Raw genomic sequence first — 42331 nt, 5'->3', positions numbered from 1 at the left:
GCCAAGCGGGGGCGCCGCGCCGCAGCAGGATTAGGAGCGTCGCGGATTTTCGGCGGACGTATTCGCAATTGCCGCGGAGCGTGCTGCAGCTATGAAACGGGGAGGGCCGGTCTTTCGTAAGACCGACCCTCCTGCTTTTGCACTCCGGAATCCCCGCACCTCGGGTCGCGCCGGGCTGTTGTGCCGCTATTTCCGCTTATCCCACACGGGGCGTGCGGGATGGCTGCAAACGCCGCATGCGATTTTTTCCGGGTAAATATGCGGGCGTTTCGTTTTTGGTCGCTATCTTTGGAATACCGCTTGCGATTATTCCCGACCTAAACGATTCTGCGATGGATTTGACGTTCAGCACGCCTTTGAAAGGCAACCTCGTCCTGTGCGGCGATTACCGCGACGCACAGTTGCTGCGCCGCCCCAACCTCTACAAGTTTGTCTGGGTGCGGCAGGGCCGGCTGTCGCTCGAAGTCGACCATATTCCGCTCGAATTGCAGGCGGGGGAGCTCGTCCCCCTGACGCCGCTCCACAGCCTCGAAGTCACCGCGGTCGACGGCGAATACCTCATGCTGGCTTTCGACAGTAATTTTTACTGCATTTTCGGCCACGACGGCGAAGTTTCGTGCAACGGCCTGCTTTTCAACGGCACCTCCGGAGTACTGCGGCTCGCGTTGTCCGAAGCCCGCACCGCCGCTTTGCAGCGGGTGGTCGACGAGCTGCTGGCGGAGTACGAGGTGGCCGACGGCCTGCGCGAGGAGATGCTGCGCATGCAGCTCAAGCGGTTTATCATAATATGTACGCGCATTGCGCGCGAGCGTTTCTCCATCGGCGCCGACCGCGAAAAGCTTTTCGATACCGTGCGCCGTTATTATGTGCTGGTCGATGCGCATTTCCGCACGAAGAAACGGGTGCAGGAGTATGCCGAGCTGCTGCACCGCTCCCCCAAGACGCTCGCCAACCTGTTCGCATCCTGCGGACAGCCCTCGCCTTTGAGCATCATCCACGACCGGGTCAACGCCGAGGCGCGGCGCCTGCTGCTTTACACGGCCAGAAGCGCCAAGGAGATTGCCTACCTGCTGGGGTACGAGGATGCGGCAGCTTTCAGCCGGTTTTTTGCGAAAATGAACGGCGAGAGCATCACGGAGTTCCGCCAGCGCGAAAAACGGGAATAATATCCATCTTTTCCGGCACTCCTGCCATCGCCTGCCCGGTCCGGAATCCCGACCTTTGCATCATCGAACTTAACGTATAAACGATATGATGCAAAAACTTTCCGGCCTGTTTTACGGCTTCCTGAAAATCGCGGCACGCACGCAGCGACTCGGCCTCGGGATGATTCGCGTGGCCATCCTTGTTGTCTTCGTCTGGATAGGCGGACTTAAATTCTGGAACTACGAGGCCGAGGGCATCGTGCCTTTCGTGGCCAACAGTCCCTTCATGAGCTTCTTCTACAACGGGGAAGCGTCCGAGTATAAGGATTACAAACTCAAGGAGGGCGAGTTCGATGCCGCCAAGCACGCGTGGCATGAGAAAAACAACACCTACGGATTCTCGCACGGCCTGGGATTGCTGATTATGGGTATCGGCATCCTGACCTTCCTCGGCTTCTTCTCTGCGCACGTAGGACTGGCCGGCGAAGTGCTGGCTATTGTCATGACGCTCGGCACGCTGTCGTTCCTCGTGACCACGCCCGAAGTCTGGGTGCCGGATTTGGGCAGCGGGGAGTACGGGTTTCCGCTGCTGTCCGGGGCGGGGCGGCTGGTGATAAAGGATACGGTGATTCTCGCCGGGGCCGTGGTGCTGCTTTCCGATACGGCGCAGAAACTGCTGGCACGGCGTAAAGCGTAGCGAAGTGAATTGAAAAAGGACATCGGAAGATGTCCTTTTTCAATTGTTTCCCGTGCCGCATTTCTCGGGGCTGTGCGCTGTCGACAGCCGGGAGTCCGTCGCTTTACTTCTGGCGGAAATAGATTTGCATCGGCACGCCGGAGAAATCCCAGTGGTCGCGGATGTTGTTTTCGAGGAAACGGCGGTACGGTTCCTTGATGTACTGCGGCAGGTTGACGAAGAACGCGAACTGCGGCGTCGGTGTCGGCAGCTGGGTCACATACTTGATTTTGATGTACTTGCCTTTGGTTGCGGGCGGCGGATAGTTCTCGATTAGCGGCAGCAGGAAATCGTTGAGCTCCGAAGTCGAGATGCGGCGCTTGCGCGACTGGTAAACGCGGATTGCGGTCTGGAGCACGTCGAAGATGCGCTGTTTGCTCAATACCGACGTAAAGATAATCGGAATGTCGTTGAACGGCGCGAGTTTTTTCTTCAGGAATTCCGTCCACTCCTTCATCGTGTTGTTGTCCTTTTCGACCAAATCCCACTTGTTGACCACGATTACGCAGCCCTTGCGGTTGCGGACAATCAGGTTGTGGATGTTGAGGTCCTGCGATTCGAGGCCCTGCTGCGCGTCGAGCATCAGGATGCAGACGTCCGAGTTTTCGATGGCGCGGATCGAGCGCATTACCGAGTAGAATTCGAGGTCTTCCATCGCCTTGCCTTTCTTGCGCATGCCCGCCGTATCCACGAGGTAGAAGTCCATGCCGAACTTGTTGTAGCGGGTGTGAATCGAATCGCGGGTGGTGCCGGCAATCGAGGTCACGATGTTGCGTTCCTCGCCCAGCAGGGCGTTGGTCATCGACGATTTGCCGACGTTCGGACGGCCGACGATGGTGATGTGGGGCAGGTCTTCGTCCTCTTCGGCTGCGGTTTCGGAAGGGAGTGCCGCGAGGATGGAGTCCATCAGGTCGCCCGTGCCGCTGCCGCTCATCGAGCTGATGCAGTAGGGGTCGCCCAGTCCGAGGGCGTAGAACTCGTGCGAAGAGTATATCTGATCGTTGTTGTCGACTTTGTTGCAGACGAGAATCACCTTTTTCGACGTGCGGCGCAGGATGTCGGCCATCAGCATGTCGAGGTCGGTGATGCCGGTTTTTACCTCCACCAGGAACAGGATCACGTCGGCCTCGTCGATGGCCAGAAGCACTTGGCGGCGGATTTCATCCTCGAAGATGTCCTCCGAATTGACGGTATAGCCGCCTGTGTCGATGACGGAAAATTCCCGTCCGTTCCAGTCGGTCTTGCCGTAATGGCGGTCGCGGGTGGTGCCTGCCGTCGCATCGACGATGGCTTTGCGCTGGCCCACCAGGCGGTTGAAGAGGGTGCTTTTGCCGACATTCGGACGGCCCACGATTGCTACAAGACTCATACGCTTTCCTTTTTATGGTGCAAAGATAGTGCAAGCCGGGGGGAATGCCAAATTTATTTGGGGATTGCCCGGGCGCAGACTGTCCGATTCGGCGTTGAAATCATGCTGGCAGGGCATAAACCCCCGACCTGCGCGGAATTTTCCGGCGTGCGTATATTTTTCGTGGAACAGACAAGTCCGCGGCCCGGAACCGCCGCCGCTCCTTCCTGTTCCTTCCCGTTCCGGGCCGGCTTACAGGTAGCGGCTCTCCGTATCGCCCGCCTGTACGGGATAGACCAGCACGAAACTGTGGCCCGGGAAGAACTGCTCCATGTATCCCGGCACCTTGCTCATGGCGGGGTGGTAGGAGATGCGCTCGCGGCGGCTCATCACGATCCACAGGCAGTCGTCGCGTTTGGTTTCGTAGGTCAGCGCCGTCAGGTCGTTCCAGCAGTCGGAAACCACGTAATCGGCTTTTGCCGAGCGCCTGCCGCGTGCGGGCCGCAGGTATTGCATCGTATTTTCGGGAGCGTAGAAAACGATTTTCGCACCCGAGTTGTCGGCGATGTTGCGCAGTTTCTTCAGCCACATCTGGAACCCGGCTTCCTTTTCCGCCTTTTCGGGTACGACGACCAGGTGGCGCTTGACGGTTGTCAGCGGTTGTTCGGGATGGTAGAAGAAGGTCGTCGCGTTGCTGTATCCCAGCACGTCGGCCGCCAGACGACCGATGCCCGAGCCGCCCGGCGTGCGGTCGTGGTGCATGCCCATCACGATGTCGGTGATGTTGCGCTCCTTGACCACGCTGACGATGGCGTTGGCGATGTTCACATCGTAGCGCAGAAGCTGCTGCAGGTAGTTGTCGGCCGATGCCGCTGCCTGCGCCGCCGTGTCGAGCAGCTTGCGGCCCTGTTTTTCGAGGTTGGGGTCTTCGACCTTGTTGTCGATGGCGTTCAGCGCATAGAGCCCGTTGCGCTCCTTGGCTTTTTTGAGCGTCATACTCATGCAGACCAGCTCGTAGGCGGTCTGCTCGTTGGCCAGCGGAATCAGGATGTGGTCTTCTTGCTGCGGCTCCTTGTCGTCGTCCAGCGCATTGCGCATGGCGATGTTGTGGGCGCCCCGCTGCGTGGCGAACGTCGAAACGGTGCAGGTGGCGAGTATCATCAGGATGGTGCCGTTGAGGACGCTTTCGCTCAACAGGCGTATCGGCTCGCCGTCGGGCGTATGGCCGAGAATGACGTTATAGCCGACCATGACGGCTGCGAGCGTCGCCGCGACGTGGGCGCTGCTCAAGCCGAAGATTACCGTGCGCTGGTCGGGCGAGAGGCGGAACGTTTTCTGGGTAAACCAGGCCGCCAGGAATTTTGCGGCCGTAATCAGGACAATCATAATCAGCGCCACCTCGATGCTTTCCCAGTCGCGGAAGAACGCCCGGTAGTCGATGAGCATGCCCACGCCGATCAGGAAAAACGGAATGAATATGGCATTGCCGACGAACTCGATCCGGTTCATCAGGGGCGAGGTGCGGGGAATCTGCCGGTTGAGCGCCAGTCCCGAGAGGAATGCGCCGATAATCGGCTCCAGTCCCGCCAGGTGGGCGAGGTAGGCCCCGAGGAAAACCATGACCAGCACGAAGATATACTGCGATACGCTGTCGCTGCACTGTTTGAAGAACCAGTGTGCGAGCAGGGGAAAGAGGAACAGGATGATGCCGATCGAGAGGAGCACCGAGGCACTCAGGCGCCACCAGAACGTTTCGTCGACATTGCCCGTCGCCATGCCCACGATGACGGTCAGCAGCAGCAGTGCCAGCGTGTCGGTGATGACCGTGCCGCCCACGGCGATCGTTACGGCCTTGTCGCGTGCGATGCCGAGTTTACTGACGATGGGGTAGGCGATGAGGGTTTGCGAGGCGAAAAGCCCGGCGAGCAGTATGGAGGAGTAAATCGGAAATCCCAGGACGTAATAGCCGGCCAGGATGCCGAGCGTGAGCGGGACGCAGAATGTGTAAAGTCCGAAGACGAGGCTTCGCCAGCTGTTTTTCTTGAAGTCGGACATGTCCATGTCTAATCCCGAGAGGAACATGATATAGAGCAGGCCGGCCGTTCCCGAGAGGATGATGCTGCTGTCGCGCAGCACGAGGTTCAGGCCGTGGGGGCCGATCACCGCACCTGCGATGATGAGCCCCAGCAAATAGGGGATTTTCAGTTTGTTCAATAGCAGCGGTGCCGCGAGGATGATGACCAGAATCAGCAGGAATTTCAGAATCGGATCCTCGAGCGGCAGCGTTATGGGGTCTATATGCGCGAATAGGAACATACGGTCGGATTGATGTATTCATACAAATATAATAAAATCCGCGGTAAAATCCAAACGCCTGCCGCGTTTTGCCCCGCGGCGAACCAATCTGCCGATACTGCGGCCGGTTTTTCGTGCGCCGGCCAGCCGAATGCGGCGGCGGGCGCCGTTTCATACGGCCTGCCTGCGGCCGATATGCCCTGCCTGTTTGTCGATAACCCTTATGCCGGCGGCCGGCACGGCGATTTCGGGAAACGGATTCTCCTGTTAGCCGGAAAGTTCGGCGGCGGCGATTGCGGCTCTGACCGGTTCCGGCGAGGCTGTATATCTCGCACGTTTTTTGTTCGTCGGGATGCTGATATCGGGCCGCCAGGGTAAAGAATTGTGAAATATTAGAGGCCTGAAATAAGGTTTTTGCAGAAAAAAACGTAACTTTGAAAAATGGTAGATTTGAAAATTCGCCGCCGATGAGTGTCGAAAAAGTGGACAAACGCATACTGTGGCCCGTGCTTATGGGCTTCTTTATCATGGGCTTCTGTGACATCGTGGCCCCCATCACGGGCCGCATCGCCACGGAATTTCCCGAATCGCAGCAGGCGGCCGTGAGCTTCCTGCCCACGATGGTGTTCCTGTGGTTCCTCGTGTTGTCGACCCCGTTCGCGGCGCTGATGAACCGCATCGGCCGCAAGGCTACGGCGATCATCGGCTATGCCTTTACCATTGCCGGGCTGCTGGTGCCCTACGCCGCGGGCGAGGGCTGTGCCCTCGGGTGGTACTTTGCGGGCTTCGGGCTGCTCGGCATCGGCAATACGGCCATCCAGGTGGCGATCAACCCCCTGCTGGCTACCATCGTGCCGGGCGAACGGATGACCAGTTACCTGACCGTGGGGCAGATTTTCCGCAACACGTCGCTGTTGCTGCTGGCGCCCATCGTCACGGGGCTGGTGGCGCTTACGGGGTCGTGGCGCCTGTTGCTGCCGATTTATGCGGGACTTACCGTGCTGGGGGGCGTCTGGCTCCAGGCTACGACGGTCGCCGAGCCGGTGCGAAACGGGCGTGCGGCCGGCATGTCGGACTGTTTCCGTTTGCTGAAAAATAAAACCGTATTGCTCTGTACGCTCGGTGTGGCCTGTTTTATCGCGGGCGATGTGGGCATCGGCTTCCTTTCGGTGCGGCTGATCGACAATCCCGATTCGATTCTCACCACCACGGGTTTCTATGCCTGCCGTATCGTCGGTACGCTGGTGGGCGCGTGGGTGTTGGTGCGGTTCTCGGATGTGAAATACCTGCGCTGGAACATGGCGGGGGCGCTGGCGCTCTGCGCCGTGCTGCTTTTCGTGCGCCACGAGGCCGCCATTTATACCGCCGTCGGCCTGATGGGGTTCGCCCTGGCCTGCGTATTCGCGACGTTCTATGCCGTGGCGACCAAGGCCGTTCCGGAGTCGGCCAACGAGGTGGCGGGACTGATGATTCTGGCCATTGCCGCCGGGGCCGTTTCGGGCCCGGTGTGCGGAGCAATCATCCGTTGGACGGGGAATGCCCACCTGGGGATGTTGTTCGTCGCCCTGTGCGTAGGATATATGCTCTGGGCAAGTTTTAATTTGAAAACCAAAAAATAAATTGCTGATGATTCGCAAAGTTGTATTGACCCTGCTGTTGGCCGCCTGCGCATTGCCGGTCGCCGCACAGCGTCCCCGAACCCGAATCGAATGGGGCGTGATAGGAGGTATCAACGTCCCCGATTATACGACGAACATGTCGAAAACCGACGTCAAGAATAAACTGGGCTGGCAGGCCGGTATCGTCACGGCTGTCAATCTGGGCGCCTTTGCCGTCGAGCCGCAGATACTCTACGTGCGTCAGGGACTTCGCATCCGTCCCGAGGGCGGCAAGGAGATTAACCTCAAGTCGAATTCGATCGACGTTCCGGTATTGTTGTCGCTGCGCCTGCTGCGTCCGTTCCGCTTCTATGTAGGCCCGGTCTTCACGGTGATGAACGACTGCAAGCAGAAGTCGGGCGGCGACCTGCTCGATTTCGGGCGCGTGCGCCCCACCATGTCGTTCACGGCGGGCGCCGGGGTCAAGCTGCTGGGGCACATGCTCATCGATTTGCGCTACAACGGCCAGTTCAAGGGGAAAAAGGACGTGGTGCTGCCCGACGGCAGCAAACTCGACAAGCTCCGTTCGTATAACGTCGCATTGAGCCTCGGTTACCTGTTTTAGCCTATGACGGAAGCTGTCGGAAAAGAGATTATCATCGAGGGTGTCGATCCCCGGGAGCTTTACGGCCCCCAGAATGTCTACCTCGACCAGATTAAATCGCTGCACCCCCGCCTGAAAATCGTCGCCCGGGGTTCGTCGCTCAAAGTACTGGGCTCCGAGGCCGAAACCCAGCGCTTCGACAAGCGCATGGAGGGACTGGTGGCCTATTACCTCAAATACGGACACATCTCGACCGAAGTCGTCGACCAGGCGTTCGCGGGCGGCATTGCCGATCAGGACGTGCCTGTCGACAAGGATGTCATCGTTTACGGCAACAACGGCAATATCATCCGCGCACGCACGGTGAACCAGCAAAAACTGGTGAAACTCTACGACCGCAACGACCTGCTGTTCGCCGTGGGGCCTGCCGGATCGGGCAAGACCTATACGGCCATTGCGCTGGCAGTCCGGGCCCTCAAGGAACGGCATGTGCGGCGTATCATCCTCACGCGGCCGGCGGTCGAGGCGGGCGAGAAGCTCGGGTTCCTGCCGGGCGATATGAAGGAGAAGCTCGACCCCTACCTGCAGCCCCTTTACGATGCGTTGAACGACATGATTCCGCCCGCCAAGCTGGTGAAATACCTCGAAGAGGGTACAGTGCAGATTGCGCCGCTGGCCTACATGCGCGGCCGCACGCTCGACAATGCGTTCGTCATTCTGGACGAGGCGCAGAATACGACCCTGTCGCAGATCAAGATGTTCCTCACGCGTATGGGCCGCAATGCCAAATTCATCGTCACGGGCGACGTGACGCAAATCGACCTGCCGAAGAAAAGCGACAGCGGACTGGTGCGCACGATGGAGATATTGCGCGGTGTCCCGGGCATCGGTGTCGTCGAGTTCGACAAACGCGACATCGTGCGCCACCCGCTGGTGAAATACATCGTCGACGCGTTCGACAAGCGGGCCGGGGACAATCCTGCCGTAGAAAACGAACAAACAAACCTAAAAACCGAATAATATGGATAAGAATCTGTCTGCGCTCAAGCCGGCGCTCGTATGGAAACATTTCGCGGAGATCGTCCGCATTCCGCGCCCCTCGTCGCACGAGGAGAAGATCCGCAAATACGTCATGGATTTCGCCCGGACGAAAGGCCTGGAGTGCAAGGAGGACGCCGCGCATAACGTCTATGTCCGTAAGCCCGCTTCGAAAGGCATGGAGGATCGCAAGGGCGTCGTCCTGCAGGCCCACCTCGACATGGTGCCCCAGAAGAACAACGACAAGACGTTCGACTTCACCAAAGACCCCATCGACGCCTACATCGACGGCGAATGGGTGACGGCCGACGGTACGACGCTCGGGGCCGACAACGGTATCGGCGCTGCGGCGATTCTTGCCGTGCTGGAGGACGATACGCTGGTGCACGGCCCCCTGGAGGCACTTTTTACCGCCACCGAGGAAACGGGCATGGACGGCGCTTTCGGCCTGAAAAAAGGATTGCTGCACGGCGACATCCTGCTGAACCTCGACTCGGAAACCGAAGGTGAACTGTATGTGGGGTGTGCCGGGGGGCTCGACGCCAACGTCACCTTTAAATATGCGGCCGAGCCGACGCCTGCGCGCAACTATACGGCGGCGAAAATCACTGTCAAAGGGCTCAAGGGAGGCCATTCGGGCATCCAGATCGGTTGCCAGCGCGCCAATGCCAACAAGGTGCTGTTCCGTTTCCTGAACGCCGCATCGGCGTCGCGCGACGTGCTGCTGTGCTCGGTGGACGGCGGGGGCCTGCGCAACGCTATTCCCCGCGAGGCCGAGGCCGTGGTGATGGTGAAAACAAAAGAGTTCGAAGCTTTCGCCAAGGAGTTGAAAGCTTACGAGAAAGTCATCAAGGCCGAATATGCCGGCATCGAAGACGCCGTGTCCGTCAAAATGAAAGCGTGCGACGCCCCGAAAGAGATAATCGCACGCGAAGTGGCCGCCAACCTGACCAAAGCCGTGGTCGGCTGTCCCGACGGCGTGCAGAAAATGTCGATGTCGATGCCCGGACTGGTGCAGACCTCGACCAACCTCGCGCGCGTGGTTTCCGACGGCAGGACGGTTAAATTGCAGTGCCTGCTGCGCAGTTCGGTCAATACCGAGAAAGAGGCGCTGGGCGAGGCGATTGCGGCCGTGTTCACGCTGGCCGGCGCCAAAGTGCAGTTAACGGGCAGCTACGACGGCTGGAACCCCGATATGGAGTCGCCGATTCTGAAAGCCATGACTGCGTCGTACAAGGCCCTGTACGGCAGGCAGCCCGCGGTGACGGCAATCCATGCGGGGCTGGAATGCGGTATCATCGGCAGCAAATATCCCAAAATGGACATGATTTCGTTCGGCCCGACAATCTGCTATCCCCACTCGCCCGACGAGAAAGTCGAGATAGCTTCGGTCGGCAAGTTCTACGAATTCATGGTCGACACGCTGCGCAATATTCCCAAAAAGTAACGCATCTTGGAAGCCGGTAAGGTCAAATGGTTCGTCATTGTCAATCCCGTGGCCGGTCGCGGCCGCGGGCTGGACCATTTTCCGCAGATTTCGCGTTACCTGCGCGACGAGCAGATACTCTGCGAGCCGGTCTTTACGGAACACAAGTTCCACGCTACGGAACTTACCGTGTCGGCCGTCAAGGAGGGGTATCGGCATATCATCGTCGTGGGCGGCGACGGCACGTTGCACGAAGTGGTCAACGGCCTGTTCATCCAGCAGGAGGTGCGTCCCGACGACGTGCTGCTGGCCGTGATTGCCGTCGGTACGGGTAACGACTGGGTGCGAACGTTCGGTATTTCGAGTCGTTACCAGGACGCCGTGCGGGCGATCCGCGAAGGGTATTCGTTTTTGCAGGATGTCGGCGTGGTGTCCTACGAGGAGTCGCACTACCGCCAGTGCCGGTATATGGCCAACGTCGCGGGCGCGGGTTTCGACGCGCATGTGGTGCGCAAACTCTCGCACCTCAAGAAGAAAGGCCGCAAGGGCCGCTGGCTCTATACGTGGTGCATCGTAAAGAATTTTTTCCGATATAAATCAACGGGCGTCAAGGTGTGGGTCGACGACAGACTGGTCTACAACAACCTGTTGTTGAGCATCGCCATCGGCATCTGCAAGTACAACGGCGGCGGCGTGCAGCAGCTGCCCGAAGCCGTGGCCGACGACGGCATGCTCGACCTGTCGCTGATTCGTCCGGTGCATTTCTGGCATCTGCTGTTCCGGTTCCACTACCTGTTCAACGGCGGGATTTACCGTATCCGGCATATCCTGCAGGAGCGTGGCAGCCATATCCGCATCGAATCCTCGCCCGAGGTGTCGGTCGAGGTCGACGGGGAGTTGCTGGGGGAAACGCCGCTCGAATTTTCGATTCTCCACCGCGCGATTCGGATTGTCGTGGCCCGGGATTTCTACGACCGTCAACCGGAAAACTGCGCATGTCCGGCGCCGAAGGCGAATTAGGGTGCGGGACGGGATACGTCTGGTTATAAAACAAGCAGGCCTCTATGAGGCCTGCTTGTTTTATTGTCGGGATGTTCTGTCAGTTGACGCTTTCGATGACGTCGACTTCGGTGATCACCCAGTCGAACAGGTCGTTGGCGCACTGGCCCTCCAGCTGGCGCAGCTGCGACATGTCGGTCGTGTCGGCCAGTATGGCGTTGAAGAACTGCGACATCGTGTTGTAGGTAGCGTTGACCTTGCCTGCGAAGCAGTTGTAGAACGCCTTCTGCTGCTCATGGTCGAGGCCTGCCGGGAGCACTCCCTGGGCCACCAGGTAATTATAGGGGAAAATGTGCCGCATGTTGCGTGCATCTGCGTTCAGTTCGTCCACGATGGTCGTCACGACTACCATGTCGACCGTGTCGGTCACGCCCGGCATCTCGACGAAAGTCGTGTAGACCGGGTAGTTGCCTTCCAGTTCCCCGGCCACTTGGTCGGTGAAGATCACGAACTCGGCGTCGGTCAGGTCGTCGAGGTAAACCATCTGGCGGTAGCTGCGCAGGGCTTCGCGCATGGCTTTGCGCTGTTCGTGATTCCATTGCCGGCTCTGCGAACAGCCGATGAAGCCTGCCGCAAACATGGACAGCAGGGATACACAGAGGAGAATTTTTTTCATTGTTTCCTTGATTTTGGTTTTACTTACCGGTGGGACGCAATCCGTGTGCCAAAAATTCATATCTTTGCGGGAAATGAAGTCCCGATGGTATCGGGGCGCCGCGGCACACCTGATAAATTTGTCTATGTACCCGGCATGCATTAGCTTTACACAAAACCAACCGACTATGGATGTATTGACATTTCGTGACTACTGCCTGTCGCTGCCCCTGACGGAAGAAACGACGCCTTTTGACGAAACGACGCTCGTATATAAGATCGGCGGTAAGATGTATGCCTGCGCCGATATGGTCGATTTCGACTGGGTCGCCGTGAAATGCGATCCCGACGAAGCGCAGCTCCTCCGTGAGCGCTACGACGAAGTCGGCACGGCGTCGCATTTCAACAAGCGGCACTGGAACGGTATCCGCACGACGGGCGATCTGCCCGACACCTTTATCCGCGAACAGATACGCAACTCCTATATGCTCGTACTGCGGCAGAACGTTTCTCCCAAATCGCTGCGCGAGGAGATTCTCGCCTATGTCGGGGAGCACGGACTGCCCGAATAGTCCGCACGGAAAATCCAATTACAAAACATTAGAATATGAATATCCGGTTTCTTTTTGCGGCGCTGGTTGCGGCGCTGGCGTTGGTTTCGTGCGGCAGCGGCGCACGGACGGAACTTTTCAATGGCAGGGATCTCACCGGGTGGGTGTGCGTCACGGACGGCGAAAGCGATGCCCCCGCCGAAGGGGTTTTCAGCGTCCTGGACGGTAATATCCGCATAACGGGCACTCCGTTCGGTTACATGCGCACCGCCCGGCAATACGGCGATTACAGGCTTCACGTCGAATGGCGGTGGATAGGAGACGCTACGAACAGCGGTATTTTCCAGCGTGTGCAGGAGGGGGACAAGGTCTGGCCCGATGCGATTGAATGCCAGCTGATGGCCGGGCGTGCCGGGGATCTCGTGATGCTCGGGGGTGCACGGATTGCCGAGGTGGAGCCCGTGGGGAAATTTCCGATAAAGGCGCGTTACGACGATGCCGGCTGCGAAAAGGCCGCAGGCGAGTGGAACGAAGCCGAAATCGTGTGCCAGGGCGACCGTATCACCGTCTATATCAACGGTGTGCTGCAGAACGAGTGCACCGGGGCCAACCCTGCGGGATATATCGCGCTCCAGAGCGAAGGCGGAACCGTCGAGTTCCGCAATGTCTACCTTGCCGGTGTCGAATAGCCGGCTCCGTGTGCGGGCGTTACAGGAAAGGGCCGTCCCCGAAGGACGGCCCTTGTCGTGTGTCATTGTTCCCGCATCTTTGTTTTCCAGCGGAAATAACCCGCTACGGCCAGCGCCGAATAGAGGGCGTACAATCCTGCGGTCAGGGGGATGCCTTTGTAAAGGTAAAGTCCCACCGTTATGAGGTCGACGGCCAGCCATACGAGCCATTGCTCGACGTATTTGCGCGAAAGCATCCACATCGCCACGATGCTCGCCGCCGTGGTCATTGCGTCCCAGAACGGTACAGTGCTGTTCGTGAACCCGGTGAGCAGTAGGTAGATACCCGCATGCGCTGCGGCGTAGACGGCGATTAGCCCTGCCGCCTGCCGCAGGGGCGTGTGCCCGATTTGTGCAGCCGCCGTCTTTTTGCGCGGTGCATTGCGCCACACGAGCCACCCGTAAAGCCCTGCCAGCACGTAGTAGAGCTGCATGGAGCAGTCGGCATATAACCCGGCCTTGTAGTAGAGTGCACCGTGTACGAGCGGCATGACGAGTCCCACGACCCACAGACGGATGTCGGCCCGGTATTCCAGCCACAGGTAGAGCAGTCCCAGCAGGACGCCGGCGATTTGCAGTGCGAGTTTCCAGTCCATCGTTTCAGAATTTCACCGTCACGTTGGCTAGCACGTTCAGCGGCGCCTGCGGAAAATAGAGGGCGACATCCTGTCGTTTGTCCTTGTCCATGTAGGAGTAGCCGTATCCGTTGCCGCAGTATTCCGAGTTGAAGAGGTTGTAGACGGCGAGCCCGAAACGGACGCTTTTGGCCGACCGCGTATGCAGCGTGTATCCCAGGTTCAGGTTCGTCACGCAATAACTGTCGAGCGACAGGGCGTCGATTTCGTTGTTGGTGAAATACTGCCTGCCGACATACTGTGTATGGAATACCGCCTCGAACCCTTTGTAGTGGAAATCGAACAGCGCCCCCACAATTGCGTCGGGCGAGTAGGAGATGGTCATGTCGCCCAGGTTCTGCCCGAACGTGGGGCTGTCCTTGAGGCCGTCGACATAGTCTTCGATTTTGTTTTGGCTGAACGTGGCGTTGGCGCTTGCGGTGAACCACCCGGCGATTCGCCACGAAGCCGTCAGTTCGATGCCCCGGCGGTAGCTGTCGGGCACATTGACGTTCAGGGCATCGTCGCCGTCGTTGACCATGCCCGTGGCGATGAGCTGGTCTTTGTACGTCATGTAGTAGAGGTTCACGCCTGCGCTGAATCGGGGCGACGAATAGTTGTAACCCAGTTCGTAATCGTACAGTTTCTCGGACGAGGGATACGAACCGTCGCCGGAAAACATGTAGCGGTCGGTGAAGTCGCTGCGCGTCGGTTCCTTTTGTGCGACGGCGAACGATGCGTAGAAGTTGTGGCGCTCGGCGAGCGTGTAGTGGATGCCGGCGCGCGGGTTGAAGAAATGGTATTTCTTATCGACGTCGATGGGCTGCATCGCGGAGGTGTCCCAGTTGTAGTTGTCGTTGACGCCCCACGCCTGGTAATGCACATAGCGGTATTGCATGTCGGCGAACAGGCGCAACCCCCGGGCGACCGTCCAGTTGGCGCGCACGAAGACGTTTGCGTCCTGCTTGTCGACGTCGTTGTCGTACCAGCGTCCCCGGATGTCGCTTTTTTGCAGACCGTCCACCCAGTCCAGCTCGCCCCAGTGGGGACAGGAGTAGTAACTCCACGAGCCGCCGAAGGTCAAATCGAGGTTCCGCACCGAGTAAGCTGCCGAGGCGTTTACGCCGCCGAGGTGGTTGCGCATGAGCTTTTCACGAATCAGGTCGGCCTGTTCGACGTCGCTGTCCAGGTTGATATAGCCCGCGAGCCATGCGTCGTCCTTGTACTGTTTGTAATAGCCGTAGCCGTAGGTGTAGAACGCCGTGGCGTTCATCGCCCATCGTTCGTTGAAACGGTGGTTGAGGAGCAGCTGGTTGTTGATTTGCAGGTAGTTGTCCGTCTGGTCGTCGTAATAGTCGACGTGCTTGCCGTCCGCGAGCACGAACGGGCCGTCCGAGGTGGCGTACTGGCCGCTGTCGTGGTAGCGGCGGCCGTAGCGTTCCATGTCCTCTTTCGTGACGCCGTTGTAGGTGAGGTAGGTCTTGGCCTTGCCGCCGAACGAAAGCAGTTTCAGCATCGTGTTGCCGTTGTAATAGGCTCCCTGGAACATGTAGGATTTGAGGTCGGTCGAGCCGCGGTCGATGTAGCCGTCCGATCCGATGTGCGTCAGGCGCGCATCCACGGCCCAGTGGCCGCCCATGAGGCCGGAGGAGATACGCACGGCCTGCTTGTTGGTGTTGTACGAGCCGTAGGAGAGCGACGCTTCACCTTCGAACTCGGTCGAGAGCGATGCCGTGGCCATGTTCACGGCCCCGCCGAATGCGCCCGTGCCGTTGGTCGAAATGCCTGCGCCGCGCTGTACCTGCATCGTACCCACGGACGAAATCAGGTCGGGCGTGTCGTACCAGTACATCGAGTGCGAGTCGGGGTTGTTCATCGAAACGCCGTTGATTGTGACGTTCAGGCGCGTGGCGTCCGAGCCGCGGAGGCGTACCGAGGTGCCGCCGATGCCGATGCCCGTTTCGTTGGTCGCTACCAACGAAGGGGTCAGGGCCAGTACGGACGGGATGTCCGGGCCGAAGCTGTTGCGGGCGATTTCCGTCTGCGAAAGGTCGGTGTAGGCTACGGGTGTGGCCGCATTCGCACGCGTGGCCGTCACCTCGATTTCCTGCAGGCGGTACATGCGCAGCGAGTCTTCGGGGCGCGCTTCGCCCGTGACGGCGGTTTCTTCCGAACGGATGGTTTCCCCGGCTGCGGAATGCGCTTCGGCCCGGGTGTTTGCGGCGGAGCAGCATGCAACGACCGCGATGGGTAATAAAAACCTTTTCATGTTTAAACTTTTAAAGTTAAAGAACTGAAAAGGGGTATGTAGTGTTGATTATGCGTCCCGGTCTCGGCATTACCCGTGTCCGGTTCAATGGGTATAATCTCAGCCCGCGCACTGCGAGCACCCCTTATGAAATTCGTCGCAAAGGTATAAATAAAAGGCGGAAAGTTGCAAAACTTTCCGCCTTTTTTCCGTAAATGCCTCTGTCAGAAGGTTCCGAACCGGAATACGATTTTCTGGCAGTATGTTTTGCCGGGTTTGAGCAGCGGCGACGGGAAATCGGGGTGGTTCACGGCGTCGGGGTAGTTCTGGCACTCGATGGCCACGCCGTCGTAGTCGTTGTAACGGCCGCCCGTCTTGGTTTCGGGACATCCTCCTGCAAGCCAGTTGCCCGTGTAGATCATCACGCTGGGCTGCGACGAGAGGACTTGCACGCAGCGGCCCGAGGTCTGCTCGCGCAGGCAGCCTACTTCGCCCAGGATGCCGGGCTGCCAGCCGTCGACGATGAACGGGTGGTCGTAACCCTTGAAGTCGCGGATGTGGTTGAACTCCGAATCGATGCCGGGGCGGAACGCACGGAACGAGCGGAAATCCTGCGGCGTGCCTTCGACGTCGAGCCGTTTTCCCGTGGGGATTTGTTTGTCGTTCATTTCGAGCGCCTGCGAACTGTTCAGCTGCAGTTCGTGGTCGAGTATCGAGCCGCTGCCGTCGCCCGCGAGGTTGAAATAGACGTGGTTGGTGAGATTCACGACCGTGGTTTTGTCCGTCCGGGCGAGGTAGGTGATTTCGAGCGCATTGTCGTCGTCGAAGTCGAATACGGCCTCCACGTTCAGTTCGCCGGGGTAGTTCTGGTCGCCGTCCTCCGAGAGGAGCGACATCACCACGCGGTTGGTTTCCACGCGGCTTTCCCAGACGCGGTTGGCGAAGTTTTTCGTGCCTCCGTGCAGGTGGTTGGGGCCGTTGTTGACTTCGAGCGAGTACTCCTTGCCTTCGATTGTCATACGGCCGGATGCGATGCGGTTCGCGCAGCGTCCGACGCTCTTGCCCGAGGCGGCGCCGTCGAAGAAATAGCCCTCCGGATGTTTGTAACCGAGCACCACGTCGGCCATGCGGCCTTCGCGGTCGGGCATGCTGGCGGCGACGATTGCCGCCCCGAAATTCGAGATTTTCACTTCGGCGCCCTTGTCGTTGCGCATCGTGTAGAGGATGATGGCCTCTCCCTCGGGCGTCATGCCCCATACGTGTTGTTCGATCTGTACCATTTATTCTGCGGGTTTTAAGGTTGCCAGGATATGGTCGATGCGGCGCAGGGTTTCCTCCTTGCCGATGAACGACGTGACGTCGTACATGCCGGGGCCCTTGCCGGCGCCGACGAGCGCCAGGCGCAGCGTATTCATCACCTGTCCCATGCCGTAGCCTTTCTCTTCAATCCAGCCGTGGACAATCCGTTCGGTATTTTCGAGCGAGAAATCGTCGATTGCGGCCAGCACTTCGCGCACTTCGCGCAGGATGGCGGGATTCTGCCCCTTCCAGTATTTCTTCGTCTGCTTCTCCTCGTATTGCGTCGGAGCGACGAAGAAGAATGAGGTCAGTTCCCACAGGTCGGTGATGAACGTGGCGCGTTCTTTCATGATGCCGGCGGCGCGGCCTGCGATTTCGTCCGAAACCTCGATGCCGTGCCCGCGCAGGATTGGCTGGTAGAGCGCAGCCAGTTCGGCGTCGCTCTTGTGGTGCATGTACTGGGCGTTGAACCACTTGGCCTTGTCGGGCTGGAAGCGTGCGCCCGACTTGGAAACGCGCTCCAGCGAAAAGTTGTCGATCAGCTCCTGCATCGAGAACAGCTCCTGCTCGGTACCGGGGTTCCAGCCCAGCAGCGCCAGCATGTTGATGAACGCTTCGGGGAAGTAGCCGTCCTCGCGGTATCCGTGCGCGGTCTCGCCCGTGGTCGGGGATTTCCAGAAGAGCGGGAAGACGGGGAAGCCCATCTTGTCGCCGTCGCGCTTCGAGAGTTTGCCGCCGCCCGTGGGTTTGAGCAGCAGCGGCAGGTGGGCGAACGCGGGCTGCGACGACTGCCATCCGAAAGCTTGGTACAGCAGGTAATGCAGCGGCAGCGACGGCAGCCACTCCTCGCCGCGGATGACGTGCGATACCTCCATCAGGTGGTCGTCGACGATGTTGGCGAGGTGGTAGGTGGGCAGCGCGTCGGCCGATTTGTAGAGCACCTTGTCGTCGAGCGTCGAAGTATTGACCTCGACGTGGCCGCGGATCAGGTCGTTCATTTCGACGACTTCGTTTTCAGGCATCCTGAAACGGATTACCCACTGGTCGCCGCGCTCGATACGGGCCCTTACCTCCTCTGCCGGCAGGGTCAGCGAGGTCGCCAGTTTTTCCCGCACGGCGTAGTTGTAGGCGAACGCCTCGCCGCGGCCCTCGGCCTCTTTGCGCAGGGCGTCCAGCTCTTCGGCCGTGTCGAATGCGTAGTAGGCCCATCCCGCCTCGACGAGCTGCAGGGCGTATTTGAGGTAAATCTCGCGCCGTTCGCTCTGGCGGTAGGGTGCGTGGGGGCCGCCCACGCCGACGCCCTCGTCGATTTCGATGCCGCACCATTTGAGCGATTCGAGGATATAGTCTTCGGCGCCCGGTACGAAACGCTGCGAATCGGTGTCCTCAATGCGGAGGATCATCGTACCGCCGTGCTTGCGGGCGAAAAGGTAGTTGTAGAGGGCCGTGCGGACGCCGCCGATATGCAGCGGCCCGGTGGGGCTCGGCGCAAAGCGCACTCTTACGGGTCTTTCCATTGTCATTATTCGATTTCTGTTTTGTTTTTGTGCTTTCGTTTAGTAACGGTCGTACATCAGCCAGGCCGCCAGCGGATCGAGTTCGCGGAAGTATTCCTGTTCGTAGCCGGCCAGAAAATCCGAAAGCGGGATGAATTCCGGGTCGGCGAGTTCCCGCACAATCTGCGTGTAATAATATTCCGTCCGCTCCTCCCTTTCGTTTTCGCCGGCTTCCCAATAGCTGCGGATGGACGCGGGAATGCGTTCGTAGATGTCGGTGAACCGGATCTCCTTGCCCCCTTTCACGAGTTTCGTGACCGTGTAGTCGAACGCGTATTTTTCGAGCAGCTCCTTGAGCGGAAGCCCCGGACGCTCCGGGAACATGTTGTAGGGGATGTCCCCGTCCTTAATATCCCAGATGCTGTATGTCAGCCAGGTATGGTGCTGTACGGGGGTACGCAGACCCTCCGGCAGGCTGAAGTTATTGTTGGATGATCCGAAACTGCTGAAACGGATTTTCCGGCTCTGCGGAAACAGCCCGTACGAACCTTCCACCTTGTCGACGGCGCCTTTGAGCGGGGTGATGGCGAGCATCACCCTTGCCGTGCCGTATCTGCTCTCTGCGGGCAGGATGCCCGTAAGCTCTACCTTCACATAGCTGTCGGGTTTGTTCTCGTCGAGGAACTGCTGCCATCGGGCGATAAGCCCTTCGGCCTGCCGGAACGTTTCACCGTATCCGGCGGCCAGCCATTTTTCCTCCCCTTCGGTCTGGAGCCGGTAATGGACGTCGGCATTGTAGTAGCTGTCGAGGAATTTTTTCAGCCGGTCGTAGGTCAGGTCGTTCGCTTTGGCCTTGTCGAGCGTCGATGCGTTTTCACGGAACGACTCGGCGATGACAATCGTCGTGTTGTAATCCGGCTCTTTTTTCAGCAGGCCGTTTATCTCGTCGAGCGTCAGTTCTTCGGTGACAGGGCGTCCGCCCGGGCCCGAACATCCCGCGGCCAGCAGGCCGATACCCAATATCAGGGTCGGTAGTCGCATCCGTCCGGTTATTTTATGCGGTATTCGATACGCATCGTGATGCGGGCTTTCTTGTTGCGGCTCGAGGTGTTGAACGAACCTCCGGCTGCGAACTCCTCGTTGGAGTTGGCGCCCGTGATTTGGAATACGCCCATGCGCGCCGAGGCCACCCTGCCGATTTTCGTGCCGGCATTCTCGGCGATTTTTCCGGCCCGCGTGCGTGCGTCGGCCGAGGCTTTTTCGATCAGCCCCATCTTCACGTCGTCGAGTTTCGTGTAGTAATAGTCGGGGGCATACGCTTCGATCGACACGCCCTGTGCGATGAGCGACGAAATCTCGCGTGAGATGGTTTCCACTTTCTCCACCTCTTTCGACTCGACGATGAAGCGCTGGCGCAGCTCATATCCCGTGAAACGCTGTCCTGCCCAGTTGCCGTTGGCGTTGTATACGGGGGCGAACTGTTTGTCGGCGTTTACGAACTCGAAGACCACGGCCTCTGCAGGCAGTCCCTTTTCGGTCAGGTATTTCTGTACCTTTTCCTTGCTCGCCTCGATTTGCGCATAGCCGGCGGCTACGTTCTGGGCTTCGGCGGTGAGCGTGCCGCTCCAGACAATCAGGTCGGAGGTGAATTCCGTTTCGCCCAGTCCGGTTACGAGGATCGTGTCCTGCGAACGGTACTTGTAGGTGTAGGCGCGGCCTACGATGACGGCGCAGATGATGGCTGCGACGGCGATGACGATGTACTTGGAACTTTTCATGGTCGTATGGTTTAATAAGATGGTTCGGTCAGACGTTGAACAGGAAGTGCATGATGTCGCCGTCCTGTACGACGTATTCCTTGCCCTCAATGCCGATTTTACCGGCATCGCGGCATGCTTTCTCCGAGCCGAGCGTCACATAGTCGTCGTATTTGATGACTTCGGCGCGGATGAATCCCTTTTCGAAATCGGTGTGGATGATTCCGGCCGTCTGGGGGGCTTTCATGCCCCGGATGTAAGTCCATGCACGCGACTCGTCGGCGCCCGTGGTGAAGAACGTTTCGAGGTTCAGCAATTTGTAGGCCGATTTAATCAGGCGGGCGACGCCCGACTCTTCGAGCCCGAGATCTTCGAGGAACATCTGCCGCTCCTCGTAGCTCTCCAATTCGGCGATGTCGGCCTCCGTGGCGGCGGCGATGACGAGCATTTCGGCTTTCTCGTCGGCGATGGCCGCTTTCACGGCCTCGGTATAGGCGTTGCCCGTCACGGCTGCTTTCTCATCGACGTTGCAGACGTAGAGTACCGGTTTGTCGGTCAGCAGGTTGAGGTCGGCGACCAGTTTGCGGTCTTCCTTTTCCAGCTCGACGGTGCGGGCGCTGCGGCCCTGCTCGAGCACGGATTTGTATTGCAGCAGCAGTTCCACCTGCCGCTTGGCGTTCTTGTCGCCGCCTACGGCCGCCTGCTTCTGGGTTTTGCCCAGGCGGTTTTCGATGGTTTCGAGGTCTTTGAGCTGCAGTTCGGTGTCGATGATGCCCTTGTCGCGTACGGGGTCGATCGACCCGTCGACATGGGTGATGTTGCCGTTGTCGAAGCAGCGCAGTACGTGGATGATGGCGTGCGTGTTACGGATATTCGCGAGGAATTTGTTGCCGAGTCCCTCGCCCTTGGAGGCGCCTTTCACCAGCCCGGCGATGTCGACGATCTCGATGGTGGTGGGGATTACGCGCTTGGGATTGTCGATTTCGGCGAGTTTGACGAGCCGCTGGTCGGGAACCGTGATGACGCCCACGTTGGGCTCGATGGTGCAAAAAGGAAAGTTCGCCGCCTGTGCCTTTGCATTAGACAGGCAGTTGAAAAGGGTCGATTTACCTACGTTCGGCAAACCCACGATACCACACTGTAAAGCCATTAAATTATATTGTTTTATTTAAAAATCAGTTTGTTGCAAGTTTTTGCCTCTGTCCGCATCCGGTATCACGGCGCGGAAATCGCATCCGGCAATCCTGTAAAACGCAGGCACCCGTGAACCGGAGTGCAAAGATACTAATTTCTTTCCATAAATGTATTGGCTGTGTTCATTTTCCGCTGCCGGTGCGCCTGCCGAGCGTGTATATGTGGCGTTATCCGTCGGAACCACGATAAAAAAGAGCAGCGATTCGGGGTCGCTGCTCTTGTAAGACGTCGGGTGCCGGAGGCGCTAACGGGCGTATATGCGGGCAGCATAACCGCCGCCCGGGGCCATTCTGATTTTCAGTTTGCGATCCTGCGGCAGGTTGCTTATCTGCTTCTTGAAGTCGCAGGCCGCCCGGTCGGCATTGATGCCGTCGGAGAAACTCTCGACGTCGTAGTCGCCGCTGCCGATGAACGACAAATCGAGTTCCAGTTCGCGGGGCGACCAGTCGGTCGCAGCGCCGATAAACCAACTGTCGCCTGCACGGCGTGCGATGGCGATGTATTCGCCCACCGAGCCGGTGAGGGCCACGGTTTCATCCCAGACTGTCGGAACCCCGGCGATGAACCCGATGCATTCGGGCTCTTTCAGGTAGTTCGACGGCGAGTCGCAGAGCATCGTGATGGGGGATTCGAAAATGACGTACTCCGCCAGCTGGCGGCAGCGGGTGCCCTGGCTCATCGGTTCGCTGTGTACGGGGCGGTAATTGCCCTTCGATGCGTTGCGCATCGCGCCCTGCGTGTAATCCAGCGGCCCGGCGACCATGCGGATAAACGGCATCGTAACGTCGTAGGTCACCATGTCCGTCGATTCGGGCGACCACTTCAGCTGCTCCAGGCCGAATACGCCCTCGTAGTTGAGTACGTTGGGCCACGTGCGGCTCATGCCCGTGGGTTTGAACACGCCGTGGAAGTCGAGCAGCATCTTGTTCTCGGCGCATACTTCGGCCGCCCGGTGCAGGAAGTCGACCATCCGCTGGTCGTCGCGATCCATGAAGTCCACTTTGAATCCTTTCACGCCCATGTCCGAGTAGTGTTTGACGACCCGTTCCATGTCGCGCTCGAATGCGTAGTAACCCGCCCAGAGGATGATTCCCACGTTACGTTCGCGCCCGTATTCCACCAACTCTTCCAGGTCGATTTCGGGAACTACCTGCATCAGGTCCGCCTGCTTGTTCACGGCCCAGCCCTCGTCGAGGATTACGTATTCGAGTCCGTGCTGCGAGGCGAACCAGATATAATATTTATAGGTTTTGGTGTTGATGCCCGCTTTGAAATCGACGTCGTAGAGGTTCCATGCGTTCCACCACTCCCAAGCAACTTTCCCGGGCTTGATCCACGAGGTGTCGGCAATCTTCGAAGCCGGGGCCAGACGGTATACCATATCGCTGTTGAGCAGCTCCTTGTCGTCTTTCGAAACAATCATTACGCGCCACGGGAACGAGCGTGTGCCCTGGGTCGCGGCGATGTAGTTTTCGCGCTCCTTGACCAGCATCTGCAGCCGGTTGTGTCCGCCTTGCTCCTCCCGTTTGGGATAGGGGGCGAAGACGCCGTTGAGTACGGGCGCCTCGGACGAGTTGTTGAGGTAGAGCCCCGGATAACCCTGCAGGTCGGCCTCCGTGATGACCATCTTGCGGCCGCCGGGCAACTCCACGAGCATCGGCAGGAAAATCAGTTTCCTCGTATCGAGCTGCGTGAGCGGAAGTTTGGCATAGGTGTTTTCGAACGAGTTGCGGAACTGGCCCTCGAAATCCAGGAGCCTCTGGTGCCCGACATAGGGCGCATAGGCCGTGTAATCCCCCGGGAAAGTAAAGGCGATTTGTTCGTTTTCTACCTGTATATTCTCTTTTTTGCGGGTGGTGAACCGGTAGGCCAGGCCGTCGTCGTAGAGGCGTACAATCAGTCCGTAGTCGCCGCGGAGGGTGAGCGTCAGCTCGTTGTAACGGTCGCTGATTTCGCTTTTCTTGTAAAAGGGCGAGGCGATTCGTTCGTCTGCGGCGGTTTTCTTCACCCGGGTGACTTTGGGATTGGCGCCCAGCACTTCGCCGCCTGCCAGTTTCATGCCCACGGGCGAGGGGGCGAGGAGCGTTTGGCCGTCGGCGGCCAGTGAAATGCGGATGTCGGAACCCGTGGCGACGGTAGCCTGGAGCGTGCCGTCGGGTGATGTGAGCGTGTAGTTTTTCTGCGCCATGAGCGGCAGCGCGCATGCCGTGCAGAGGAACACCAGTAGGGGTTTTAAGGTCATAGAAAGTTGTGAGTTAATGAATTATTAGCTTGCATGCCAAAGATAGTAAATCTTGCGGAAATAACGTGCGGGTGGATGGGAAAAACTGTCGCATGCGAAGCAAAATCACGGGTATGACCTCCGGCAAGCGGCGGCGTGATGCTCCGGCTACCGTCTTTTCGGGGCGACCTGCTCGCGGTATTCCGAGGGGGTGATGCCCTTGAGCTGCCTGAACGTACGCGAAACGTTCTTTATGTCGGAGAATCCCAGTTCCGCGGCCGCTTCGGAAACGCTCAAGCCCTCGCACAGCAGCTGCATCATCTTTTCGATGCGCACCTGGATGATGTAGTCGTAGATCGAAGTGCCCATTCCCTTTTTGAACCGGGTTTCGAGCAGCCGGCGCGACAGGGGCACCAGTTTCACGAGGTCGTCGACCGTGATTTTCTGGCTGATGTTCTCATGGATGTGCTGCAGCACCTTGGCGATATGCGGGTCGTTGTTGGCATAAATGTCGGTCGACTGCCGCGTGACGATGTGCGTCGGCATCACCATGACATCCTCCCATTCCGCTTCGGGATTGCGAATCAGGCGGTCGATCAGGCGCGCTACCTCATAGCCGCCCTGTTCGACGCCCTGGTTGAGCGAAGAGAGGTTGGGAATCGAAAGTTTGCAAATCGTTTCGTCGTTGTCGACGCCCAGAATGGCGATGTCGTTCGGGATACGTGAATTTCCCCCCCCCTCGATCTGCAGGCACGCTTCCGTGATATGGTATGCCTGGTTATCGTCACACGCCATAATCGCCACCGGTTTGGGCAGCGACTGCAGCCATGTGATGAGCTGCGCCGTGTCGTAATACCAGAGGTCGTTCTGGGCGCCGCTGCGCAGCGACGAGAAGGTGAAATCGGGATTGGCGGCCTCGACGGTTTCGCGGAACCCCTGGCACCGTTCGTCCGAGAAGTCGATGCCCCGCGTGCCGTAAAATGCGAAATTACGGAAACCTTTCTGCAGGAAGTATTCGGCGGCCATTTTCCCGGCGAGGTAGTGCGGGCCGGTGATGTTGGGAATCGTCGTAAAACGCTTCTTGAAGTCCTGCGCCACAGCGATAATCCCGTTTTCGCGGAACAGCCCGACGTTGTCGGTGTTGTAGAACTGGCCGATCACGGCGTCGGCCTTCATGCGCCTGGCCCACTCGACGACGGCTTCGATTCCGAATTTGTCGCGTATCGACAGCGGCAGGCGGCACAGGCTCCACGCCTGTCCCGTGTCGTGCGCATAGCGGGCCATACCGAGCAGGAGCTCCCGGGCGTAGGCTTCGGAGAAATCCGTCAGAAAGATTACACGTGCCATAAATCGGTTTGTGGGGTCGGTTCGTGTGTAAAGATAGCTTTTTTTTCGGGAATACGGATAATCCGCCGATTTTTTCGGCGGCTGCGCGGCTGCTTTCGATGCGCGGCTGCTTTCGATGCACGGCTGCGGAAATGAAGGTTCTGCGCAATATGAGGATGTAAAAGCGCAAATAGCCGCAGTGCGGATTCATCTCTTCTCTTATATTTGTATGACCTAAACTGCGACCGGCTTCGAAACTGCGGAGATGCGGCGTCCGGGGTTGCAATATTGCCCCCGAATACCTATCTTTGATACAATGCTTTCCGGACGGGGCGCATACACCGACAACTGCTATGACCAAGAACCTGACTTTACTTTTGCTGGCCCTTGCGGCTATCTCCTGTGCGCCGCGCTCCGCCGACCCCGTCGATTATGTGAACCCGTTCATCGGCACCGGATTCCACGGACACACCTATCCGGGGGCCACCACGCCTTTCGGCATGGTGCAGTTGAGCCCCGATACCCGTGCCGGCAACTGGGACGCCTGCGCGGGATACCATTACGACGATACGACCATCGACGGCTTTTCGCATACCCATTTGAGCGGTACCGGATGCGCTGATTTGGCCGACATCCTTTTCCATCCGACCACGCGCGAAATCGTGCTGCACGACGAACAGTGCATCCTGCAACCCTATTTCTTTTCACATAAGGACGAACGGGCTTCGTGCGGCTATTATGCCGTGTCCCTGCCCGGCGAAGAGATCGGGGTGGAGCTGACCGCAGCGCCCCGTACGGGCGTCCATCGCTATACGTTCAGCGGCAAAGGCCCCCGGCAGGTGGTCGTCGACCTGATGCACACAATCACCGAAGAGCACGTCGACATGCACAGCCTGCGGCAGGAGGGGCCTGCGGAGCTCTCCGGCATGCGCCGCACGCAGGGCTGGGTGCCCGACCAGTATGTCTTTTTCTCGGCCCGTTTCTCGGAGCCCTTTGCCGGCGTGCAGCTGCTCGGCGACAAACAGGCGGTGCTGACCTTTGCCCCGGACGTGCGGACGCTCACGATTGCCGTCGGCCTGTCGTCGGTCAGCGTCGGCAATGCCCGCGTGAACAGCCTTGCCGAGGTCCCCGAGCTGGATTTCGATGCCGTGCACGGACGTGCCGTCGGACTGTGGCGCGAGGCGCTGGGCGACATCGTCGTCCAGGGCGGGTCGCGCGACGAACTGACCAACTTCTATACAGCGCAGTACCATACCAAGCTGACGCCCAACCTGATGAGCGACGTCAACGGCGAGTACCGCCGCCACGACCAGTCCATCGCGCGGATGCCCGAGGGGGAGTCTTATTATTCGACCTTCTCGCTGTGGGATACGTTCCGGGCCTGGAACCCGTTGCAGACGCTGGTCGATACCGCGCTGGTAAACGACATGATACGCAGCATGCTCGATATGTACGACGTCACGGGCGAACTTCCGATTTGGCCGCTCGCTTCGGGTGAAACGGGGACGATGATCGGATACCATGCCGCGTCGGTCATCGCCGACGCCTACCTGAAAGGCATCCGCGGCTATGATGCCGAAAAGGCGCTCGACGCGATGATTCGTTCGTCGAACATCAACAAAAAAGGTTCGGACTACTACGTCGCGCAAGGGTTCATCCCGTCGAATATCAAACGCGAGTCGGTTTCCTGCGCCCTGGAATACGCCTACGACGACTGGGCCATCGCCCGCATGGCGCAGGCGATGGGCCGCGACGCCGTTTTCGAGGAGTACGCCCGGCGGGCGCTCAACTACGTCAATGTCTTCGACGGCTCGACCTGCTTCTTCCGCGGGCGCCGGTCGGACGGCAACTGGTCGACGCCTTTCGAAGAGTTCGCCACGGGCCGCGACTACACCGAGGCTACGCCGTGGCATTACCGCTTTTTCGTGCCGCACGACGTGAACGGCCTCATACAGCTCTTCGGCAGCCGCGAGGCGTTCGTCCGCGAATTGGACAGGCTCTTTACGCTCGAATCGGACCAAATGCAGCTGGACGTGGGCGATGTCACGGGCTTGATGGGCCAGTATGCCCACGGCAACGAACCCAGCCATCACATGGCCTATCTCTATAATTACGTGGGGCAGCCGTGGAAAACGCAGGAGCTGACGCGCCGCCTGCTGCACGAAATGTACGCCCCCACGCCCGCGGGCATCATCGGCAACGAGGACTGCGGCCAGATGTCGGCGTGGTACGTCTTCTCCAGCCTCGGATTCTATCCCGTTTGTCCGGGCTCGAACGAATTCGCCCTGACCGCGCCCCAGTTCCCGCAGGCCACCGTCCGGCTGGCCAACGGCCGTACGCTGACCGTGACGGCCAATAACCCGCGCCGCAATGTCTATATTGCTGCCGTGACGCTCGACGGCGAGCCTGTCGAGGAGAATTTCATCACTTACGACCGCTTGATGCAGGGCGGCGAACTGCACTTTACGCTCCAGCCCCGTCCCGATTACGACCGCGGCACGGATGCCGCAGCGGAGCCCTATTCGCTGACCGACGGGCAGGTGGTTTCGATTCCCTATACCACGCAGGACGTCAGCCTGTTCACCGAGCCCGTCGCCGTCGGGATCGCGACTGCGACCGCCGGGGCCGAAATACGCTATACGCTCGACGGTACGGATCCGGATGAAAGTTCGGCGCTTTATACCGGCCCTGTCCTGGTCGACCGTTCGCTGACGCTCAAGGCACGGGGATTCAAACCCGGTGCCGCCCCGAGCCGTACGCTGACGCTCGATGCCGAGAAGGCCGTGTTCCGGGAAGGGATCTCCCGGGACGGGTTGGCATCGCATCCGGGCGTTGCCTATACCTATTATGAAAGCGTCTTTTCGTGCGTGGACGAGATTCGGAAAGGAAAACACGTCTCTTCCGGAACGATGCCTGCGCCGTCGATAGCAAATGCCCCGCAGGAAGACCACTTCGGCTATATTTTCAACGGATATATCGACATCCCGGTGCGGGGCGTGTGGGAGTTCACGACCAAGAGCGACGACGGCAGCGTGCTCGTGATCGGCGGCCGCAAGGTGGTCGACAACGACGGTTCGCACGCTTCGGTGGCGGCGACGGGGCGTGTGGCGCTCGAAGCCGGATTGCACCCTTATACGCTGCTCTATTTCGAGGATTACGAGGGACAGGATTTGTCGTGGGGGTGGAAAGCGCCCGGTGCGGCGGATTTCGAGGCGATTCCCGAGGCGAACCTGTGCGTGCCGGTCGGCCTTGCTTTCCCGATTGATTAAAACCATAAAGGTATGAAACGACTATTCCATCTGTTTGCTGCGGCGGTTGCGTTCACCGCCTGCGGTTCGGCTCCGACGCTGAACGTCATGACGTTCAACATGCGTTACGACAATCCCGAGGACGGGGAGAACAACTGGCGTTTCCGCCGCGAGCGGGCTGCCGAAGTGATTGTGTCGCACGATATCGACGTTTTCGGCACGCAGGAACTCCTTGTCAACCAGTTCAACGACCTCAAGAAGCTGCTGCCCGGTTATGCAGCGGTGGGCGTGGGCCGCGAGGACGGCGCCGAGGCGGGCGAATTCAGCGCCGTGTTCTTCAAACGCGACCGCTTCACACCCCTCGAATCGGGAACGTTCTGGTTGAGCGAAACGCCCGAAGTGGCCGGTTCGAGAGGCTGGGACGGCGCCTGCGAACGCGTGGCGACGTGGGTGGTGCTGCGCGACAAATCGGGCCGGGAGTTCCTGTTCATCAACACCCACCTCGACCATGTGGGACAGGTGGCCCGCGACGAGGGCGTGAGCCTGCTGATGAAACGCATCGGCTCCCTGCGCGGGGAGCGTCCCGTGATTTTGACGGGCGACTTCAACTCCGAGCCCGGCTCGTCGGTCGTGGCCCATGTGCAGAAAGACGGCGTGCTGCGCGACGTGAAGGCGGTTGCGCCCCTGAAGCTCGGCACGGCGTGGAGTTTCTCCGATTTCGGTCAGCTTCCCGAGGCGGAGCGCCCGCTGCTCGACTACATTTTCGTGAGCGGCGGCTTCGATGCCGACCGTTACGAAGTGCTGCCCGACACGCTTGGCGGCGGCTATGTTTCCGACCACGCACCCGTGATGGCCGTTGTTGAATTCGCAAGATAATACCGCATTATGGAAAAGATACTGAAAAGCTGGCTGCTGGTTGCGGCCCTGTGCATCTGCGCCACGGCTGCGGCCGAGCGCCCCATCCTGATTCATTCGCACAACGACTACTGCCGCCGTGCGCCGTTCTGGCAGGCTTATGCCCAGCAGGTTTATTCGATCGAGGCCGACGTGTTCCTGCACGACGGCAAACTGCTCGTAGGCCACGATGTCGAAGACCTTTCGCCCGACATGACTTTCGAAGCCCTGTATGTCGAGCCGCTGGTGACGCTCTTCAAACGCAACGGAGGACGCGCCTGGAAAGATTCCGACGAGCACCTGCAGCTGATGGTCGAGCTCAAATCGGAAACCGACCCCACGCTGCGGGCCGTTACTGCGCTGCTGGGCCGCTATCCGGAGGTGTTCGACCCGGCGGTGAACCCCGAGGCCGTGCGCATCGCCGTTACGGGACGTGTTCCCGAGCCTGCCGACTTTGCCAAATATCCCGCCTATGTCCGCTTCGACGGAGCGTGGGATGCCGATTATACGCCCGAGCAGCTCGAACGCATCGCCCTGGTGAGCGCCAACTTCCGGGACTATTCGCAGTGGAACGGCAAAGGCTCCATCATCCCGGCCGAGTGTGCGGCGATTGAGAAAATCATCGACCGCGCCCACGACTGGGGCAAACCGGTGCGTTTCTGGGGCGCTCCCGAAGGGACGACGGTCTATTATACGTTCTACGACATGGGCATCGACTATGTCAATACCGACCATCCCGAGGTGTGCGCCGGGTTCTTCGACGATTTCGGAAACAAGAATTTCCAGATCGGCGAGCGCCGCACGGCGGCATCCGGGGGCGTGACGGGTACCAAGCGCCTGGACAAGACCACACGCGACTTTCGGGGTTTCCAGAACGACAAACTGCAGCTCACGAAGGGTATCGACGTCTATACCCCGACTTACCGGAACGACGGCGGCAAGGGCCGGGTCAGGAACGTGATTTACCTAATCGGCGACGGCATGGGCCTGTCGCAGATCGTGGCGGCCTTTTATGCCAACAAGGGGTTGTCGACCTTGCAGATGAAGTATATCGGCCTGCAGCAGAACAATGCGCTGGACGCCTTTACGACCGACTCGGCAGCCGGCGGCAGCGCCCTTGCCACGGGCGAGCGCCACGATAACCGCCATATCGCGATGAGCGGCGCGGGCGAACCTTATCCCTCGTTGAGCGACTTTTTCCACGACAAGGGCCTGCCCGTGGGTGTCGTGACGCTCGGCAATGCGGTCGACGCCACGCCGACGGCTTTCTACGGCCACTCGGTCGAGCGCGACAATGCCGACGAGCTGACCCGCTGCCTGCTGGACGGCCGCATCGATTTGCTGTGCGGCAGCGGCATCCGAGAATTCACCCGCCGCAGCGACGGAGTGGACCTTGTCGGCGAATTGAAAAAACAGTATAACTTCGTCCGCTCGGTCGATGAGATCGGCGCGAAGCCGGGCAAGGTGATTTGCATCGACGAGGCGATGGACGATGCCGCCGAGGAGGTCAACCTCACGCTGCTGGCCGATGCCACGCGGGTTTCGATTGCCAAGTTGCGGGAGCGCGGCGACAAGGGCTTCTTCCTGATGGTCGAAGGGGCGAAAATCGACTATGCGGGCCACTCGCGCTGCCTGCCCGGCTCGATTATCGAAATGTTGAGTTTCGATTTGGCCGTCGCCGAAGCGCTGAAATTCGCCGATACGAACGGCGAAACGCTCGTCGTTGTCACCGCCGACCATGAAACGGGCGGGCTGGTGATAGTCGACGGCGACGAGCGCACGGGCCGGGTGATGGGCGTCTACATTTCCGACGACCATACGCCCGCCATGCTTCCGGTATTCGCATACGGCCCCGGGGCCGACAAATTCTGCGGTACGTATATGAATACGGAGATTGCCCGCAGAATCAAATCACTGATAAAATAAACCGTAAAGTATGATGCTACGCAAACGAATCGCGGCATTCATGTCGTTTGTCCTCGCTGCGGGGACGGCCGGGGCGCAGGATCTCCAGTCGGGGCCCTACAAGCTGCCTTACAAGAACACCTATGTGAAAGAGGTCTTCGTCGCCGAGAACGATTTCCGGACGGCGAAGCCCGAGCATATCAAACCCCGCTCGTTCGCCGAGGCGCGCAAGATACTCCCCGCACCGGTGTGGGAGGGGCATGAAAAGGAGGTCGAGATGTACTGGCATGCCTGGCAAATCGCCGTGGGCAACATCCGCCAGCCGCAGGAGGGTTCCGGTTTCGTGTCGCCCTACCTCGATATCGCCTACAACGGCAACATCTTCATGTGGGACGCTTCGTTCATGATGATGTTCGCCCGCTACGGTTACCGTTTTTTCCCGTTCCAGCGCACGCTGGACAACTTCTACGCCAAGCAGCATCCCGACGGCTTCATCTGCCGCGAGATACGGGCCGACGGCTCCGACTGCTTCGAGCGCTACGACCCGACTTCGACGGGCCCCAACCTGCTGCCGTGGGTCGAGCTGATGTATTACCGCCAGTTCGGCGACATCGACCGCCTGCACAAGGTTTTTCCGGCGCTGTGCGCCTATGCCAAGTGGTGGCGCCTGAACCGTACGTGGCCCGATGGCACTTACTGGTCGAGCGGGTGGGGCACCGGCATGGACAACATGCCGCGTGTGAAACCGCAGTACAACCAGATTTTCTCGCACGGCCATATGGTGTGGCTCGATACCAACCTGCAGCAGATGCTGGTCGACGAGTCGCTGCTCAACATCGGCTTCTACATCGAGCGCTGGCAGGAAATCGAGGATATGGAGGACGAGATGAAGCAGTTGCGCGCCTATGTCAACGAGCACCTCTGGGACGAGCAGGCCGGGTTTCTCTACGACCGCTACGGCGACGGATCGCTTTGCGCGACCAAGGGCATCGGCGCTTTCTGGGCCCTGCAGGCCGATGCGCTCGGCAAGGAGCGGATGGATCGCCTGGTGGCCCACCTGAACGACACGACCGAATTCGACCGCCCGCACCGCGTGCCGTCGTTATCGGCCGACCATCCCAAATACAACCCGCTGGGCCGTTACTGGCAGGGCGGGGTATGGCCCGGTGCGAATTACATGGTCATCGACGGCCTCTACCGCAAAGGGTATCATGACCTTGCCCGCGAAGTGGCGGAAAACCATTATGCCGCCGTGTTCGAGGTGTGGAAGAATACAGGGACTTTCTGGGAGTATTACGCCCCCGAGAAAATCGAGCCCGGATTCATGGCCCGCAAGGATTTCGTGGGATGGACGGGACTGCCGCCCATCGCCGTGTTCATCGAATACATCCTCGGCGTGAAGTCGGATTATTCCGAGGGCCGCATCGTGTGGGACATTACCCATACCGAGGCCCACGGCATCGACCGCTATCCTTATGGCCCGGACGGCGTCGTAGGGCTGAAAGTCAAATCCCGCGCCTCGGCCGGCGACGTGCCCGCCGTGAGCGTTACGACCAATGTGCCGTTCGACCTGACGGTCGTGTGGGGCGACGGCGAGAGCCGCACGGTGCGCGTGGAGAAGAGCGGAAGCGTGAAACTGAACTGACGAATCAACCTGTTTATGAAAAAGATAACGACATTCATGTGCGCTGTCGCCCTGTGGTGCTCGGCGCAGGCGCAATCCCCCTTGCTGCATTTCGACGGGGAGGGGAAATTCAAAATCGCACACTTCACCGATGTGCACCTCGATTTGGGAACCCCCTACCGGCAGGCGCAGGCGGAGAAAACCATTGCACAGATGTGCTATATCCTCGACGGGGAGCGCCCCGACCTGGTCGTCTTCACGGGCGACGTGGTGACGGGCAAGCCTGCGGCCGACGCCTGGCACCGAGTGCTCGGCCCCGTTGCGGAGCGGAAACTGCCGTTCTGTGTGGTGCTGGGCAACCACGACGCCGAGCAGGATCTCACGCGGGCGGAAATCGGCCGTATCGTCACCTCGTATGCCGGGACGCTCAATACGCTGGACGGCGACGGCGAACTGGCCGACGTGGTGCTGGAAATCGGCGGTGCGAAGAGGCCTGCGGCGCTGCTTTACTGCCTCGATTCGCACGATTACTCGACCGTTCCGGCCATCGACGGTTACGGCTGGTTCACGCAGGAGCAGGTGCGCTGGTACCGTGACCGGAGTGCGGCCTATACCGCCGCCAACGGCGGACTGCCGCTTCCTGCGCTGGCCTTTTTCCACATCGCCCTGCCCGAATACGTCGCGGCGTGGCGTAATCCCGACAACACGCACATCGGCCGTGCCGCCGAGGACGAGTGTCCGGGCGAGCTGAATCCCGGCATGTTCGCGGCGATGGTCGAAAGCGGCGATGTGATGGGCACTTTCGTGGGCCACGACCACGACATCGACTATGTCGTGGCCGAAAAGGGCATCGCTCTCGGTTACGGTCGTTTTTCGGGCGACAATACGACCTACAACAACCTGCGCCCGGGTGTGCGCATACTGGTGCTGACCGAGGGGCAGCGCGGATTCGAGACGTGGATACACGAGCGCGACGGCCGAATCGTCGACCACGTGGAGTTCCGGGACGGCAAGGTTGCCAAAGTCAGAAATACCAATTGACGGGGCTATGAGAATAGGTGTGGATTTGGGCGGCACGAACGTGCGCGCCGGACTGGTGAAGAACGGCCGCATCGTGCGGCTGCTCTCCGAACCCTGCAAAGCCGACCGACCCGAAGGGGAGGTCGTGGATCATATCGCATCGCTTATCGGGGCGCTCATGACGCCCGAGGTTTCGCGAATCGGTATCGGCGTGCCGTCGGTGGTGGATGCGGACAAGGGCATCGTGTACGATGTGGTGGGAATCCCCTCGTGGCGCGAGGTCTACCTCAAAGAACTGCTCGAAAAGCGTTTCAGCGTGCCCGTGCACGTCAACAACGACTGCAACTGTTTTGCGCTGGGGGTCTGCCGCTTCGGTGAGGCCAGCGCATTCGGCGACGTGGTGTGCATTGCCCTCGGAACGGGTGTGGGTGCGGGCGTGGTGGTCGGGGGAAAACTCTACTGCGGCCGCAATACGGGCGCAGGGGAAATCGGCTGTATTCCCTACCTCGACCGCGATTACGAGTATTATTGCAGCAGCCGTTTCTTCGTGGGACACGGCACGACCGGCAAGGAGGCTTACGAGCGCGCCGTGGCGGGCGACCCCGGGGCGCTGGCGCTGTGGCACGAGTTCGGCGGGCATATAGGTCAGTTGGTGATGATGGTGCTCTACGCCTACGATCCCGAGGCGATTGTTTTCGGCGGAAGCATCGCCCAGGCCTTCGGGTTTTTCCGGGAGGCGATGTACGAGCAACTGAAACGGTTCCCGTATGCGAAAACCCTCGAAGGGCTTCATATCTGCTGTTCGTCGGTCGAGTATGTGGGCCTGCTCGGCGCCTCGGCCTGCGAATAACCGGAAGAACATTTTGTAAAGTCCGTTTTTTACCCTATTTTTACGGATGATGTTGTTGCGAATCCCCAAAGAAAAACGACCCTGATATGAAGAATCTTTTCCTCTTGTTCGCTTTATGCTCCACGCTGTCCGGCTGCGGTAAAGTGATTCCCGCCGACACCGAAATCGCCGTCGTGCCGAAGCCCGAACGCGTTACGGAGGGGCAAGGTGTGTTCCCCCTGACCGTTTCGACCCGGGTGGCGCTCTTGTTCGACGACGAGCGGCTGCCGTATGTGACCGCCGCACTCGACGAAGTGCTGACGCCTGTTTTCGGCAGGGGACTGGAAGTCCTGGAGGCCGACATCCCCGTTGCCGAAGCCGTGAATATCGTCCGCGACGAGGCGATGCCGGCGGACGCCTACCGGCTGGAGGTTGCCCCGGGGCGTGTGGATATCGTCGCCGGCGGCGCGCAGGGGGCATTCTACGCCGTGCAGACCCTGCGCCAGCTGATTCCCGTGGCGGCGTACGACGTGACGAACGTCCGGGCTGTGGAATTACCCGTCGTTACGATCGAGGACAAGCCGTGCCTGGGGTACCGGGGCATGATGCTCGACGTCTGCCGCCACTTCTTCACGGTCGACGAGGTGAAAGAGGCGATCGACCTGATGGCCATGCACAAACTCGACGTGTTCCACTGGCACCTTACCGATGACCAGGGCTGGCGTATCGAAATCAAAAAATACCCGAAGCTCACCGAGGTGGGCTCCGTGCGCAGACGGACGCTTATCGGCCGCGATCCGGGCGGCGAGTACGACGAGAACTGCAAATACGACGAAACGCCCTACGGCGGCTTCTATACGCAGGACGAGATTCGCGATGTCGTGGATTACGCCGCGAAACGGTTCATTACGGTGATTCCCGAGGTCGAGTTTCCCGGACATGCCGTGGGGGCTTTGGCCTCTTATCCGTGGCTGGGCTGCACGGGCGAGCAATATGAGGTGCGCCAAACGTGGGATATCGACGACCGCGTATTCTGCATCGGCAAGGAGTCGACGTTCGAATTCATCGAGGGCGTGCTCGAGGAGGTCGTGGCCCTGTTTCCGTCGGAGTACATTCATATCGGCGGCGACGAATGCCCCACGGTGATGTGGGAGAAGTGTCCGCACTGCAAGGCCCGTATGAAAGCCGAACGCCTCAAGCGTCCGCGCCAGTTGCAGAATTACGCCACGGCGCGCGTCGAAAAGTTCCTGAACGCCCACGGACGCCGCCTCATAGGCTGGGACGAAATCCTCGAGGGCGACGTCACCCCGACGGCGACCATCATGTCCTGGCGCGGCGCCAAGGGCGGCATCAAGGCTGCGAAACAGGGGAATTACGTCATCATGGCGCCCACGACGAACTGTTACCTGGATTATTACCAGACGCGCGACACCGCCGGGGAGCCGCTCTCCATCGGAGGCTACCTGCCCGTCGAGAAGGTATATGCGCTCGATCCGTATGAACAGCTGACTCCCGAGGAACAGGGCTATATCCTGGGTGTGCAGGCCAACCTGTGGACCGAGTATATCGCGACGTGGCCGCATGCGCAGTACATGCTTCTGCCGCGCTTGAGTGCGCTGGCCGAGGTGGGGTGGAGCCTCGACAGGAAGGATTACGGCGACTACCTGCGCCGTGTCCGCCGCCTTGTCAAGCTGTATGACGCATACGGATATAACTATGCTAAACATATTTTCGGAGAATAACCCGCTCCCCGAATACGGATAAAAGGCTGGCATTGCCAGCCTTTTTCGTGAGGCAGGGCGGTGCTGCGGGCACCCTTGATATTATCTCGGGATTTGCGCTGTGTGTTCGTAAATTTTTTCCTATCTTTGGAGGCAAAATAATGTACGGAGTATGGATTTGAAATACGTGCGGAGCGAATTGCTGAAGCTCTCTGATATTATAGAAGGCTGGAATACATGGCAGGAGGCAAGTGCCCTCGAACGAGATCTGGTGCTTGAAAAACTGCGGACTCTTTACGAGGCGGTACGTTTCGGCGCCGAAACGGAGGCCGTGGCGGCAGATGACGCCGGGGTGGAACCCGTGTCGGTGGGAGTGCCGGTCAGCATAGACCTGGGCGCGGCACTTACTTTCGATTCCCTGTCCGCAGACGAACCGGGGCCGGAGTTTTCTTCCGTGCCGGAGCCGGAACCCGAATTGGAAGCTGAACCCGAATCGGAGCCGGAGTCCGGACTGGAATCCGAACCTGAACCCGAGTCCGAGCCCGAACCCGAACCGGAGTCTGCACCCGAACCGGAGCCCGGATTTATGCCTGCCCCGAATGAATTTGCCGTGCCGGAAGTATCCGGACAATCCGTTGCGTCCGGCGAAACGTTGCCCGCAGAGATCGGAGTGCCGGCCGTGGAGGCCGCGACGCCGGAAACGGAACAATACCCGGAGCCCGAAGAACATTCGGAACAGGAGGAGCATCCGGAGCCGGCAGGGCAGGCGGAACCTGTTGCAGCCCCTGCGGAGCCTGCGAATCCGGAAACCGGGCCGGATGCGGTTCCCGAACCCGCTTCCGAACCTGCTGCTGTATCGGTTCCCGAATCGGCTTCCGAGCCTGTTTCCGAACCCGAGATACCGTCGGACAGCGCCGGGCCGGAAACGGCTGCCGAATCCGCACCGGAAAAAACTGCGGCCGAACCCCGGACGATAGCGCCGACACTGTTCGGACCGGAGGAGGAGACTATTCGTCACCGCCATAAGCAGCGGGTTATCATGTCGCTCTATGGGCCGGAAACCCCGGCTGCGAAACCGGCTCCGGCTGGAAAAATATCCGCCCCGGTCGAAAAACCGGTTGCGAGCAGCCCTATTGCGGAGCCGCAGTATGTGAGTGTTGCAAATACGACGGCTGTGCCTGAACCGGAGGCGGTTGCAGCTCCGGTTGCCGGGCCTGCGCCTGTCGCGGAAGAAGCATCCGCAGCGATGGAAGCGCCGTTCGCGATGTTGTGTGCCGGAAACCCTGCCGCGGCGGACGATGCCGACGAACCGGATTTCGAGGAGATTTCCCTTGCAAAGACGGAGGTGTCCGGCGCCGTGCTGGGCGACGTGATCAACCACGACGTCCAGACGCTGGCCGATACGATTGCGCCGCCGCGCGACGTGGCATCCGAGCTGCGGCGCAGCGAGCATGTCACCGACCTGCGCCGTGCCATCGGCATCAACGACAAATTCCTGATGATTCGCGATTTGTTCGGCGGCGACGCTGCGGCCTATGATGCCGCGATCGACAGGCTCAATGCTTTCGACGATTTCGACGACTGTATGATTTATATCGCCGAGAACTATGCGTGGAACGCCAATTCCGACGGCGCGAAATTCCTGATGGAGCTCCTCGAGCGCAAATTCGCATAGCTGCATGGCAAAGCTTTATATCGTACCCACGCCGATCGGCAACCTCGACGATATTACGCTCCGCGCGGTCAATGTCCTGCGCGAGGTGGATTTTATCCTTGCGGAGGATACGCGGACGACTTCGTTCCTGTTGAAACACCTCGGCATCGAGAAGAAACTCCATTCGCACCATAAGTTCAACGAGCACGCCACGGTCAGGATGGTGGCCGAATCGATTGCCGCCGGGCGCAATGCGGCCCTCGTGTCGGATGCCGGCACACCCGGCATTTCCGATCCGGGGTTCCTGCTCGTGCGGACTTGCGTCGAGGCGGGCATCGAGGTCGAAACCCTGCCCGGGGCCACGGCGCTGGTTCCGGCCTTGGTGCAGAGCGGCTTTCCCTGCGACCGGTTTTGTTTCGAGGGCTTCCTGCCCCAGAAAAAAGGCCGGGCGAAGCAGTTGCAGTCGCTGGCGGACGAGGAGCGGACGATGATTTTCTACGAATCGCCCTACCGGGTCGTGAAGTGCCTCGAGCAGTTTGCCGAAGTTTTCGGGCCGCAGCGCCGGGTGTCGGTGTCGCGCGAACTGACCAAAAAATTCGAACAAACCGTACGCGGAACCGTCGCCGAAGTGCTGGAGCATTTCCGTACGACGGAGCCCAAAGGCGAATTCGTGATCGTGCTGGCCGGGAAACCCAAATCCAAGCGGGAAATGCCGGCGGACGACGAGTAACGGATAACGATTATGGAGAACAACAACGATACGCATAAGGTAAAACGCTCTTTCTCGGCCTGGGTCGGGGAGATGCGCGAGTTCCTCAAGGGGCGGTTTAGCCTCGACGAGGATAAGGCGCAGCGCGACGAGGTCGTGGCTGCCATCAGCAAGGGTGTGGAATTCCGCGGGGTCAACCTGTGGGTGCTGATTTTCGCGACGATGATTGCGTCGCTGGGACTGAACGTCAATTCGGCCGCCGTGATTATCGGCGCCATGCTTATTTCCCCGATTATGGGGCCGATTATGGGCGTCGGACTTTCGCTGGGCATCAACGATTTCGAACTGCTGAAAAAGTCGCTGCGCAACTACGCGCTGATGTTCATCGTGGCAATCATCACTTCGACGGTCTATTTCCTCGTGTCGCCCCTTTCGTCGAACAGCAGCGAGCTGCTGGCCCGCACCGTACCGACGACCTACGACGTGCTGATTGCCCTGTTCGGCGGTCTGGCGGGCATCGTGGCGCAGACGCGGCAGGATCGGACTTCGACCGTTATCCCGGGCGTGGCGATTGCCACGGCGCTGATTCCGCCCCTCTGCACGGCGGGATTCGGTCTGGCTACCGGGCAGATAAAGTTTTTCATCGGCGCGTTCTACCTCTTCTTCATCAACTCGGTGTTCATCGCGCTGGCGACCTACGCCATGGTGCGTTTTCTCCAATACGAGAAAAAGGCCTTTATGGATAAGGTGCGCGAACGCAACGTCAAACGCCTGATGATGGCAATTACGCTGGTTACCTTCATCCCGAGCGTTATCATCGGATTTCATATGGTGCGGGTGTCGCTGTTCGAAGCCGTGGCCGACAAATATGTTTCGCAGGTTTTCAACTTCCCGCACACGCGTGTGATTGAGTGCAACAAGCATTATGCGCACCGCGGACATCCCTCGCAGATCGAACTGCTGTTGGTGGGCGAGCCGCTCGACGACGAGGTCATCGAGAATGCCCGCGCCCAGATGCGGGGCTTCGGCCTCGAAAAGGCCGAACTGGTCGTCCGGCAGGCCAACACGGCGGACAAAATCGACGTGGCGTCGCTGCAGCAGAGTTACCTCGAGTTGCTGGAGGAGAAGAACAAACGGATCGGCGAGATGGCGACCCAGCTCAAACGCTACCGCGTCACCAATGTCGAGGTGGACGATATTTCGCGCGAAGTGGGGGCCATGATGGAGAACATCGAGGCCATTTCGCTGATGAAAGGCATTACGTTCGACATCGCCGGTACGCCCCGGGATACGACCCTGGTCTGTGTGGTCACGCCGAAGGTTCCCACCGACTCGATCGACCGGACGACGTTGACGCGCTGGCTGCGGATACGCACCAAGGTGGATAACGTGAAACTTTTCGTCGAACCGTAACCGATTTGTCGGATGAAACGTGCAGAGCTGAATTTCGTACAGAGAGTGTGGTTGGAGGCCTTATGGCTCGGAGCCCGTTTTTTCGCCGTATTGCCGTACTGGTTCAAATACTACATCGTCGAGAACCTGCTCTTTTTCCTGTTGTACTACTGCCTGCGTTACCGCATGAAGGTCGTGGACGCCAACCTGCGGAATTCGTTCCCCGGGAAGAGCGAGGGGGAGCGGATTGCTATCCGCCGCAATTTCTACCGTACGCTGGCCGAAATATTCGTCGATACGGTCAATATGGCCCACATGGGCGAGGAGAAAGCCCGCACGGTGCTTACGGTGAAAGGGTTCGACGAACATTACCGAAAAGTGCACGGCCGCGACTGGATTGCCATGACGGCCCATTTCGGCTGCTGGGAATATTGCTCTTACTGGGGGCTTTACGAACGCTCGCAGATGCTTGTGGCCGTTTACCATCCGCTGCGCAGCAAAGTGATGGAACACCTCTACCAGCGTCTGCGCAACTACGAGAATTCGATGACCGTGGCGATGAAGGATTCGCTGCGCTTTTACCTGCGTAACCGGGAGCACGGCGTCGACGGCAAGAACCTCGTGATGGGGCTTATCGCCGACCAGAATCCGCCGCGCCGTCCCGACAGCCACTGGTTCCGTTTCCTCAACCAGGACACGATTTTCTTCGACGGCGGGGAGAAACTGGCGCTGCGCTGCCACCTGCCGGTCTATTTCGTCAAGATGGAGCGCCTGCAGCGGGGACGCTACCAGATGTCGTTCGAACCGATATACGACGGCGAGGAGCAGGTCGCCGAATACGAAATTACGGAGCGTTACGTCCGGCGGCTGGAGGCAATGATTTGCGAATGCCCTGAGCTGTGGATGTGGTCGCACCGCCGCTGGAAACACAAACGCACAAATGTCGGTCGCTAAAATCGTCATACTCAACTGGAACGGTGCGGAGCACCTGCGCCGTTTCCTGCCCAGCGTCGTCGCACACGCCCCCGAAGGGGTCGGAATCGTGGTTGCGGACAACGGGTCGACGGACGATTCGCTGTCGGTGCTGGCGACGGAGTTTCCCTCCGTCACGGTGCTGCGTATGGATGCCAACTACGGGTTTGCCGGCGGTTACAACCGTGCTTTGGCGCAGGTCGAGGCCGATTACTACCTGCTGCTTAACTCCGATGTAGAAACGCCTGCGGGGTGGATCGCCCCGCTGCTCGAGGTGCTTGAGCGGGAACCCGATGTGGCCGTGGTGTCCCCGAAGCTGATTTCGTGGGCCGACCGTGAGAAGTTCGAATATGCGGGCGCCTCGGGCGGGTTCATCGATTTCCTGGGCTATCCCTTTTGCCGCGGCCGTATCCTGAAGTGTGTCGAAACCGACACGGGACAGTACGACGATGCCCGGGATGTTTTCTGGGTCAGCGGCGCCGCATTCTGCTGCCGGGCCGATGTTTTCCACGCATTGGGTGGATTCGACGCCGATTTCTTCGCCCACATGGAGGAGATTGACCTCTGCTGGCGCATGCAGCTCGCCGGCTACCGGGTACGGGTCGTGCCGCAGAGTACGGTCTACCATCTCGGCGGCGGCACCCTGACCACCGATTCCCCGGCCAAGGTTTTTTACAACCACCGCAATAACCTGGCGATGCTTTACAAATGTTCGACTTCGTGGCAGCGTGTCGTGGTGGCTGCGACGCGGCCCGTGTTGGATTTCGCGGCGGCGCTGTCGTATCTGGCGCAGGGACGGGCCGATAATTTCCGGGCCGTATTCCGTGCCTGGCGGGATTTCCTGAAATGGCATCCCGCCATGAACCGCAAGCGCCGTTTCATCCGGCAGAGCCGTGTCGTCCGCACGTCGGACAAAATCTATCCGGGCTCCATCCTGCTTCGCTACCTTTTCGGCCGGCGGACTTTCGGGCGGATGATGTAGGGTATTCCGTTAAATTCGCAAAATCGGAAAAGTCCGTTAATTTTGCAGGGGATACCTTTGCTGCGAGATGAAGAACAAACCAGCCACGACAGACGATTACCAGC

At 59.5% G+C, this 42331-nt stretch carries 35 protein-coding genes and 1 riboswitch (1 of these 36 cut by a window edge); of the genes, 23 read left to right on the top strand and 12 right to left on the bottom strand.

Features of this window, described 5'->3' with window-relative positions; genetic code table 11:
- The first annotated feature begins 332 nt into the window (after positions 1-332).
- Together QZT71_RS04395 and QZT71_RS04390 are read left to right on the top strand one after the other, a co-directional pair.
- A complete protein-coding gene (locus tag QZT71_RS04395; protein ID WP_295912995.1) occupies positions 333-1166 on the top strand; it encodes a helix-turn-helix domain-containing protein in 834 nt (277 codons plus the stop codon).
- 85 nt (positions 1167-1251) lie between these two features.
- On the top strand, positions 1252-1842 hold the full coding sequence (locus QZT71_RS04390) for a DUF417 family protein (protein WP_295912993.1): 591 nt from the start codon (positions 1252-1254) through the stop codon (positions 1840-1842).
- 103 nt (positions 1843-1945) lie between these two features.
- Here QZT71_RS04390 and der read toward each other — a convergent pair whose 3' ends face one another.
- Both der and QZT71_RS04380 read right to left on the bottom strand, forming a co-directional pair.
- Positions 1946-3250: a ribosome biogenesis GTPase Der gene (gene der / locus QZT71_RS04385; RefSeq protein ID WP_295912991.1), complete on the bottom strand. Its 1305-nt coding sequence runs from the start codon at positions 3248-3250 to the stop codon at positions 1946-1948.
- A gap of 231 nt (positions 3251-3481) precedes the next feature.
- The gene (locus QZT71_RS04380; RefSeq protein ID WP_295912988.1) at positions 3482-5545 is read right to left on the bottom strand and encodes a cation:proton antiporter; all 2064 of its coding nucleotides are present in this window, start codon (positions 5543-5545) and stop codon (positions 3482-3484) included.
- A gap of 12 nt (positions 5546-5557) precedes the next feature.
- On the opposite strand from QZT71_RS04380, the gene QZT71_RS04375 reads away from it, so the two are divergent.
- The 6 genes from QZT71_RS04375 (at position 5558) to QZT71_RS04350 (ending at position 11210) form a co-directional block, all read left to right on the top strand.
- Complete coding sequence (locus QZT71_RS04375) at positions 5558-5902, top strand: hypothetical protein (protein WP_295912986.1); 345 nt, start codon at positions 5558-5560, stop codon at positions 5900-5902.
- 89 nt (positions 5903-5991) lie between these two features.
- Positions 5992-7143 carry a sugar MFS transporter gene (locus tag QZT71_RS04370; protein WP_295912984.1) on the top strand — a complete coding sequence of 384 codons (1152 nt, stop codon included), beginning with the start codon at positions 5992-5994 and terminating at the stop codon, positions 7141-7143.
- Positions 7144-7150: 7 nt separating this feature from the next.
- The gene (locus QZT71_RS04365; RefSeq protein WP_295912981.1) at positions 7151-7747 is read left to right on the top strand and encodes a porin family protein; all 597 of its coding nucleotides are present in this window, start codon (positions 7151-7153) and stop codon (positions 7745-7747) included.
- A 3-nt stretch (positions 7748-7750) separates the two neighbouring features.
- A complete protein-coding gene (locus QZT71_RS04360) occupies positions 7751-8746 on the top strand; it encodes a PhoH family protein (RefSeq protein WP_295912979.1) in 996 nt (331 codons plus the stop codon).
- 1 nt (position 8747) lies between these two features.
- Complete coding sequence (locus tag QZT71_RS04355) at positions 8748-10211, top strand: aminoacyl-histidine dipeptidase (protein ID WP_295912977.1); 1464 nt, start codon at positions 8748-8750, stop codon at positions 10209-10211.
- A 6-nt stretch (positions 10212-10217) separates the two neighbouring features.
- On the top strand, positions 10218-11210 hold the full coding sequence (locus QZT71_RS04350; RefSeq protein ID WP_295912974.1) for a diacylglycerol kinase family protein: 993 nt from the start codon (positions 10218-10220) through the stop codon (positions 11208-11210).
- Positions 11211-11289: 79 nt separating this feature from the next.
- Here the strand turns inward: QZT71_RS04350 and QZT71_RS04345 are convergent, their stop codons facing one another.
- Complete coding sequence (locus QZT71_RS04345) at positions 11290-11865, bottom strand: hypothetical protein (protein WP_295912970.1); 576 nt, start codon at positions 11863-11865, stop codon at positions 11290-11292.
- A gap of 166 nt (positions 11866-12031) precedes the next feature.
- Between QZT71_RS04345 and QZT71_RS04340 the strand changes: the two genes are divergently transcribed.
- Together QZT71_RS04340 and QZT71_RS04335 are read left to right on the top strand one after the other, a co-directional pair.
- Positions 12032-12415, top strand: coding sequence for an MmcQ/YjbR family DNA-binding protein (locus QZT71_RS04340; protein ID WP_295912967.1), 384 nt, complete (start codon positions 12032-12034; stop codon positions 12413-12415).
- A gap of 35 nt (positions 12416-12450) precedes the next feature.
- On the top strand, positions 12451-13083 hold the full coding sequence (locus tag QZT71_RS04335) for a DUF1080 domain-containing protein (protein WP_295912965.1): 633 nt from the start codon (positions 12451-12453) through the stop codon (positions 13081-13083).
- A 62-nt stretch (positions 13084-13145) separates the two neighbouring features.
- On the opposite strand, the gene pnuC is transcribed toward QZT71_RS04335, so the two are convergent.
- From pnuC to QZT71_RS04290, 9 genes are all read right to left on the bottom strand, one after another.
- A complete protein-coding gene (gene pnuC, locus QZT71_RS04330) occupies positions 13146-13718 on the bottom strand; it encodes a nicotinamide riboside transporter PnuC (RefSeq protein ID WP_295912963.1) in 573 nt (190 codons plus the stop codon).
- A 4-nt stretch (positions 13719-13722) separates the two neighbouring features.
- Positions 13723-16005, bottom strand: a complete 2283-nt coding sequence (locus QZT71_RS04325; protein ID WP_295912961.1) for a TonB-dependent receptor — start codon at positions 16003-16005, stop codon at positions 13723-13725.
- A 36-nt stretch (positions 16006-16041) separates the two neighbouring features.
- A riboswitch (TPP riboswitch) is annotated at positions 16042-16140 on the bottom strand.
- 68 nt (positions 16141-16208) lie between these two features.
- Positions 16209-17264 (bottom strand): aldose epimerase family protein, encoded by a 1056-nt coding sequence (locus tag QZT71_RS04320; RefSeq protein WP_295912959.1) that lies wholly within the window; start codon positions 17262-17264, stop codon positions 16209-16211.
- Complete coding sequence (gltX, locus tag QZT71_RS04315; RefSeq protein ID WP_295912999.1) at positions 17265-18800, bottom strand: glutamate--tRNA ligase; 1536 nt, start codon at positions 18798-18800, stop codon at positions 17265-17267.
- A 39-nt stretch (positions 18801-18839) separates the two neighbouring features.
- Positions 18840-19820: a hypothetical protein gene (locus QZT71_RS04310; RefSeq protein ID WP_295912956.1), complete on the bottom strand. Its 981-nt coding sequence runs from the start codon at positions 19818-19820 to the stop codon at positions 18840-18842.
- Positions 19821-19828: 8 nt separating this feature from the next.
- Positions 19829-20557, bottom strand: a complete 729-nt coding sequence (locus QZT71_RS04305; protein ID WP_295912955.1) for an SIMPL domain-containing protein — start codon at positions 20555-20557, stop codon at positions 19829-19831.
- Between the two features lie 28 nt (positions 20558-20585).
- Positions 20586-21686: a redox-regulated ATPase YchF gene (gene ychF / locus QZT71_RS04300; RefSeq protein ID WP_295912950.1), complete on the bottom strand. Its 1101-nt coding sequence runs from the start codon at positions 21684-21686 to the stop codon at positions 20586-20588.
- 288 nt (positions 21687-21974) lie between these two features.
- Complete coding sequence (locus QZT71_RS04295; RefSeq protein ID WP_295912947.1) at positions 21975-23972, bottom strand: glycoside hydrolase family 97 protein; 1998 nt, start codon at positions 23970-23972, stop codon at positions 21975-21977.
- Positions 23973-24119: 147 nt separating this feature from the next.
- Positions 24120-25298, bottom strand: coding sequence for a DNA-binding transcriptional regulator (locus tag QZT71_RS04290; RefSeq protein ID WP_295912945.1), 1179 nt, complete (start codon positions 25296-25298; stop codon positions 24120-24122).
- Between the two features lie 332 nt (positions 25299-25630).
- Between QZT71_RS04290 and QZT71_RS04285 the strand changes: the two genes are divergently transcribed.
- The 13 genes from QZT71_RS04285 to QZT71_RS04225 form a co-directional block, all read left to right on the top strand.
- Positions 25631-28546, top strand: a complete 2916-nt coding sequence (locus QZT71_RS04285) for a GH92 family glycosyl hydrolase (protein WP_295912943.1) — start codon at positions 25631-25633, stop codon at positions 28544-28546.
- Between the two features lie 12 nt (positions 28547-28558).
- The gene (locus QZT71_RS04280) at positions 28559-29401 is read left to right on the top strand and encodes an endonuclease/exonuclease/phosphatase family protein (RefSeq protein WP_295912942.1); all 843 of its coding nucleotides are present in this window, start codon (positions 28559-28561) and stop codon (positions 29399-29401) included.
- Positions 29402-29410: 9 nt separating this feature from the next.
- Positions 29411-31345: an alkaline phosphatase gene (locus tag QZT71_RS04275; protein ID WP_295912940.1), complete on the top strand. Its 1935-nt coding sequence runs from the start codon at positions 29411-29413 to the stop codon at positions 31343-31345.
- Positions 31346-31385: 40 nt separating this feature from the next.
- Positions 31386-32969, top strand: coding sequence for a trehalase family glycosidase (locus tag QZT71_RS04270; protein WP_295912997.1), 1584 nt, complete (start codon positions 31386-31388; stop codon positions 32967-32969).
- 15 nt (positions 32970-32984) lie between these two features.
- Positions 32985-33989: a metallophosphoesterase family protein gene (locus QZT71_RS04265; protein ID WP_295912938.1), complete on the top strand. Its 1005-nt coding sequence runs from the start codon at positions 32985-32987 to the stop codon at positions 33987-33989.
- A gap of 7 nt (positions 33990-33996) precedes the next feature.
- Positions 33997-34818 carry an ROK family protein gene (locus QZT71_RS04260; RefSeq protein WP_295912936.1) on the top strand — a complete coding sequence of 274 codons (822 nt, stop codon included), beginning with the start codon at positions 33997-33999 and terminating at the stop codon, positions 34816-34818.
- 86 nt (positions 34819-34904) lie between these two features.
- Positions 34905-36539, top strand: coding sequence for a beta-N-acetylhexosaminidase (locus QZT71_RS04255; protein WP_295912934.1), 1635 nt, complete (start codon positions 34905-34907; stop codon positions 36537-36539).
- 151 nt (positions 36540-36690) lie between these two features.
- Positions 36691-38193, top strand: coding sequence for a hypothetical protein (locus QZT71_RS04250; protein ID WP_295912931.1), 1503 nt, complete (start codon positions 36691-36693; stop codon positions 38191-38193).
- 4 nt (positions 38194-38197) lie between these two features.
- Complete coding sequence (gene rsmI, locus QZT71_RS04245) at positions 38198-38902, top strand: 16S rRNA (cytidine(1402)-2'-O)-methyltransferase (protein WP_295912928.1); 705 nt, start codon at positions 38198-38200, stop codon at positions 38900-38902.
- A gap of 12 nt (positions 38903-38914) precedes the next feature.
- Complete coding sequence (locus QZT71_RS04240) at positions 38915-40294, top strand: TIGR00341 family protein (RefSeq protein WP_295912925.1); 1380 nt, start codon at positions 38915-38917, stop codon at positions 40292-40294.
- A 12-nt stretch (positions 40295-40306) separates the two neighbouring features.
- The gene (locus QZT71_RS04235) at positions 40307-41227 is read left to right on the top strand and encodes a lysophospholipid acyltransferase family protein (RefSeq protein ID WP_295912922.1); all 921 of its coding nucleotides are present in this window, start codon (positions 40307-40309) and stop codon (positions 41225-41227) included.
- Entirely contained in the window at positions 41214-42227 is a 1014-nt protein-coding gene (locus tag QZT71_RS04230) for a glycosyltransferase family 2 protein (protein ID WP_295912920.1), read from the top strand. The genes QZT71_RS04235 and QZT71_RS04230 overlap by 14 nt, the downstream gene beginning before the upstream one ends.
- A 67-nt stretch (positions 42228-42294) precedes the next feature.
- On the top strand, positions 42295-42331 hold the start of the coding sequence (locus QZT71_RS04225; protein WP_295912919.1) for a GyrI-like domain-containing protein. 827 nt of this gene lie beyond the right edge of the window; the window shows 37 of its 864 coding nt (coding positions 1-37); its start codon is at positions 42295-42297; the stop codon falls past the right edge of the window.

Origin of the sequence: uncultured Alistipes sp., assembly GCF_902388705.1 — a bacterium.
In the GTDB taxonomy this organism is placed as follows: Bacteria; Bacteroidota; Bacteroidia; order Bacteroidales; family Rikenellaceae; genus Alistipes.
Note: the sequence above shows the minus strand (reverse complement) of the source record. Positions and strands in the feature narration are given on the sequence as shown.

What these genes read in the sequence shown, in the direction of transcription:
- QZT71_RS04395 (WP_295912995.1), top strand. Translation starts at nt 333, where the DNA reads ATGGATTTGACGTTCAGCACGCCTTTGAAAGGCAACCTCGTCCTGTGC.
- QZT71_RS04390 (WP_295912993.1), top strand. Translation starts at nt 1,252, where the DNA reads ATGATGCAAAAACTTTCCGGCCTGTTTTACGGCTTCCTGAAAATCGCG.
- der (WP_295912991.1), bottom strand. Translation starts at nt 3,250, where the DNA reads ATGAGTCTTGTAGCAATCGTGGGCCGTCCGAATGTCGGCAAAAGCACC.
- QZT71_RS04380 (WP_295912988.1), bottom strand. Translation starts at nt 5,545, where the DNA reads ATGTTCCTATTCGCGCATATAGACCCCATAACGCTGCCGCTCGAGGAT.
- QZT71_RS04375 (WP_295912986.1), top strand. Translation starts at nt 5,558, where the DNA reads ATGTATTCATACAAATATAATAAAATCCGCGGTAAAATCCAAACGCCT.
- QZT71_RS04370 (WP_295912984.1), top strand. Translation starts at nt 5,992, where the DNA reads ATGAGTGTCGAAAAAGTGGACAAACGCATACTGTGGCCCGTGCTTATG.
- QZT71_RS04365 (WP_295912981.1), top strand. Translation starts at nt 7,151, where the DNA reads ATGATTCGCAAAGTTGTATTGACCCTGCTGTTGGCCGCCTGCGCATTG.
- QZT71_RS04360 (WP_295912979.1), top strand. Translation starts at nt 7,751, where the DNA reads ATGACGGAAGCTGTCGGAAAAGAGATTATCATCGAGGGTGTCGATCCC.
- QZT71_RS04355 (WP_295912977.1), top strand. Translation starts at nt 8,748, where the DNA reads ATGGATAAGAATCTGTCTGCGCTCAAGCCGGCGCTCGTATGGAAACAT.
- QZT71_RS04345 (WP_295912970.1), bottom strand. Translation starts at nt 11,865, where the DNA reads ATGAAAAAAATTCTCCTCTGTGTATCCCTGCTGTCCATGTTTGCGGCA.
- QZT71_RS04340 (WP_295912967.1), top strand. Translation starts at nt 12,032, where the DNA reads ATGGATGTATTGACATTTCGTGACTACTGCCTGTCGCTGCCCCTGACG.
- QZT71_RS04335 (WP_295912965.1), top strand. Translation starts at nt 12,451, where the DNA reads ATGAATATCCGGTTTCTTTTTGCGGCGCTGGTTGCGGCGCTGGCGTTG.
- pnuC (WP_295912963.1), bottom strand. Translation starts at nt 13,718, where the DNA reads ATGGACTGGAAACTCGCACTGCAAATCGCCGGCGTCCTGCTGGGACTG.
- QZT71_RS04325 (WP_295912961.1), bottom strand. Translation starts at nt 16,005, where the DNA reads ATGAAAAGGTTTTTATTACCCATCGCGGTCGTTGCATGCTGCTCCGCC.
- QZT71_RS04320 (WP_295912959.1), bottom strand. Translation starts at nt 17,264, where the DNA reads ATGGTACAGATCGAACAACACGTATGGGGCATGACGCCCGAGGGAGAG.
- gltX (WP_295912999.1), bottom strand. Translation starts at nt 18,800, where the DNA reads ATGGAAAGACCCGTAAGAGTGCGCTTTGCGCCGAGCCCCACCGGGCCG.
- QZT71_RS04310 (WP_295912956.1), bottom strand. Translation starts at nt 19,820, where the DNA reads ATGCGACTACCGACCCTGATATTGGGTATCGGCCTGCTGGCCGCGGGA.
- QZT71_RS04305 (WP_295912955.1), bottom strand. Translation starts at nt 20,557, where the DNA reads ATGAAAAGTTCCAAGTACATCGTCATCGCCGTCGCAGCCATCATCTGC.
- ychF (WP_295912950.1), bottom strand. Translation starts at nt 21,686, where the DNA reads ATGGCTTTACAGTGTGGTATCGTGGGTTTGCCGAACGTAGGTAAATCG.
- QZT71_RS04295 (WP_295912947.1), bottom strand. Translation starts at nt 23,972, where the DNA reads ATGACCTTAAAACCCCTACTGGTGTTCCTCTGCACGGCATGCGCGCTG.
- QZT71_RS04290 (WP_295912945.1), bottom strand. Translation starts at nt 25,298, where the DNA reads ATGGCACGTGTAATCTTTCTGACGGATTTCTCCGAAGCCTACGCCCGG.
- QZT71_RS04285 (WP_295912943.1), top strand. Translation starts at nt 25,631, where the DNA reads ATGACCAAGAACCTGACTTTACTTTTGCTGGCCCTTGCGGCTATCTCC.
- QZT71_RS04280 (WP_295912942.1), top strand. Translation starts at nt 28,559, where the DNA reads ATGAAACGACTATTCCATCTGTTTGCTGCGGCGGTTGCGTTCACCGCC.
- QZT71_RS04275 (WP_295912940.1), top strand. Translation starts at nt 29,411, where the DNA reads ATGGAAAAGATACTGAAAAGCTGGCTGCTGGTTGCGGCCCTGTGCATC.
- QZT71_RS04270 (WP_295912997.1), top strand. Translation starts at nt 31,386, where the DNA reads ATGTCGTTTGTCCTCGCTGCGGGGACGGCCGGGGCGCAGGATCTCCAG.
- QZT71_RS04265 (WP_295912938.1), top strand. Translation starts at nt 32,985, where the DNA reads ATGAAAAAGATAACGACATTCATGTGCGCTGTCGCCCTGTGGTGCTCG.
- QZT71_RS04260 (WP_295912936.1), top strand. Translation starts at nt 33,997, where the DNA reads ATGAGAATAGGTGTGGATTTGGGCGGCACGAACGTGCGCGCCGGACTG.
- QZT71_RS04255 (WP_295912934.1), top strand. Translation starts at nt 34,905, where the DNA reads ATGAAGAATCTTTTCCTCTTGTTCGCTTTATGCTCCACGCTGTCCGGC.
- QZT71_RS04250 (WP_295912931.1), top strand. Translation starts at nt 36,691, where the DNA reads ATGGATTTGAAATACGTGCGGAGCGAATTGCTGAAGCTCTCTGATATT.
- rsmI (WP_295912928.1), top strand. Translation starts at nt 38,198, where the DNA reads ATGGCAAAGCTTTATATCGTACCCACGCCGATCGGCAACCTCGACGAT.
- QZT71_RS04240 (WP_295912925.1), top strand. Translation starts at nt 38,915, where the DNA reads ATGGAGAACAACAACGATACGCATAAGGTAAAACGCTCTTTCTCGGCC.
- QZT71_RS04235 (WP_295912922.1), top strand. Translation starts at nt 40,307, where the DNA reads ATGAAACGTGCAGAGCTGAATTTCGTACAGAGAGTGTGGTTGGAGGCC.
- QZT71_RS04230 (WP_295912920.1), top strand. Translation starts at nt 41,214, where the DNA reads ATGTCGGTCGCTAAAATCGTCATACTCAACTGGAACGGTGCGGAGCAC.